Raw genomic sequence first — 56,238 nt, forward strand, 5'->3', positions numbered from 1 at the left:
GTGATGATGTTCAGCCCGCGACCGCCGTGCGCGGTGACCGAAGGGGTCGCCGGGGCGGGGCGGGTAGGACCGCCGCCGTCCGTGACCTCCACGACCAGCCGACCACCCGCGTCCACCTGCCACGCGGCCCGGACGTCACCGTCCCCGGCCAGCTCGTCGCCCAGCGGACGGCCGTGCTTGCACGCATTGCTCAAGAGTTCCGAAAGGACCAGTACAGCGTCGTCGATGACCGATTCCGACACGCCTCCGCTGCGCAGCTCATCGCGCATGCGGTGCCTTGCTTTCCCCACGCCCGCAGGGCCATGAGGCACGGCCATGCTCGACGACGTGGGCACCTCCTGTGCCACCACCAACGCCACCCCCGAGACCTCCTTCGCCCCACGCCACGGTGTGGATGCCCCTCTGGCCTGAACCGGAAACCGTCCGGTCCCAGCCCAGTGACGCATTCGACACGGGCGAACACGCATCGAACGCGCCGGAGCACTCCCTGTAATCGCGTGGCCGGATCTCGTCGGTGTGGCCGAGGCGGGAGAACGCGGCAGAGGCCCGCAGGCCGAGGGTTCCGGATGAATCAGCGGCCCAGGCGGTCCAGGTGATCGAGCACCGCGCGCGGCCGGTTGGTGATGATGCCGTCGACGCCCAGGCCGGCGCAGAGATCCACGTCCTCGGTCTCGTTCACGGTCCACACGTGCACCTGGTGACCGGCCCGTTTCAGGCGCTCGACGTAGGCGGGGTGGTTGCGCACGATCCGGATCGACGGTCCCGCGATCCGGACACCCGCGGGCAGTCGCCCGTCGCGCAGCCGGGGGGAGACGAACTGCATCAGATAAACCGTCGGCAGGGTCGGCGACGCGGCCCGTACCCGGTGCAGCGAGCGGGCCGAGAAACTCATCACACGGACCGGTGAGTCGGCGGCAGAGGCCGGGGCGTCGAGTCCGAACCGCTTCAGCAGCAGCAGCAGCCGCTCCTCCACCTGGCCCGCCCAGCGCGTGGGGTGCTTGGTCTCGATGGCCAGCTCCACCCGCCGCCCCGCGTCGGACACCAGCTGGAGCAGCCGCTCGAGGGTCAGGACGGAGGTCTCTTCCCGGTCCTCGGGCCGGTGCTCCCAGTCGGGCTGCTCGTCACGCGTCCGCCAGAACTCCCGGGTCCTGCGGGCGCCGAAGTCCAGCGCGGCCAGATCGGCGAGTTCCAGCGCCGACACCGCGCCGCGGCCGTTGGACGTACGGTTGACGCGCCAGTCGTGGACGCAGACGAGATGACCGTCGGCGGTCAGGCGCACATCGCACTCGAGGGCGTCGGCTCCGTCCTCGATCGCCTTCCGGTACGCGGCCAGCGTGTGCTCGGGCGCCTCCTCGGAGGCTCCCCGGTGGGCGACGACCTGGATCCGGTGCTGGCGTGCGTGGGTCACCGCGTCATGGTGCCACCGCGTGCGGGTAGACGTGCCATCGGAGTCCACGACGGCACGTCCGTTTAGTCTTGGATGACCCATGTAAAGGCTGATCGTGGACCCACAGCAACCGCTTATGGTGCTCTGACGGCTCGTGGGAAAAGCTGATGGCATACGAGAACACCGCACATCTGCGTCGCGCCGGACCGTGGAGCAGCGCGTGAGCGTGGCTGAGCGCGAGCAGTGTGACCGACAAACAGCCGTGGAACGAGGAGAGAAGCTGTGAGCACCGAGAACGAGGGCACCGCGGTACCCCCGGCCCCGTCCGCGCCCCCCGTGCCGGTGGATTCTCCCGCCACCTCCGCCCCGTCGGCCGCGCCGCCCGCGGATAGGCCGCCGTCGCACTCGCCCGAGGTACCGCAGCCGCACGAGGGTTTCGGACACCCCGGCGTTCCCACCCACGCCCCGCACCAACCCGCTCCGCAGGACCCGGCAGCCTCCTACGGCCCGACTGCTCCGCAGGACCCGGCAGCCTCCCACGCGCCGACTGCTTCGCACGGTTCGGCTGCTTCGCACGGTTCGGCCGCGCCACAGGGACCCAACGCCCCCGACCCCTCCTGGCCGCCGCCCCCGCCCCCGGGCACCCCGTCGTACGGCGGGGGAGGCGGCGACGGCTACGGCGGCGGCTGGGGCTCCTCGTACCAGCCGCCGGCGCCGAAGCCGGGCCGCGGCCGCGGCGGTGTGGTGGCCGCGCTCCTGGTCGCCGCGCTGGTCGCGGGCGGGCTGGGCGGCGGGCTCGGTTACACCCTGGCCAAGAACAACGACGGGACCGGCTCGACCACGGTCTCCGCCTCCGACACCGGCGGCTCCGTCAAGCGCGACGCGGGCACGGTCGCCGGAGTGGCTGCCAAGGCGCTGCCCAGCACGGTCACCATCCAGGCCGAGGGCAGCAACGGCGAGGGCGGCACCGGCACCGGGTTCGTCTTCGACAAGCAGGGCCACATCGTCACCAACAACCACGTGGTGGCGGAGGCGGTCGACGGAGGCAAGCTCAGCGCGACCTTCCCCAACGGCAAGAAGTACGAAGCCGAGGTGGTCGGCCACGCCCAGGGCTACGACGTGGCGGTCATCAAGCTGGAGAGCGCCCCCTCGGACCTGAAGCCGCTGGCCCTCGGCAACTCGGACAAAGTGGCCGTGGGTGACTCCACGATCGCCATCGGAGCCCCCTTCGGTCTTTCCAACACGGTGACCACGGGCATCATCAGCGCCAAGAACCGTCCCGTGGCCTCCAGCGACGGCAGCGCGGGCAGCAAGGCGTCCTACATGAGCGCCCTGCAGACCGACGCGTCGATCAACCCGGGCAACTCCGGCGGTCCGCTGCTGGACGCGCAGGGCAACGTCATCGGGATCAACTCCGCGATCCAGTCCACGAGCAACGGCGGTTTCGGCACCGGCCAGGCCGGCTCGATCGGCCTGGGCTTCGCCATCCCGATCAACCAGGCGGAGTTCGTCGCCAAGCAGCTGATCAAGACCGGCAAGCCGGTGTACGCGAAGATCGGCGCCTCCGTCTCCCTGGAGGAGACGGTGAACGGCGCCAAGCTCACCGAGCAGGGCGTGGGCGGCGCCGAGCCCGTCGAGCCGGGCGGCCCCGCCGCCGACGCGGGCCTCAAGCCCGGTGACGTCATCACCAAGCTCGACGACCGGGTCATCGACAGCGGCCCGACGCTGATCGGCGAGATCTGGACCCACAAGCCCGGCGACGAGGTCACGGTCACCTACGAGCGCGGCGGCAAGGAGCAGACGACCGAGCTCACCCTCGGCTCCAAGGTCGGCGACGACTGACCGGCATCGGTGCACCGGAGGGCCGGACACGGGTCCAACGGCCTCCGTACGGGCCACAGCCCCCGCCGACCGGTCGGGGCCGGTACGCTGTACCCGCTCCGTCCCTGGTGGGCGGGGCACAGGTGGGTTGCCCGAGTGGCCTAAGGGAACGGTCTTGAAAACCGTCGTGGCGCGAGTCACCGTGGGTTCAAATCCCACACCCACCGCAGTGATTGACGGCCCCTGACCAGGCGTTACGGTCGGGGGCCTTCATCATGAGGACATGCGCCGCCCGCTGGGAATCCGCTGCCGGAGGTCGGCCGGACCCGGTTACTCTGCCGGTGCCTCGGGTGCTGACAAGTTCGGGGATTCGACCGGTGGTCTCGTGTGTCCTCCCCCGCTTCCGGCGGGGCCGCCCCAGTGCGGGGGATCACCGGTTCTCACGTCACGTTCGGGGTGTGGCCGGCGCAGATCGGACTTCTCGTACCCGAAGGCCGGGCTGTGACAGGGCTGTGACCGGAAGTGTGGCTTCCGACACGGTCCAGGTGAGGCCGGGCTGGTGGGGTGGGGCGATGCGTATTCCCCAGCTCCGCACGCCGCTCGCGGTCTCCGGCGCTCTCGTTGCCAGTCTCCTGCTCGGCGCCTGCGGCACCGAGACCGCCGCGTCCGGAACGGGCGGGGAAGGCCAGTCGGAGGATCGGTGCGGGGCGGGGGCGTCCGGCGGCGGCTACAGCGCGAGCGCCGGTGCCACCGCTGGTACCGGCGGTGGCGCGGGGGCCGGGCAGGAGCAGGACGCGGTGCGGATCGTCGGGATGGTCGAGCGGTCCGGTGACGCCGGGGCCGGTGCCGGGGCGAGTGCCTCGCCCGGTGCCAGGGCGGGCGAGCGCCCTGGTGTGTCCGTCACGGCGGACAGTCTTCCCGGGCTGCCGGGGGCGGGTGAGTCCGCCGGCGCGGTCGGTGGGGCGTCGTGCGTGGTCGCGTACTCGGTGACCAACCAGGGTGCCGAGCCCTTCACTTACACCATCACCTTCTCCCTGATGGACGACCAGGGAAGGGCGATGTCGAGCGCCGAGGAGACGGTGGCAGCCGTGGGGCCGGGACGGACCGTGCGGCGCACTCTTGAGCACGTCGGTCACCCGGGCGACCAGCGCCTTGACGCGGAGCACGTGCGGCTCCTCGACGTGAAGCGGGTGCCCGCAGACGAGGCGCCCGCGCCCGCCGGTTCCTGCCCGCGGTCCGGGCTGCGTCTCACCGCCGACAAGGGGGACGCGGCCATGGGGTTGCGAGTCGTGGGGCTGCACCTGGAGAACTGCGGCAGTCGACCGTACTCCCTGGAGGGTTACCCGGTGCTGCAGTTGCTCGACGAGGACCTGGAGCCGGTCGACGGGATCGACATCCTGCACGGCACCAACGACATCCCCATGGCCGGGAATGACGACGAGCCGCCCCGGCCGGTGACGCTGCGGCCGGGTGAGTCCGCCGTGTCGGGTCTGGCGTGGCGCAACACCACGCAGTTCGGTGAGGCGGTGACCGTGCCGTACGTCAGGGTCCGGGCCGAGTCCGGTTCCGACCCCGTGGTGGTCACGCCGAACCTCGATCTCGGCACCACGGGCAAGCTGGGCGTCCGGGCGTGGCGGAAGGCCGAGACGGGCTGAGTCGCCTCGGCCGCCCCGTTCCGTGGGCGGCCGCGCGGTCCACCGGCTACTTGGGGTCGCGGTTGAAGACCGACTTGGACCAGAAGTAGCCGAGTGCGACGAGAGCCAGGCACCAGGCGAGTGCGAGCCAGCCGTTGTGGCCGATCTCGGTGCCGAGGAGGAGTCCGCGCAGGGTTTCGATGGCGGGTGTGAAGGGCTGGTACTCGGCGATGGGCTGGAACCAGCCCGGCATCGAGTCGATGGGGACGAAGGCGCTGGAGATGAGCGGGAGGAAGATCAGCGGCATGGCGTTGTTGCTGGCAGCCTCGACGTTCGGGCTGACCAGGCCCATGCCGACGGCGATCCAGGTGAGCGCCAGGGCGAAGAGGACCAGCAGTCCGAATGCCGCGGCCCACTCCAGGGCCGTGGCGTTCGTGGAGCGGAAACCGATGGCCACGGCGACGGCGCCCACCAGGACCACGCTGGCGACCGACTGCAGGACGCTGCCGATGACGTGTCCGACGAGTACGGACCCGCGGTGGATGGCCATGGTGCGGAAGCGGGCGATGATGCCCTCGGTCATGTCGTTGGAGACGGACACGGCGGTGCCGATGGTCGTGCTGCCGATGGTCATCAGCAGCAGGCCCGGCACGAGGTAGGCGATGTACGCGGAGCGGTCCGCGCCGCCACCACCGATGCCCGCGCTCATCGCGTCGCCGAAGACGTAGACGAAGAGCAGCAGCAGCATGATCGGCGTGAGCAGGAGGTTCAGGGTGAGGGACGGGTAGCGGCGGGCGTGCAGGAGGTTGCGACGCAGCATCGTGGTCGAGTCGCGTACGGCGAGGGCGAGGGTGCTCATCGGACGGTCTCCTTGGGCTGGTCGGGCTGGTCCGGCTGGTTGGGCTGGTTGGGCTGGTTGGGCTGGTCGGGCTGGGCGGGGACGCGGGTGTTGCCGGTGAGGGCGAAGAAGACGTCGTCGAGGTCGGGGGTGTGCACGGTGAGTTCGTCGGCCTCGATGTCTGCGGAGTCCAGCCGGTCGAGGATGGAGCGCAGGTCGCGTTGGCTGCCGTCGCTGGGGATCTGGAGGGTGAGTGTGTCGTCGTCGCGGGTGGCCTCGTGCAGTGCGGTGGTGGCGGAGCGGTAGGCGGTGGGGTCGGTGAAGCGGAGCCGGACGTGGCCGCCGGGGATGAGGCGCTTGAGTTCGTCGGCGGTTCCCTCGGCGGCGATCCGGCCGTCGTTGAGGACGGCGATGCGGTCGGCGAGTTCGTCGGCTTCTTCGAGGTACTGGGTGGTGAGGAAGACGGTGACGCCGTCGGAGACGAGTTCGCGGATGATCTGCCACATGTTGTGGCGGGAGCGTGGGTCGAGGCCGGTGGTGGGTTCGTCGAGGAAGATGATGCGGGGGCTGCCGACCAGGGTCATGGCGATGTCGAGGCGGCGCTTCATGCCGCCGGAGTAGGTCGAGGCGGGCTTCTTCGCGGCCTCCACCAGGTCGAAGCGCTCCAGCAGTTCGGCGGTGACCCGCTGTCCCTCCTGCTTGGGCAGGTGGTGGAGGTCGGCCATGAGGAGCATGTTCTCCTCGCCGGTGATCAGTCCGTCGACGGCGGAGAACTGCCCGGTGACCCCGATCGCGGCGCGTACGGCCTGGGGGGCGGTGGTGAGGTCGTGGCCGGCGACCTGGGCCTGTCCGCCGTCGGCGGTGATGAGGGTGGACAGAATCTTGACGGCGGTGGTCTTGCCGGCACCGTTCGGGCCGAGCAGCGCGAACACGGACCCGGCCGGGATGCGCAGATCGATGCCGTCGAGGACCGTCCTGTCGCCGTACGACTTGCGCAGACCGAGGGCGGAGACGGCGGTCGGTGACGTGTCACCGCCGCTCTGCCTGGTTGTGGACATGTCAGATGAGGGCATGGTGTTCTCCGGTCGAAGGCAGAAGTGGGGCGGGGGAGGGAGAAGGGGAAGGCGATGGGGCAGGGGCAGGGGCAGGGGCTGGGTCGGGGGTGGTGTCCGGCCCGGCGGGAATGTGGTGCTCAGGGCTTGGCGCGGCGGATGTCGATGTTGCCGTGCCGGGTGCGGGCCCGCACCTGGACGGTGTCCTCGGTCTTCTGCGGGGTCTCGGACGCGGTGAGCGTGTTGCGCACCTGGCCGGAGCCCGCGTGGACGTCGAGCCAGGCGGCCGTACCCTCGCGTACGCCGACCTCGATGGCTCCGTAGGAGGTCTCCAGCTGGACGCTGCCGCGGACCACGTCGCTCACGCGCAGGGTCCCGTGGGCGGTGGCGGCGGTGACCGAGTCCTCGGCGTGCGCGATGTCGATGTCGCCGTTGGCGCCCCTCACTCGCAGTTCGCCGGTCACGGCGCCGACGGTCGTGGTGCCGTGCGAGTTCTTCAGGACGGCCGGGCCGTCCACCAGACCGACGCGCAGGCTCCCGGAACTGGTGGCGATCTCGGCCGAGCCCTCGACCCGGTCCACGGTGATCGATCCGTGCGACGCGGTCAGGTGCAGCGGGCCGGTCGTGTCGAGGCGGACGTCACCGGACGAGGTCTTCACCCGGACCTCGCCCAGCCGGCCCTCACCGAGCACCTGGGTCCATGCGCCGGTCAGGTCGACGCGTGAACCCGTGGGCAGTTCGACCGTCACGTCGACGGCGCCGGTGCGGCCGAGGAGACTGGCCTTGGGGGTCCTGACGGTCAGTACGCCGTTCGTGAACGTGACCTCGGTCTGGTCGGCCGTCCGCACGTCCAGGTCCTTCTTCTGGTCGCGGGGCCGGACCTCGACGACGGTGTCGAGGCGGTCGCCCGCGGTGAACTGGATGGATCCGGCCTCCACACGCGCCGTGGCCGAGATCGCTTCGGGAGTGTCGAAAGAAGGCATGGCTGTCCCGTCCTCTTGGGTCTTCAGGGCGTCCCCGCTGATGGGACGTAGTGTGGGTGAGGTGGTGGTGGTACGGCTGAGGTGGCGCGGCCGGCCCGGACGGGCGGTTAGCGGACCCAGCCGGTGAAGCTCTGCCCGATGGTCCGTGCCTTCTCCGTCGTACGCGGCCGGGTGGCGCCGTCGACCGCGGCCGACACGGTGCGCACCAGCCACGCGTTGACCGACAGGCCCTCGCGGGTCGCCGCGTCCTCGGCGCGGGCCTTGAGGTGAGCCGGCAGGCGCAGGTTGACGCGTGCGGTGCCGCCCTCGTCGCCGTCGGCCGGGGTCGGGGTGCTGAGTGGTTCGACGGGTGCGGCCGGTTCCACGGGGGTGCCGCCATCGGTGGGCGGCGGTGTCACCACGAAATCGGGGTCGAGCCCGCGCAGCCGTACGTCGACCGAGCCGGGGGCGAGGTCGCGGGTGATCTCGTCCATCGCGGCGGAGAGCACGTTGAGCATGGTCAGCCGGGTCGCCGACTCCAGTGGAGCGGTGAGCCTCTCGGCCAGCTCGCGGGCATCTTCCCCGCCGGCTTCGGCGGCCACCGCGAGTTCGCGGCGCAGTGTGTCGACATACGGGGTGAGGTCCATGGCGTCATCATGGCACCAGACTGGCGCCATGGGCAAGTGGTGAGGCGGTATTCCTGCGCCAGTCTCTGGGTACTTGCCTCTGACCTGCCGGAATGCTCTGGAGTGCGTCGGCTTGTTGGTGGCGTGGAGTGGCACCCCACAGTGCTTGACGGTGCCCAGTGACGCCTGGGGTGGTACGTGGCGCGGGGTGGTGCGAGGTGATGCGGGGTGGCGCCGAATGGCGCCGGATGGCGCCTGTGGGTGCCGAATGGTGCCACGTGGTGCCAGTTGGTAAGAATCGGCGGGGTCAGGGTCGGTGGCCCGTCAAGCGGGCTGCGGACGCGATCGTCGCGCGGGCCTCGTGTTCGGTCAGACCGGTGCTGCGAGCCGCCTCGACCAGCGGGTCCACGAGGGCGGGCCCGATGCCGTCCTCGTAGGCGCGGCAGGCGGCCCAGAACAGGCGGGTGTTGCGCTGGCCCTCGTGGGCGGCGAGGACGAACTGGAGGAGCCCCCGGCTGTGCGCCTCGGTCGTGACGAGGGCCCGCTGGTGCGCACGGGGAGGCGGGAGCAGGAGTCGCAGGAGCGTGGGCGGGCAGGTGGCGGGGGCCAGGTGGGCTGTGCCGGGCGCGGCGGCGTACGCCCCGTGCCGGGTGCGGGAGCCGGGGCCGACCAGGTAACCGCCGGCGCCACGGATGTCGATGCCGGGGGCGAGACGGCTCGCCGAGTTGGGGACGACGGCGTCGGGCGGGCCGCTCAGCCAGAGGTGGCGGCCCCCGCTGGGGGTGAGCACGACGACCGTGGGCGGGATGGTGAACAGGTGGCGCAGCGCGAGTTCGCGCAGAGCGGCCGAGGAGTCCGTCTCCGCCTTCGTGTCCAGGTCGATGCCGATGAGGTGGTGCGGAGGCAGGCCGCAGGCGATGCCGTAGCCGGTCGCCCAGGGTGCGGCGGCGAACAGTTCGCGGATGCGGGCCGGGTCGGTGGAGGCGTCGTAGATCCCGTGGCCGAATCGGCCGCACTCGCCGTGGCAGGAGGTGGGTGCCGGGTCGTGGCGGTGGGGGGAGCGCAGGGCCGGGAGCTTCGTCCGGGACAGGGGGATGACGGCCAGTCCGCGTTCGGCGGCTGACAGGGCGTGCGCGAGGGCCAGCGTCGTGGCCTGCCGGTCGGGGGTGGCCATGACTCTATGTTCGTACGTGCGTTCGAAAAAGGGAAGGGCGTTGCGTGCGACGCGCCGGGGAGGAGGGGGTGGAGGGACAGGTGACGGAACGCTTCACCTCTTGCGGCGCTTGGGGCGGAGCTGTCCGTACTGCCCTGGGCTGTGACAGAAGTGATGCGAAGGGGTTTATCGACTTGTCATCACGCTTGAGAGCGAATCAGGGCTTCCGGGGTGGTTCGCCGGGGATTCGGTGGGCAACTCTGATCACGCGACGTCGTGCACAGCGTCGAGGTGGTCGGCCAACTGCCTTGGCAACAGCTCTACTTCAGCTACTCAGTCGTACTCAGCTCTACAGCTCCACTCAGCTCTGCTCAGCTCTGCTTCTCGTACTTCTCGCGTTGTCGGCTGGAAGCCGGTGCGCCCTTGTTCTGGAGGAACAACATGGCAAGCATCCGTACCGCCCGCGTCGTCGCCGCTGTCGCCGCCCTGCCGCTCGCCGCCGCCCTCTTCAGCGGCGTGGCGACGGCGGACAACGGCGCCTTCGCGGACGACGGATCGAACGCGACCGCCTCCGAGGCCTACGCGGGCATCCTCGGCAGTGGCGTCGGCGAGGACAACCTCGGCAACTCGGCCACCACGCAGCAGCAGGCGGTCGGCTCGGGGGCCTCGAACCAGAGCAACACCGCACAGGTCGACGGCTCCGCGTTCACGGCGATCAACCAGGGCAACGAGAACGTGGCCGTCAGCTTCTCCCCGCTGTGGTGGTGAGCTGAGGGACCGGCGCGGGCGCGTTCCCGCGCCGGCCCCTGCGTCTTCTGTGTGGGTGTGCTTGATGGGGTCGCAAGGCGTCTGGGCGGCGGTACTTCGGTATCGCCGCCCAGGCGTTTTTCGCGTGCGTCCGGAGAGGAGAGGGCGCCTGCCTCCCCGGGAGGGTCTGCGCGGGCGGACTTCCCGGGGAACCCGGCGAGACCCCCGGAAGGATTCCGGCGAACCCTCGGGAGACTCCCGCAAGAACCCCGGCGAGCCCCCGGGAGGCTCCCGAGAGAAACCCGGCAAGACCTCCGGGAGGCCCCATGGGGAGAGCCCGCCGGGCGGGCCCGCCGGGGCGAACCCCCAGGGGTGAACCCGCAGGGACCCGCAGTACCTCTCCTCCCCTCGTCCACCTACAGGAGGTGCAGCCAGCACCACCCCTACAACCTGAGGCGGATCCGGCTTCGGGACCTGCGGCCGATCCGCCGCACACCCCCTCGCTCATAGCGTTGAGTCATGACCGCACCCGTCTGCACCAGTGCTTCGAACGCCGCCACAGCCAAGGCCCCGGCCCAGGCCATGGCCATGGCCACAGCCAAGGCCCCAGCCATGGCCACGGCGCGGACGCAGACCTTCCCGTACCCGTCGTTCTCGTCGTACGTGAGGGCCCGCCAGCCGGTGCTGCTGCGCACCGCCCGGTCGTTGACGGCCAACCCGAGCGACGCGGAGGACCTGCTGCAGACCGCGCTCGCCAAGACGTACGTGGCCTGGGAACGCATCGAGGACCATCGCGCGCTGGACGGATATGTGCGCCGGGCCCTGCTGAACACCCGCACATCGCAGTGGCGCAAGCGCAAGGTCGACGAGTTCGCCTGCGACGAGCTGCCGGAGCCGGAGCCCGTGCCCGCCGGCGACGACCCCGCGGAGCGGCAGGCACTGCGCGACGCGATGTGGCGGGCGATCATGAAGCTGCCCGCCCGGCAGCGGGCGATGGTCGTCCTCAGGTACTACGAGGACCTCAGCGAGGCCCGGACGGCCGAAGTGCTCGGAGTTTCCGTGGGCACGGTCAAGTCGGCGGTGTCACGGGCGCTCGGCAAGCTCCGCGAGGACGCTGAGCTGGGGTTTGTTCGATAGTGAGCCGGTCTGTGGACCGTCGGCGGGCGACCTCGCCGGACGCCCTGCCGGGCAACCCGCACTGATCGATCACCCGGGAGTAGTGACATACCGCGCGGTATGTGCGCAGAATCAGCGCAACCCTTACCGCCGCGTAGGCAATGTCGCCCCGGGAGGACACCGTGCTGAGCACGATGCAGGACGTACCGCTGCTGATATCGAGGATCCTGACCCACGGGTCGACGATCCACGGCAGCTCCCAGGTGACCACCTGGACCGGTGAGGGCGAGCCGCACCGCCGCTCCTTCGCCGAGATCGGCGCCCGCGCCGCACAACTGGCGCACGCCCTGCGCGAGGATCTGCGGGTACAGGGCGACGAACGGGTCGCGACCCTCGCCTGGAACAACGCCGAGCACGTCGAGGCCTACTTCGCGATCCCCTCCATGGGCGCGATCCTCCACACCCTCAATCTCCGTCTCCCGCCGGAGCAACTGGCCTGGATCGTGAACCACGCGGCCGACCGCGTCGTGATCGCCAACGGCTCGCTGCTCCCCCTGCTGGCCCCGCTGCTGCCGCACCTGAAGACGGTCGAGCACGTCGTCGTCACCGGCCCCGGCGACCGCTCCCCGCTGGACGGGGCGTCGGTCCAGGTGCACGAGTACGAGGACCTGATCGCCGGGAAGCCGACCACCTACGACTGGCCCGAGCTGGACGAGCGGGCCGCCGCCGCCATGTGCTACACCTCCGGCACCACCGGCGACCCCAAGGGCGTGGTCTACAGCCACCGCTCCATCTACCTGCACTCCATGCAGGTCAACATGGCCCAGTCGATGGGGCTGACCGACGAGGACACCTCGCTGGTCGTGGTGCCGCAGTTCCACGTCAACGCCTGGGGACTGCCGCACGCCACCTTCATGACCGGCGTGAACATGCTGATGCCGGACCGCTTCCTCCAGCCGGTGCCGCTCGCCGAGATGATCGAGAGCGAGAGGCCGACGCACGCCGCCGCCGTCCCCACCATCTGGCAGGGCCTGCTCGCCGAGCTGACGACGAGGCCCCGGGACGTCTCCTCCCTCACCCAGGTCACCATCGGCGGCTCCGCCTGTCCGCCCTCCCTGATGGAGGCGTTCGACGCGCTCGGCATGCGGGTCTGCCACGCCTGGGGCATGACGGAGACCTCCCCGCTCGGCACCATCGCCCGCCCGCCGGCCCACGCGGTCGGCACGCCGGAGGAGTTCGCGTACCGCCTCACCCAGGGCCGTTTCCCCGCCGGTGTCGAGGCCCGCCTCACCGGTCCCGGCGGCGAGCGCCTCCCCCGGGACGGCGAGTCCGCCGGCGAGCTGGAGGTACGCGGCAACTGGATCGCCGGCGCCTACTACAACGGCCCCGGCGCCGAGCCGCTGCGCCCCGCCGACAAGTTCAGCGAGGACGGCTGGCTGAAGACCGGCGACGTCGGCACCATCTCCCCCGACGGCTTCCTCACCCTCACCGACCGCGCCAAGGACGTCATCAAGTCCGGCGGCGAGTGGATCTCCTCCGTCGAGCTGGAGAACGCCCTGATGTCCCACCCGGACGTCGCCGAGGCCGCCGTGGTCGCCGTCCCCGACGACAAGTGGGGCGAGCGCCCGCTGGCCACCGTCGTCCTCAAGGAGGGCGCGAGCGTCGGCTTCGAGGCTCTGCGTACCTTCCTCGCCGAGGACGGGAAGATCGCCAAGTGGCAGCTCCCGGAGCGCTGGACGATCATCGAGGCGGTGCCGAAGACGAGCGTCGGCAAGTTCGACAAGAAGGTGCTGCGCAGGCAGTACGCCGACGGTGGCCTGGACGTCACCCAGATCTGACCGACGACGGCCCGAGCGCGCGTACGCCGGGTGGGAGAAGCCGCGTCCCGGCTCCCCCCACCCGGCGTACGCGCACCTACGGCAGGCCGGGCGGCCGACGAGCGTCCGCCGGCCGACGAGCGTCCATCGGCCGACCGGCCCACCGACGGGCCGCCCGGCCGGCCGGGCGCTCGCGGAGCGTCAGTTGGTCCCGATCCGCGAGAGCAGCTCGACGATCCGGGACTGCACCTCACCACTGGTGGAACGCTCCGCCAGGAACAGCACCGTCTCGCCCGAGGCCAGCCGCGGCAGGTCGGCCTGGTCGACGGCGGCGGTGTAGACGACGAGCGGGGTGCGGTTGAGCTGCCCGTTCGCACGCAGCCAGTCGACGATCCCGGCGTACCCGGCCTGTCCCCGCTGCACCCGCATCAGGTCCATCACGACCAGGTTCGGCCGGAACTGCCCCGCCAGCGTCACCGCGTCGGCGTCGCTCGCCGCCCGCGCCACCTGCATCCCGCGCCGCTCCAGCGTCGCGGTCAGCGCCAGCGCGATCTCCGCGTGCTCCTCGATCAGCAGCACGCGCGGCGGGTGCTGCTCGCTGTCCCGGGGCGCGAGCGCCTTCAGCAGTACGGCAGGGTCGGCGCCGTAAGCGGCGTCGCGCGAGGCCTGTCCGAGCCCGGCCGTGACCAGCACCGGCACCTCGGCCGCCACCGCCGCCTGCCGCAGCGACTGGAGCGCCGTACGGGTGATCGGCCCGGTCAGCGGGTCCACGAACAGCGCGGCGGGGAACGCCGCGATCTGCGCGTCGACCTCCTCGCGGGAGTGCACGATCACCGGCCGGTAGCCGCGGTCGCTGAGTGCCTGCTGCGTGGAGACGTCCGGCGCGGGCCACACCAGCAGCCGGCGCGGGTTGTCCAGCGGCTCCGGCGGCAGCTCGTCGTCCATCGGCTGCGGACGCGGCGTGTCCGCCACCTCCACGGCCCCGCCGGGTCCGTCCAGCGGCTCGGGCCCCTCGGCGGCGTTCTTGTCCGGCGCGCCTATGGCGTACGACCGTCCGGCGCCCTCGGTGACCGGCGCGCGCCGGGGCTGGTTACCGGCCGGGGACGGCCGCTCCTGCCCGTGCGCCTGTTCCTGCGGCTGTCCGTGCCCCTGGGTGTGAGGCTGCGGCTGCTTCTTCATCTGCGGGGCGGTGGGTGACCGGTCGGTCGGCGGGTGCGGACGGGCCGGCTGCTCGGAGCCCGTGGCGGCCGGGTCGGGCGGCGTACCCAGCTTGCGGCGCCGGCCCGAGCCGCCCGGCTGGTGCGGGGCGGGTGTGGCCGACGGCTGGTGGGAGGCGGGGAGGGCCGACGGCCGCTGCACCTGGACCGCCTGCCGGTTGAACGGCACGCCCTGGCCCAGCGTCCGCACGCTGATCGCCTGCCCCTGGGCCGAGTTCGGGTCGGCGGGCGTGGACGCCTCGGCGGGCAGGGGCTGCGCCGCGCGGGGTGCCGGAGCGTTCTCCGGCGGCAGCGGGGTGCCTCGGCTCGGCGTGTTGGCGGGGAGGCCCTGCGCGGGCGCCGGGGCCTCGAGCGCGGCGGGTGCGGGTCCGGCGGTGCCGGGTGCGGCCGTCGGCGTGGGGCCGGTGACGCCGCCCGGCGGTACGGGAGCGCCGGCGTCCGGAGCGTCCGATGCCGCGGCGGGCCACGGCTGCGGGGCGGGCTGACCGGCTCCGGCGTGCTGCGCGCCGTCGGCGGCCGCCTCGGCGGGCCGGGACGACCCGGTAGGAGCGGCCGCCGCGGGCCCGGGTGCCGGCTCGGAAGCCGGTGCGGCCTGGGCGGGTAGGCCCTGGCCTGCGGAGTTCCGCGCGGGCCCCTGGGCTCCCTGCCCGGGGACACCCTGCATGGGGGCCGCTTGTGCCGGACCGCCCTGCACCGGCAGCGGCACCGCACCCTCGGCCTGCTGGGCGGCTCCGGCGCGGCGGCGCCGTCCCGTGGGTGCCTCGGCCGGGTGCGGCTGCGGCGGGGTGTGGTCGTCGGCCTGGTCCTGCGGTACGGCGTCGTGTCGGCCCTCGTCGAGCAGGTCGTCACCCGAAACGGCCGGGCCGGGCACCTGGACCTGCCCGGTAGGCGTCGCCGCAGGCGCCACGCCCCCGGTCGTCACGTACGCGTCCGTCGCTCCTCGGGCATCCGTCGCCCCATGCGGCTCGCCGCCCGCCACCCCGTGCGGCCGGCCGTGCGGCTCCGTCGCCTCGTCGGACGGCCGGTGCGCGTCGGCGGGCGGCAGGGCGAACACCTGACGCGGCGCCGCCTCCTGCGCGGCCGCACGCTCGTTCGCGGAGGCCAGGGCACGGCGCCGGCGCCCGGTCGGCTGCGACGCGTCGGCCGGGTCCGCCTCGCCGGCCTGCGCGGGCAGCGCCGGAGGCAGTGCCTGCTGCTCGCCACCGTCCTGCAGCGCGCGTCGGCCGCCGGGCCCGGGCACGCCCTGCGGCGGTACGGTCCCGCCGAGACCGGTGTTGGAGGCCGCGGCCCCACCGCCGTGCTCGCCGGCCATGACGACGGCGCCCTCGGACACCCCAGCGGACGCTCCCTGGGGCAGGCCCTCGACGGCGGCACCAGTGCCCCCGGTGGCCTCCGCGGGCCGCCCGCGCCGGCGCCCCGTGCCGCCGGCCCCCTCGCCCGGCGCCGCCTGCGCGGGAACCGGAAGCGGGGCCGAGGCCTGTGCCTGTGCGGTCTGAGCCTGTGCGGTCTGAGCCTGTGCGGTCTGAGCCTGTGCGGTCTGAGCCTGTGCCGCCTGTGCCTGTGCGACCTGTCCCTGTGCCTGGGCGGTCTGGTCCTGGATCTGGGCCGCACGCCGCCTGCGTCGCCCGGTCGGTGCGGTGTCCCCGCCCGTCGCACCGGCGACGGCTCCGTCGGCACCCTCGCCGGCCGCGCCCGCGACCTCGCTCTCCAGGAACGCGTCGACGGACGCCCGCCGGGCGCGCCGCCGCCCGCCCCCGGGAGCCGGCTCCGGCACGGCCAGGGCGTTGCCCACGCCGGCGGCACCCGCCGCACCCTCGATCTCCGCGGCCTGTGCCTGTGCCTGTACCGGTACATCCGCCTGGGCCTGGGCCTGTACCGGGCTCGGCGCCTGGGCCGCGACGGCCCCCGCCCCGCCACCGATCGGCACCTCCAGCACGTACGCGCTGCCGCTCATACCCGGCACCTCGTGCGTCTGCAGCACGCCCCCGTGCGCCCGCACGATCCCGCGCACGATCGGCTCGTGCACCGGGTCTCCCCCGGCGTACGGCCCGCGCACCTCGATGCGTACGACCGCGCCGCGCTGCGCCGCCGCGACCACGACGGTGTTGTCCAGGTAGCCGCCGGTCGCCGACACGGGAGAGTTTCCGGTGGCGTCGACACCCGCCACGTCCGCGACGAGATGGGCGAGCGCGGTGGCCAGCAGCCGGGGATCGACCTCGGCCTCGATGGGCGGCGCGTGCACGGCGAACTGCACCCGTCCCGGCCCGATCAGTTCCACGGCCCCGTCGACTCCGGCGGTGACGACGGCGTCGAGCATCACCTTCGTACGGGTGACTGTCTCGTTGCCCACGTCGAGGCGCTGGTAGCCGAGGACGTTGTCGATGAGCGTGGTGATGCGCGAGTAGCCGGCCGACAGGTGGTGCAGCACCTGGTTGGCCTCGGGCCACAGCTGCCCGGCGTCGTCCGACGCCAGCGCGGCGAGCTCCTGGCGCAGCTCGTCCAGGGGCCCGCGCAGGGAGCCCTCCAGGAGGGTGAGCAGCTGCTCGTGCCGGGCGGCGATCGCCTCGTAACGGTCCTTCTCCCGCTCACCGAGCGCGGCGTAGCGGTCGGCGTCCGCGGCGGTCTCCTCCGCGTGCTTCTCCCGCAGCTCCTCGAGCTCACTCACGTGCTGCCGGCGCAGTGCGGTCAGCTCGGAGGCGTGCTCCTCGGCCAGCCGCTCCAACTCCTCGGCGTGCCGCTGCTCCGCGTCCTCGTGCTCCTTGACGAGTGCGTCGTAGGGGCGCCGGTCGGTGAAGGTCATCACGGCGCCGACGAGCTGGTCGCCGTCGCGGACGGGTGCGGTCGTCAGGTCGACCGGCAACTGGTCGCCGCTCTTGGCGAACACCACCTGTCCGCGCACCCGGTGCTTGCGGCCCGAGCGCAGGGTGTCGGCGAGCGGGGACTCGTCGTACGGGAAGGGGGAGCCGTCGGCCCGCGAGTGCAGGACGAGGGTGTGCAGCTCGCGTCCGCCGAGGTCGCTGGCCCGGTAACCCAGTATCTGGGCGGCGGCCGGATTGACGAGGACGATGCGCCCGTCCGTGTCGGTCCCCACGACGCCCTCGGAGGCGGCCCGCAGGATCATCTCGGTCTGCCGCTGGGAACGTGCCAGCTCGGCCTCGGTGTCGACGGTGCCGGAGAGGTCGCGGACGACGAGCATCAGCAGTTCGTCGCCGGTGGAGCCGTAGTTGTCGTAGGCCTGCTGGCCGGTCTCCAGGTTGGCGCTGGTGACCTCGACCGGGAACTCGCTCCCGTCGGTGCGCCGGGCGACCATCCGCGTCGGCTTGGTGCGCGCCCGCGGATCAATGTGGTCGGGCCGCCGCATGGACCCGGGGATGAGCCGCGAGTCGAACTGCGGCAGCAGATCGAGCAGCCCGCGCCCGACCAGCGCGGTACCGGGCGCCTCGAATGCCTCCAGCGCGATGGTGTTCGCGTTGACGACGGTGCCGTTGGCGTTGACCAGTACCAACGCGTCCGGCAGGGCGTCCAGTATGGCTGCGAGGCGAGCAGCGCCTCGGGATGGCCTGCTGCTCACGAGACGCTTCCCTCCTGTTACCGCACTTGCCGACCGCTTGGGCCATCTTGCCAATCGGCCTACAGCGTGTCACGCGAGGGAGTCTAAGGGTTGGGGCCCGGCGGGCGGCGTGGGATGCGACGGAGGTCGCACGAGAAAGTGACGTAGAACGTGTGACCGGGCGCCCACGACCGTCCCGGACACGGCTCGCGCCCCGGTCACCGACCGCGCTCCGGTCACGGCTCCCGCCCCGGTCACGGCTCTCGCCCCGGCTACGACGCTCCCGGCGTTCCGATCTCGGGCAGCAGCGGCACCATGCGGTCCCAGCGGGAGATCCCGCAGCCGTCGCGGCGGTCGTACGTCGTGTCGACGGGGCGTCCGGCCCACGTGCCCGTGACGTGCGCGGTGGCGGGACCGCCGTACTGCATGGTGCAGACGCTGCCCTCCGGGACGGGGGCGAAGGTGTCCGCCCCCCACCGCGTGTCGCGCTCGACGACGGCACAGGCGCCGTCCGGATCGGGGTGGCTGCCGCCGTGGGGGTGGCAGTACAGCTCGTACGTGCCGTCCGCGCCGGCTCCGGCGTCCCGGACGGTGATCGTCAGGTGATCGGTGCCCCGCGCCTCACCACCGGCGGCCGTGGCCGGGTGCGCGGTGGCCAGGGGGGCCAGAGAGGCCAGGGTGACGACGGACAGGGCGGCGGCACCGAGGAGACGGGCGGCGGCGGGGAATCGGGAGACCTGGAACATGACCGGACTAACGCGCCGGCCCGCCGGACGTTGCGCGACCGGGCCCTGAAGGCTTCGCGCGACCGGGCCCCAAGGGCTTTGCCCTCCGGCCTGCCCGCCTAGTACCGTGGGGGTCGATTGGTGACAGCGCGCTCAACTGTGTCATCATCGGCACGCGCCACTCGCGCTCGCATGCGAGAGGTGATGTTGTCTGGAGGCGTCGCCTAGTCCGGTCTATGGCGCCGCACTGCTAATGCGGTTTGGGTCTTAAAGCCCATCGAGGGTTCAAATCCCTCCGCCTCCGCACCGATCACCGAAGCCCCGGCCCACTCGGCCGGGGCTTCGGTGCGTCTCGGCCCGTGCGATGGCTTCGCGGATCGTTTCCGCAGGTCACAAGGGGTGCGGCTAACGGATTTCACATGACGGCGGCAGTCATGTAATGTTCTTCCTGTCGCCGCGAGCGGGCCGGAAGGGCCGGGAGCGGCGGTAAAACTGAAAAGACAAGCACTCGTAGCTTAACGGATAGAGCATCTGACTACGGATCAGAAGGTTGCAGGTTCGAATCCTGCCGAGTGCACAGCAAAGCGGAGGCCCTGTGGAGTGATCCACAGGGCCTCCGCTTTTGTCCGTCGCTTTTGTCCGTCCAATGGCGAGGACGCCGACCGCCCGACCGCCCGACCGCCCGGACCGGGTGCACGAGGTGCTGTCCCGTCCGGGCGGCCGGCTTCGCGTCAGGCGTTGTCCGCGGCCCTGCGGCGACGGCGGATGGCGAAGACCGTGCCGGCGCCGAGCGCGACGGCGGCGGCGCTCGCGAGGGCGATCGGCGCCATCGCGGAGGACGAGCCGGTCCTGGCGAGATTGCCGTCGGCCTCGGCCTCGGCCTCGGTCTCGCCCCCCGTCCCGGTGGCCTGGGCCTTCGCCGCCTGCTCGGACGCGCCGCCCTGGGCGGAGGAGTCCTTGCCGGTGGCGGGAGCCGCGGTGCCCGGCCGCTTGTCGTCGTCCGTGTCGGGCTCTCCGGGCTTGGCGTCGTCCACCTCGCCGGGCTCGCTGCCCGCGGGCAGGAGCGCGAAGTCGTAGCGCTTCATCGGACCCTGGACGCAGGGCCTGTACGCGCTGGAGGCGTCGGCGGCGAACAGTGCGATGACTTCGGTGGACCGGGCCACGGAGTCGGCCTTCATCCGCAGTTTCACGTCGCTGTGCCCGCCCGGCTTCATGGTGCCGACGGGACCGATGTGCTCAGGCTCGTTGCCGTTCAGGGCTTGCCAGCCAGAGCCGTTGGACCACTCCACCTTCAAGCGGCTCTTCTCGCCGGGGCCTTCGCCGTCCACGTGGACGAACACCAGGGGGTCCACGGACAGCGTGCGCTCGGTTCCGTTGGTCAGGCGCAGGGTGAAGTCGACGGTGGTACCCGCGACGACCTTGGACGGCAGGCCGACCGCGAGCGAGGTCAGTCCGTTCTCACGGACGCACTCCTTGGCGGTGGCGAGGGCCTCGTCGGCGGCTTCCTTGGCCTTGCGCGCCTTGTCGAGGGTGTTCTGGAGCACGCTGTACTCGCGGACGGCCGCGACCCTGGCGTCGTCCAGCGCGGTCTGGGCCTTCTCGGCCGCGGTGTCGGCCTCCTGCTTGGCCTTGACGGCCTCCGTCAGACCGGCCTCGGCGGCTTCGAGGGCTTTCTGCGCCTCGGCCCGGTCGGCGGCGTTCCCTGCCGCTTCGAGCTTGGCCTCGGCGTCCGTGACGGTCTGCTCGGCGGCGGTCCTGGCGTCGGCCGCGTCCTTGGCCGCCTTGTCCGCGGTGATCGTGGCCGCCCTGAGCGGGTGTGTGTCGGAATCCAGCGTGTCCAGGGTGGCTTCGAGTTCTTTCTCGCCTTTCTCCTCGGCGGCGACGGCGTCCTCGTAGGCCTTCTTGGCGTCGGCGGCGGTCTTTTCCAGCTCCGCGTACGTCGGCTGATCCGGCTTTTTCTGCTGATTCTGCGTCTGCGCCGCGGACGGGGTGGCGGCGAGTGCGGGAGCGGCGGTGAACAGCGCGACGGGCGTGGTCACCGCTATGGCGGCGGCCACGGCGAGGCAGCGGCGAAGTCTCACAGAGGACCTTCTCGATGGCAGGGGGAAAGGAGAAGGGCTGCCGGAAGGTGTGCACGGCAGCCTCAATAAGTGAAGAGTTTATGGCTCAAGTAAAGGGGTGTGCCGGGGTTTTGCCCGGCACCCGGATATCCTTGAGGGGGCTCACCCGGATAAACGGGACGGACGGGGAGGGTTGTTCATTAGGTCCGCATTTTTCTGTGCTGCATGTCACTTTCACGACCCACCCACCTGATGCTCACGACTCGCGCTGTGTCTAGGGTGTGCGCATGTCGCGACGACGCATCTCCATATCCATCCGGCCGAGCCTTGGTGGGGGCACCCGGTGAACAAGCCACTGAGGGCCGTGGCGATCTTCTGTGGGCTGCTGGTGCTCGGACTGCTGATCCGCGCGAACTGGCTGCAGTACGTCCGGGCCCCGGAACTCGCCTCGGACACGAAGAACCGGCGGGTGCAGATCGAGCAGTTCGCCACTCCGCGCGGAGACATAGTCGTCGGTGGCCGGGCCGTCACCGGGTCCGCCGAGACGGAGGGCACCGACCTCAAGTTCAAGCGCACCTACGCCGACGGGCCGATGTACGCGCCGGTGACGGGCTACGCGTCGCAGGCTCAGGGCATGACGCTGCTGGAGAAGACCTACGACGGCATCCTGACCGGAAAGGACGACCGGCTGGCCTTCCAGCGGTTCGCCGACGTCGTCAGCGGCGAGGGGCGGCGGGCCGGCTCGGTGGTGACCACCATCGACCCGAAGGCGCAGAAGGCCGCCTGGAAGGGGCTGACCGACCTGAAGGGCGCCCGCGGTGCCGTCGTCGCCCTGGACCCCGCGACGGGCAAGGTGCTGGCCATGGTCTCGGCGCCGTCCTACGACCCGTCGACGTTCGCGGGCGGCACGTTCAACGAGTCCGACCGCTTCGTGGCGCTCACGAAGGACAAGCGCAAGCCGTTGGCCAACCGCGCGCTGCGGGAGACCTACCCGCCGGGCTCCACCTTCAAGATCCTCACCGCGGCCGCCGCCCTGGAGCACGAGGTCGTCTCCGACATCGACGCCCGCACGGACGCCGTTTCCCCGTACCCCCTGCCGCAGTCCAGCAACAAGATCGGCAGCGAGGCCGGCGACGCGGTCTGCGACAAGGCCTCGATGAAGACCGCGATGCAGTACTCGTGCAACAACGTCTTCCTCGACGTCGCGGCCAAGCTGGGGCAGGACAAGATGCGGGAGACCGCGGAGAAGTTCGGCTTCAACGAGGACGTCTACTCCGACGAGTTCGGCGACCTGCTCGCCACCAAGAGCCTCTACCCGGAGGAGCTCGACCTGCCGGGCACCGCGCTCACCGGCATGGGACAGGGCAGCCTCACCAGTACGCCGATGCAGATGGCCATGGTCACCGCCGGGCTGGCCAACGACGGCAAGGTGATGCAGCCCTACGTCGTGGACGAGGTCAAGGGACCGGACCTCGGCACCCTGGAGAAGACCGAGCCCGCGGTGATGAGCGAGGCCGTCTCCGCCGAGACCGCGCAGAAGGTCCAGCAGATGATGGAGTTCACCGCCAAGGAGGGCAGTGCCAAGCGCGCCCTGATCGAGGGCATCACGGTCGGCGGCAAGACCGGTACCGCGCAGCGCGGCGTCGACGTGAACGACGAGGTGCCGTACGGCTGGTTCGTCTCCTACGGCAAGAAGTCGGACGGGTCCTCCGTCGCGGTGGCCGTCTTCATCGACCCGACCGACATGGACATCTCCCGCGAGGACATCTCCGGTGGCGGCCTCGGCGCGCCGATCGCCAAGCGCGTCATGGAGGCGGTCCTCAAGCAGTGAGGGCGTCCGGTACGCGGTAGTGGAGCGGGGGGTGGGGGCGGCGCGTCAGGCTTTCGCCGCGTCGTACGCCGCGCGGGCCTTCTCGACCGCCGCCGTCCGCCGCTCCGTCCACCGTGCGAGGCCCCGGACCTGCTCGGCGGCCTCGCGGCCGAGGTCCGTGAGGGAGTAGTCCACACGGGGCGGGATCACCGGCTTGGCGTCCCGCCGGACCAGGCCGTCGCGCTCCAGCGTCCGCAGGGTCTGGGCCAGCATCTTCTCGCTGACCGTACCGATCTCCCGGCGCAGTTCGCTGAAGCGGTACGAACGGTCCAGCAGCGCGATCAGGGCCAGGGTGCCCCAGCGGCTGGTGATGTGTTCCATGATCAGACGTTCCGGGCACATCGAATCGCTCACCATCATGCCCGTACGGTACGCCGGGGCGTGCACTGACCAGGAGTTGGTGCAGGCCCCGGCGTTGTCAGTGGTGCCCTCTACTCTCGAGAGCGATGGCACAGGTGTGGAAGTGCTCGGGGCTGCGGTGGGCGGCGGACGGCCCCGTGCTGACGTGGGTCGGGGGGCGGCGCAGCGCGCCGGCCCGGGGGAAGCGGGTGGCCTTCGCGGTCACCGAGGGGGGTGTGCGGACATGCGTGGGAGCGCGGGGGAATGCCTGTCCGGTGCGGGCCGGCGTGCCGGGGCGGAGCACGGGGGCGCGGTGCGAGGAGTGCGCGCGGCTGGACCGGGCGCACTCCGTGGCCGCGGACACCCTCGCGGACGACCCGAGGCCGTACCGCGTCTATCTGGCGTGGTTCGGGCCGGGGCTCACCAAGGTGGGGATCACCGGATATGACCGGGGAGCCGCCCGGCTGCTGGAGCAAGGGGCGGTCTGTTTCAGCTGGCTGGGCTACGGGCCACTGATGGCCGCGCGCCGGACCGAGGAGCTGCTCCGGGCCGCGCTGGGCGTGCCCGACCGGATTCCGTACGCCCGCAAGCGCGCGGTGCGGGCCGGGTTGCCGGGGTCGGAGGCGGAGCGGGCGGCGGAGATCGCGGAGTTGCACGCACGGGCGGTCGCGCTCGGCGGCTGGCCGGAGTCGCTGACGCCGGAACCGTTCCGGGGCGTGGACCACGCGGGTGTCTTCGGAATCGAGGGGGCGGGCCGTGGGCCGGCCGCCGTGGGGGAGGTGGCCGAGCTGGTGGCGGGCGGGGCGATCGGCGGTGACCTGGTGGCGGCCGCCGGGCCGGATCTGCATCTGGCGACGGAGCGCGGGGTCGTCGTGCTCGACACACGGCTGATGACGGGGTGGGAGCTGGTGTCCGTCGAGGGTGCGCCGTGCGCCGTGCCCGTGCGGGAGCTCAGGCGGGCGGCCGGAGTACAGGACGGGCTGTTCTGACCCCGGACCGGCCTGTCTACCTCGCTCCTCGCTCCTCGCTCCTCGCTTTTCGCTCCTCGCTTTTCGCTCCTCGCACTCTCCGGCGTCCTCCCCCGTCCCTCTTGTCCGTGGGCGGGGAGGGCGCGATCGTGGCCGTATGAGTGATCACGAGGCCGGGCAGGTGCGCCGGTTCTGGGAGGGGCTCGGGCTGCCCGGGCTGGTCGACGTGCACACGCACTTCATGCCCGAGCGGGTGCTGCGCAAGGTCTGGGGCTACTTCGATGCCCTCGGGGCGCTGACCGGCGGCATCGAGTGGCCGATCACCTACCGGCAGGAGGAGGGCGAACGCACGGCACTGCTACGGGAGTTCGGCGTACGGGCCTTCACGGCCATGCTGTACCCGCACAAGGCCGGCATGGCCCAGTGGCTGAACGGCTGGGCGGTGGACTTCGCCCGCCGGACGCCCGACTGCCTGCACACCTGCACCCTCTTCCCGGAACCGGGCGTCGAGGCGTACGTCCGTGAGGCCGTCGAGGCGGGGGCGCGGGTCTTCAAGGCGCATGTGCAGGTGGGGGCGTACGACCCGGCCGACGAACTGCTGGACGGCGCGTGGGGACTGCTCGCCGAGGCGGGGGTCCCGGTCGTCATCCACTGCGGGTCCGGGCCCGCGCCCGGCAAACACACCGGGCCCGAGCCGATCGCGCGGGTCCTGGCACGGCACCCCCGGTTGCGGCTGGTCGTGGCGCACCTGGGGATGCCCGAGTACGAGGACTTCATGGACCTCGCCGAGCGGTACGGCGAGGTGCGGCTGGACACGACGATGGCTTTCACCGACTTCAGCGAGCGCTTGGCCCCGTTCCCGCGGCGTGCGCTGCCCCGGCTGGCGGCCCTCGGCGACCGCGTCCTGCTCGGGTCGGACTTCCCCAACATCCCGTACCTCTACCTGCATCAGCTGCGCGCGCTGGAACGGCTGGAGCTGGGCGACGACTGGCTGCGGGGCGTGTGCCACGACAACGCGGCCCGCCTATTCGGGCTGCCGGTGCGCTGAGCCGGCTGCCGGGCGCCGCTCGCGCTGCCGGGGGCCGCTCGCGCTGCCGGGGGCGCTGCGCCGGGAGGGCCCCGCTGACCGGGCGGGAACGCCCGTCCGGACCGTGAGAGGTCACGGTGGGTTTCTCAGACAAATCACAGCTCGGGGAAAGGGTGCTCTCAGAGCCCCCCGACATCGTGTCCGGTATGACCACGACCTCGCCCCAGGGGCGCACCGAACTGCTCAGGCCGGACGGGAGCTCCGTCCGGGTGCTTGTAGTGGACGACGAGCTGTCCATCACCGAGTTGCTGTCCATGGCCCTGCGCTACGAGGGCTGGCAGATCCGCAGTGCCGGGGACGGACACGGTGCCGTCCAGGCCGCGCGCGAGTTCCGGCCCGACGCCGTCGTGCTGGACATGATGCTGCCCGACATGGACGGGCTGAGCGTGCTCGGCCGGCTGCGCCGCGACCTGCCGGACGTGCCGGTGCTGTTCCTGACCGCCAAGGACGCGGTCGAGGACCGGATCGCCGGGCTGACCGCCGGCGGGGACGACTACGTCACCAAGCCGTTCAGCCTGGAGGAGGTCGTCGCCCGGCTGCGCGGGCTGATCCGGCGCTCGGGCGCCGCCGACCGGCGCTCCGACTCCGTCCTGGTCGTCGGCGACCTCACTCTCGACGAGGACAGTCACGAGGTCACCCGGGGCGGCGACGGTATCCACCTCACCGCCACCGAGTTCGAGCTGCTGCGTTTCCTGATGCGCAATCCGCGGCGCGTGCTGAGCAAGGCGCAGATCCTGGACCGCGTGTGGTCGTACGACTTCGGCGGGCAGGCCAACGTCGTGGAGCTGTACATCTCCTACCTGCGCCGGAAGATCGACGCCGGTCGCGAGCCGATGATCCACACCCGGCGCGGGGCCGGCTACCTGATCAAACCCTCGGCGTGAGCGGACGGCGACGGCCGCGGCCGCGGACCCTGCGGACGCGGCTCGTCGTCGCGTCGGTGGCGCTGATCGCGGTGGTGTGCGCGGTGATCGGCACGGTGACCACGGTGGCGTTGCGGTCGCATCTGTACGACCAGTTGGACGGGCAGTTGGACGAGGTCGTGGGCCGGGTGTCCGGCCTCGGACCGCCCGGGGGCCCCAAGGGCGGGGGCCAGGGCCCGCTGCGGATGGACCTGGACGCGTTCGTCACCCGTGGCCCGCAGCCCCGCCACACGATCGTCGCCGACGTGCGCGACGGCGTGGTCGTCGACGCCAAGTACGGCCGGGACTCCGACGAGAGCACCGACCTCAGCGGCATGACGGCGGTCCCCCTCAGCGCGGAGCAGCGGGCCGCGCTGGCGACCGTCCCCCAGGACGGCGGCGCGCACACCACCGAGATCCCGGGCCTCGGCGACTACCGCGTGGAGTACCGCGCCGGCGCGGACGGCAGCTACTACGCCGCCGTCCCGACCTCCGGGGTCACGGGCACCATCAACACCCTGGTCCTCGTGGAGGCCAGCGTCACCGCCGCCGGCCTCATCGCCGCCTCCCTCGCCGGGACCGTCATCGTGGGTGTCGCCACCCGCCCCCTGCGCAGGGTCGCCGCCACCGCCACCCGCGTGTCCGAACTCCCGCTGCACGCGGGTGAGGTGAACCTCAACGAGCGCGTCCCGGAGTCCGAGTGCGACCCGCACACCGAGGTCGGCCGGGTCGGTGCCGCGCTCAACCGGATGCTGAACCACGTGCACGGGGCGCTGCACGCACGGCAGGAGAGCGAGACGCGGGTACGGCGGTTCGTCGCGGACGCCAGCCATGAGCTGCGTACGCCACTCGCCTCCATCAGCGGGTACGCCGAACTCACCCGCAGGGGAGGGGAAGAGGTCGGCCCCGACACCCGGCACGCGCTGGGCCGCATCGAGTCCGAGGCCGGGCGCATGACCCTGCTGGTCGAGGACCTGCTGCTGCTCGCCCGCCTGGACGCCGGACGCCCGCTGGAGTTCGGGCAGACCGACCTCGTACCGCTCGTGGTGGACACCGTCAGCGACGCCCGCGCGGCGGGCCTCGGCCACAACTGGCGGCTCGACCTGCCCGAGGAACCGGCGTCGGTGTCGGCGGACGCCGCCCGGCTCCAGCAGGTGCTGGTCAACCTGCTGGGCAACGCCCGCAACCACACACCGCCCGGTACGACCGTCACCGCGCGCGTGCGGGCCGACGGGGCGTGGCTGTGCGTGGACGTCGAGGACAACGGGCCGGGCGTCCCGGCCGAGTTGCTGCCGCACGTCTTCGAGCGGTTCGCGCGCGGCGACTCCGCGCGGTCCCGGGCGACCGGATCCACGGGCCTCGGGCTCGCCATCGTGCAGGCCGTGGCGACCGCGCACGGCGGTGGCGTGACGGTCGACAGCGTGCCGGGCCGGACGGTCTTCACCCTGCACCTGCCCGCGCTCCGGCAGCGGCAGCGACAGAGCGCGCCACCGCGCTCACAGGCACACCAGAGCCTCACCACACAGGTACACCACAGCCTCACCACACGGGTGCGACAGGAGAGTTGAGAAGAGTCGGTCCCATGCGAACCGACTCTTCTCCCGGCTCCCTGCCGGCGCGGGAGCACCTCCCGGCCGCAGGACCCGGTACGCCCGTCCTGGACGTCGTGATCCCCGTCTACAACGAGGAGAAGGACCTCGGGCCGTGCGTCCGGAGACTGCACGAGCACCTCACCCGGACGTTCCCGTACGCCTTCCGCGTCACGGTCGCGGACAACGCCTCCACCGACGCCACCCCGCACGTCGCGGCGCGGCTGGCGGCGGAGCTCGCCGAGGTCACGTCCTTCCGGCTGGAGCAGAAGGGCCGTGGCCGGGCCCTCAGGACCGTCTGGTCGGCCTCGGACGCCCCGGTCCTCGCCTACATGGACGTCGACCTGTCCACCGACCTGAACGCGCTGCTGCCGCTGGTGGCCCCGCTGATATCCGGGCACTCGGACCTCGCGATCGGCTCCCGGCTGGCCCGCAGCTCACGGGTGGTGCGCGGCGCCAAGCGGGAGTTCGTCTCCCGCTCCTACAACCTCATCCTGCGCGGCTCCCTCCAGGCACGCTTCTCCGACGCCCAGTGCGGCTTCAAGGCGGTTCGCGGGGACGTGGCCCGGGTGCTGCTGCCGCTGGTGGAGGACACCGGCTGGTTCTTCGACACCGAGATGCTGGTGCTCGCCGAGCGCGCGGGGCTGCGGATCCACGAGGTGCCGGTCGACTGGGTCGACGACCCGGACTCCACCGTGCACATCGTGCGGACGGCGACCGACGACCTCAAGGGCGTGTGGCGGGTCGGCAAGGCCCTGGCCACCGGTTCGCTGCCGCTGGACCGGCTGGCGCGGCCCTTCGGTGACGACCCGCGCGACCGCGACCTGAAGAACGTACCGCCCGGACTGGCCCGGCAGCTCGTCGGCTTCTGCGTCGTCGGCGTCCTGTCCACCCTGTTCTACCTGCTGCTCTACAGCGGCTTCCGCCACGTGGGCGGCTCCCAGCTCGCCAACGCGTTCGCCCTGCTGGTCTCGGCGGTCGCCAACACGGCCGCCAACCGGCGGCTGACCTTCGGGGTGCGGGGCCGCGGCGGTGCCGTGCGGCACCAGGCGCAGGGGCTGCTCGTCTTCGGTATCGGTCTCGTCCTGACCGCCGGTTCGCTCGCCGCCCTGAACGCGGCGAGCGCGGACCCGGACCACTCGACCGAACTGGCGGTGCTGATCGCCGCCAACCTCGCGGCCACCGTGCTGCGCTTCCTGCTCTTCCGCGCCTGGGTGTTCCCGGACGCGCCGCCCGCCGAGGACATGCCGGCTGCCGTGGTCGCGTCGCCCGTCGTGGACGTGCCCGAACCTCAGCTCCAGCACCCCTACCGCACCCGCGGCGCCGCCACGGTGGGCCTGCGGCCGGCGTCCCCCGCCGACACCGACCCGAGGGACGGACGATGACAACCCACTACGGCAGGACGACGCACTACGGCAGGACGACGCACGCGGAAGACACGCGTCCCCCGGGCGGCGAGGACGGGGGACCGCCGTCGGAGGCGCCACCCACGCCCGGCCGGCCCCGGCAGCCGCGCCTCCGGCAAGTGTGGCGGGGCCGCCCCGAGGACCCCCGCTGGGTCCGCCCGGCGCTGCTCGGCCTGCTGCTGGCCACGGCCCTGCTCTACCTCTCCAACCTCAGCGCCTCCGGCTACGCCAACTCCTTCTACTCGGCGGCCGTGCAGGCGGGCAGCCAGTCGTGGAAGGCGTTCTTCTTCGGTTCGCTCGACGCCGCGAACGCCATCACCGTCGACAAGCCCCCGGCCGCGCTGTGGCCGATGGCGCTGGCGGTGCGGGTCTTCGGGCTGAGCTCGTGGTCGGTCCTCGCACCCGAGGTGCTGATGGGCGTCGCGACGGTCGCCGTCGTGTACGCGGCCGTGCGCCGCCGGTTCAGTCCCGCGGCCGGGCTGATCGCCGGGGCCGTGCTGGCGCTCACGCCCGTCGCGGCGCTGATGTTCCGGTTCAACAACCCGGACGCGCTGCTGGCGCTGCTGATGTCCGTCGCCTGCTACCTCGTCGTGCGCGCGCTCGAGGACGGCCGGACCAAGTGGCTGGTGTGGGCCGGTGTCGCGATCGGTTTCGCGTTCCTGACGAAGACCCTCCAGGCCTTCCTGGTCCTGCCCGCCCTCGCCCTCGTCTACGGCGTCTGCGCGCCGGTGCGGCCGAGAAGGCGGCTGGGACAGCTCGCGCTGGCGACCGTCGCGATCGTCGTATCCGGCGGCTGGTGGGTCGCGGCCGTGGAACTGTGGCCGGCCTCCTCGCGCCCGTACACCGGCGGCTCGCAGAACAACAGCTTCCTGGAGCTGACCTTCGGCTACAACGGCCTCGGCCGCCTCAACGGTGAGGAGACCGGCAGTGTCGGTGGCGGGGGCGGCGGCATGGGCGGTGGTGGCGGCGGGCAGTGGGGCGAGACCGGCTGGGACCGGATGTTCAACGCCGAGATCGGCGGCCAGATCTCCTGGCTGCTCCCGGCCGCCCTGATCCTGCTCGCCGCGGGCCTGGTCGCGACGCGGCGCGGCGGCCGTACCGACACGGCTCGCGCGTCCTTCCTGGTCTGGGGCGGCTCGCTGCTGATGACCACGGCCGTCTTCAGCTACATGGCCGGCATCTTCCACCAGTACTACACCGTGGCCCTCGCGCCCTACCTGGCGGCCGTGGTCGGCATGGGCGCGGCGACGCTGTGGGAGCGACGCGAGCGGGTCTGGGCGTCGCTCGCCCTCGCCGCCGCCGTCACGGCGAGCGCGGCCTGGGGATACGTCCTCCTCAACCGCACGCCCGACTACGTTCCCTGGCTGAAGTGGCTGGTCCTGGTCGGCGGTCTGGCCGCCGCGCTGGGGCTCGTCTTCGCGGGGCGGCTGGGGCGGCGGGTCGCCCTCGCGGCGGCGGGGCTGGGTGTCGTGGCGTCCCTGGCGGCGCCCACCGCGTACACGGTGAGCACCGTGCGGGAGGGACACAGCGGTTCCATCGTCACGGCCGGTCCGGCCGGCGCGAGCATGATGGGCGGCCCGGGCGGTGGTGGCGGCGGTGGCCGGGGCGGCTTCTCCGGCGGCGGCGGTTTCCCCGGCGGCGGAAACGCACCCGGGCAGGGACAGGGACAAGGCCAGGGACAAGGCCAGGGACAGGGACAAGGCCAGGGCCAGGGCGGTCCCGGCACCGGCGGCTTCCCCGGAGGCGCACCGGGCCAGAACGGCCAGACGGCCCCGGGCGGCCAGACGGCCCCGGGCGGCCAGACCGGCGAGGGCGGCCGCATGGGCGGAGGGGGCGGCGGCATGAGCGGCCTGCTCAACGGCGCCCAGGTCGACTCCGAGGCCAAGAAGCTGTTGGAGGCCGACGCCGACCGGTACACCTGGGTCGCGGCCGCTGTCGGCTCGCAGAACGCCGCGAGCTACCAGCTCGGCACCGGCGACCCGGTGATGGCGATCGGTGGCTTCAACGGCACGGACCCGTCGCCGACCCTGGCCCAGTTCAAGAAGTACGTGGCGGACGGAGAGATCCACTACTTCGTCGGCGGCGGCGGCATGGGCGGCATCGGCGGTATGGGCACCGACTCCGGCACCTCGTCGCAGATCACGTCCTGGGTCGAGGCCAACTTCAAGGAGGTCACGGCCGGTTCGGCCACCTTCTACGACCTCACACAGCCGACGGGCTGACCGGACGGAAGGACGCGCTGTACAGCGTATAAGAGCCCCTATACGCTGTACAGCATGACGACGTCCTCCCCGGAACAGAAGGCCGCGCCCGCGGTCCAGGGCCACCCGCAGCGGTGGCTGATCCTCGGTGTCATCAGCCTCGCCCAGCTGACCGTGGTGCTGGACAACACCGTGCTGAACGTGGCCATCCCCTCGCTCACCGACGAACTGGGCGCGGCGACCTCGGACATCCAGTGGATGATCAACGCCTACTCACTGGTGCAGTCCGGACTGCTGCTCACCGCGGGCAGCGCGGCCGACCGTTACGGCCGCAAGAAGATGCTCACCGCGGGTCTCGCCCTGTTCGGGCTGGGCTCGCTGGCGGCGGGCCTCGCGGAGACCACCGGGCAGTTGATCGCGGCGCGGGCCGGGATGGGCGTCGGCGGCGCGCTGCTGCTGACCACCACGCTCGCGGTGGTCATGCAGATCTTCGCGCCGGAGGAGCACGCGAAGGCGATCGGCATCTGGAGTGCGGTCAGCGCGCTCGGCTTCGCCTGCGGCCCGTTGATAGGCGGCCTCGTGCTGGACCACTTCTGGTGGGGCGCGATCTTCCTGATCAATCTGCCCGTCGTGGCGCTCGGGCTGGTCGCGGTCGTGACCCTGGTCCCCGAGTCGAAGAACCGGCAGGGCGACCGCCCCGACCTGCTCGGCGCCGTGCTCTCCACGATCGGCATGGCCGCGCTGGTCTACGCGATCATCTCGGGCCCCGAGTACGGCTGGACGTCGGGCCGGGTGACGGCCACGGCGGCCGTCGCGGTCGGGGTCCTCGCCCTCTTCGCGTACTGGGAGAGCCGTATCCCGTACCCCATGCTCGACCTGGCCTTCTTCCGCAACCAGCGGTTCACGGGCGCGGTGGCCGGGCTGGTGCTGATCACCTTCGGCATGGGCGGCGCGTTGTTCCTGCTCACCCAGCACCTGCAGTTCGTGCTCGGGTACGGCCCGCTGGAGGCGGGACTGCGGACCGCGCCGCTGGCCCTGACGGTGGTGCTGCTGAACTTCTCCGGGGTGGCGGCGAAGTGGCTGGCCAAGCTGGGCACGCCGGTGGCGGTGCTGCTCAGCATGGTGCTGATGTCGGCGGGCCTGGTGGCCATCGCCACGCTCACCGGCGAGGGCTACGCCGGCACGCTGCTGGGTCTGCTGCTGATCGGCGTGGGCTGCGCGCTCGGCAACCCGGCCATGGCACACGCGATCATGAGCGCGATTCCGCCGGCCAAGGCGGGGGTCGGCGCGGGCATCAACGGTACGTTGGCGGAGTTCGGCAACGGGCTGGGCGTGGCCGTGCTGGGCGCGGTGCTGAACTCCCGGTTCGCGGCGCTGGTGCCGGTCGCGGCGACGTCGTTGCCGGCCGCCCTGGCCTCGGCGGAGGGGGAGAGGGAGCGGCGGCAGGTGATCGACGCGTTCTCCTCCGGGCTGGAGAGCAGTCAGTTGGTGGGGGCGGTGGCGGTGCTGCTCGGCGGGATGGTGGCGGCGGTGCTGTTGCGCAGGGCGGAGCGGGCGGACTCGGAGGTTGTGAGCGCCTAGGAGCGCGGGCGGCCTGTCCCGCGGCGCGGCTACCGGTCGTTCGTGGTTGATCGCGCCCGCGCGGCCGGGCCGCGTGTCGATGCGGCCTCGCGCCCCTCGCGGGGTGCTCTTGGCTGACCGGCGTCCGACGAGTCGAGGAGAATGTGCGCATGGCGAAGGAAGGGCGGCAGGGACCGCGGGCCAGTGTCTGGCTGCCGGACGAGGGCCGTCGGGGCGGGCGGCGCGGCGGGCATCCGTCCGGGCATCCGTCCGGGCTGGACCGCGAGCGGATCACCGAGGCCACCGTCCGGCTGCTGGACGCCGAGGGCCTGGCCAAGTTCTCGATGCGCCGCCTGGCCGCCGAGCTGGATGTCACCGCGATGTCCGTCTACTGGTACGTCGACACCAAGGACGAGCTGCTCGAACTCGCCGTGGACGCCGTCTTCGGCGAGCTGCGCCACCCCGACCCGGAGGCCGGCGGCGACTGGCGCGGGCAGCTGCGCACACTGGCCCGGGAGAACCGCACCCTGCTGGTGCGCCACCCCTGGCTGTCCCAGCTGACCGGCACCTACCTCAACATCGGGCCCCATTCGCTGGCCTTCTCCCGGGCGGTGCAGCGCGTCATGCGCCGCAGCGGTCTACCCACGCACCGCCTGACCGGTGCCATCTCCACCGTCTTCCAGTTTGTCTACGGCTACGGCACCATCGAGGGCCACCTCCTCGCCCGGGCGGCGGCCACCGGCAAGAGCCCGGACGACTACTTCCAGGAGTCCATGAGCGCGGTGGCCGAGTCACCGGACACCGCGGCGGACGTCATCGAGGAATCGCGGGCCCTCATGGCGGCCCGCGGCGGCGACACGGTCGCGGAGATGCTGGACCGGGACTTCGAGTTCGCGCTGGACCTGCTCGTGGCGGGCATCGAGGCGATGGTCGAACGAGGCTGACCACTACGCCCGGCGGCCAGTCGTCCGTCGCCACGCCCGGCGGTCAGTCGTCCGTCGCCACGCCCGGCGGCCAGTCGTCCGTCGCCACGCCCGGCGGTCAGTCGTCCGTCGCCTCGCCCGGCGGTCAGTCGTCCGTCGCCAGGCGTGCCGGGAAGCCCCCCGTCGCCACCGGACCCCACTTCTCCGGCGTCACCCGAATGATCGACTTTCCCTGCTCCACCATGGCCCGCCGGTACTCGTCCCAGTCGGGATGCTCACCGGCGATGTTGCGGTAGTACTCCACCAGCGGCTCCACGGAGTCGGGCGTGTCGATGACCTCCGCCGTGCCGTCGATCTGGACCCAGGGGCCGTTCCACTCGTCGCTGAGCACGATCAGGCTGACCCGCGGGTCGCGGTGCGCGTTGCGCGTCTTGGCCCGCTCCGGATAGGTGGAGACCACGATCCGGCCCGAGTCGTCGACCCCGCAGGTCAGCGGCGATCCCTGCGGGCCGCCGTCGGTCCGCCGGGTCAGCAGGATCGCCCGGTGCCGGGGGCGTACGAAGTCCAGCAGTTCGTCCAGACCGACGCGGGTGTTCGTCGCGATGTTCGGTGCCATGCCGCCAGCCTAGGCCGCGCTCCCGCTGCCCGCCCCGCTGCCGGGTCCGCCGGCCGTATCGCTGTGCGGGCGCAGCGCCTCCGCGAGGCTGTCGTACACCGGCACGTCCCGGCGCAGGCCGGACAGTTCCAGCACGCGGCTCGGTACGCCGTGCGGGGCGGCCACCACCCGCAGCCGGGTGTGGGCGGGCAGGCGGCGGCGCACCCGGTCTAGGAGGCGGACGCCCTGGGAGTCCATGAAGCGGGTCGCGGTCAGGTCCAGCACGAGCACGCGCAGCCCGTCGGAACGGCTGTCGGAGTGGTGGTCCACCGCCGTCATGATCAGGGGCAGCAGCCCCATGGCGTTGCAGAAGTCGATCTCGGGGGGCAGTGCGAGCACGGCGCAGCCGGGTGGGTCGCACGGCTCGCACGGTGGGGGGAGGAAGGTCACGTCACTCACCTGACAGACGTCCGCCGGCTTCCGGTCGAGGCCGCTTCCTGACCCTGCTCCCATTCCATCACGCCGGCGGCGAGGTGGGGAAGGCGCCCGCCCGGTCCTTCGGCCGGACGTCACCGGCAGGCAACCAAGCAGCTAAAGTGCTGTTCGTCCTGTGCTCGCAGTCGGGAATGTGCTGCGGAGCTCTCCTGCGCACGGCCGTTTGGCCGCGCATGCCGAAGAGGTTCGTGGTGGCTGCGTCCGAATTTACTGATTTGCCGCGTTTTCCGGCGGGTTTCGAGCTGGCCGAGGCCCTGACGGCCGCGGCTCGGCAACTGCATGAGACGGGCACCCCGGACGACACCCTGACCACCGCCGCCGCGCTGGCGGTACGCCTGCTGCCCGGTGCGGAGCACGCGGGCATCTCGGAGATCCAGCGCGGCCGCCGGCTCCGTACCCTCGCCTGGACCGACGAGGTCGTACGGTTCGCGACCGAGCACCGCGCCGGGGCACGTGAGCCGCACCCGGACTGGGACCACCTGTGGACCACCCCCGTGGTGCGGATAGACGACAGCGAGGCCGACGGCGGCGGAAACGCCCTCGCCGACCTCGGCCTCCGCTCCGCGCTGTCGCTGCGGCTGCGCGCCGACCGGCGCCGCCTGACCGTGCTGACGGCGTACGCCCGCAAGCCCCAGGCCTTCGACGACGACGCCACCCGCGTCGGCCGGCTGTTCACCGCGCACGTCTCTCTCGCCCTGGACTCGGCGACCGTGCGCGAGCAGCTCACCGAGGCCATGCGCACCCGGGACCTGATCGGGCAGGCCACCGGCATCCTCATGGAGCGGCTGAACATCGACGCGTCCGGTGCCTTCGACTCCTTGGTGAAGGCCTCGCAGCGGGAGAACGTGAAGCTGCGCGACCTCGCCCGCCGCATCGTCGACGCGAACACCGGCGCCGGGGGACGAGGCGTGAGCGAGCGGTGACGGGTTATCCGTACGGGCATGACCTCGGAGATCCCTGACACGCTCGACCGTGCGATAGCGCGCAGCCAGGGCCTCGACACCCTCCTGCGCGATCTGACCGACCGCGCGGTCGCGCAGGTGCCGGGCGCCGCCGCCTGCTCGGTCACGGTGCGCCGCGCCGACCGGCTGATGACCCTGGCGGGCAGCACCGGCCTGCCCAGCGGCCTGGACCTGCGGCAGTACGAGAACGGCTCGGGTCCCTGCGTGGACGCCGCCGAGACGCAGAGTGCGCGGTACGCACCCGACCTGGCGACGGAGACCCGCTGGCCCGCGTACACGGAGTACGCGCTGGCCGCCGGCGTGCGCTGTGTACTGGCGCTGCCGCTGGCCGTCGAGGGCGAGACGGGCGCCGCCCTCAACCTGTACGGCGTCGAGCCCGACGCGCTGGCCGGCGGGCTCGACGCGGCCCGCGCCTACGCGGAGCGGGCCGCGCACGCCGTGAACGAGGCCCTGCGCCTGGAGCGGCAGCAGGCCTCGGCGGCCGACGTCCGCACCGCCCTGCTCTCCCGCAGCGTCATCGACCAGGCGGTCGGCATGCTCATGGCCCGGGAGCGGATCGACGCCCACCGGGCCCTGGAGCGGCTGCGCAGGGCCTCGCAGGACCGGAACGTCAAGCTCCGGGACCTGTGCGGCGACCTGGTGGCCCGGGCGTCCGGCGGCGCCTCACGCGGCCTGCGGTGACGCAGGCGGCGCCGGGACTCAGGCGGCGCCGGTGACGCAGGCGCCGCCAGTGACTCTGGCGGCGCCAATGACCGGCTCACGCGGCCGGCAGTGACTCCCCCTGCACCGCCTGGATGTCCAGCTCGACCCTGAGCGTCGTACCGATGGCGGCGATGCCTGCCTGGAGGACCTGGTTGTAGTTCATGGCGAAGTCCTCGCGGCGCAGTTCCGTCGTCGCGCGGAACGCCGCCCGGGTGCCGCCCCACGGGTCGGCGCCGGTGCCGAGGTAGGCCAGGTCCAGGTCGACCTGGCGGACCACGCCGTGCAGGCCCAGCTCGCCGTGGACCGTCCAGCGGTCCTGTCCGGCCTGCGTCACGCCGGTGGAGCGGTAGGTGATCTCCGGGTACCGCTCGACGTCCAGGAAGTCGGCGGAGCGCAGGTGGGTGTCGCGCATGCCGTTGCCGGTGTCGACGGAGGCCGCCCGGATCACCGCCTCCACCCGGGACTTGGTGACGTCGTCCGGCGCGATCTCGACCGTGCCGGTGAAGTCCGTGAACCGGCCGTGCACGCTGGAGATGCCCAGGTGCTGGGCGACGGCGGCCACGCTGGAGTGCGCCGGGTCGACGGTCCACGGCCCGGGCGGCGGCAGCTCGGTGCCGCCCTGGCGGGCCAGCGTCACGGTGCCGACCTCGGCCCGGCCGCTCGCGGTGACGATCGCGCTGGAGGCGGCGGGCGCGTACCCGACGGCCGTGACGATGACGGTGTACGCCCCCGGCGTCAGCACGGTGGTGTCCCGCACGGCGCCCTCGGTGTCCGCCTCGGCGCGCAGCACCTGCGTGCCGGTCATGTCGGTCACCGTGACGACCGCGTGCGACACGGCCCATCCGTCCCGCGTTCGGATCCTCGCGGTCAGTCCCATCCCGTTTTCTCCCTGCAAAGGCTCAGAAAGTGGTCGTGAAGAAACCGGCCCGTGGTGGGCGGGCGCACCTCCGCTCAGAGCGCGCACGCCACCACGGGCCGGGGTTCTGCTACTCGCCGGGGTGGGCGAGCTCGATGTCGTGGCCGTCGGCACCGGGGCCGGTGACCGTCAGGGCCGTCGCCACCGGCGGGTAGCCGGTCGCGATGACGGTGTACTCACCGGCGTCCAGGTCGGTGAAGGCGTACGCCCCGTCCGCCCCGGTGGTGGCCGTGCCGACCACGTTGCCCGCCGCGTCGACCAGCGTGACGCGGGCGTCGGCCAGCGGGCCGTGCGGTGCCCGCACGACGCCCTGGAGCTGCGCCCCGGCCTGCAGGTCGACCTCGACCCGGGTGACCCCGGTGCCGCCCACCTCGAGGGGCAGGGCGCGCGGCCGGTAGCCGGCGGCGTTCACCGCGACGGTCACCGTGCCCGGCACCAGTTCGGTGAAGGCGAACTCGCCCGCCTCACCGGTGGCGGCGGTGGCCAGCAGGTCCCCGCGCACATCGGTCACGATCACCATCGCGTCCTTGACCGGCAGCCCGTTCGCCACGGCCCGGACCAGGCCGGTCAGCCCGCTGGTGCCGCTGAGCAGGACGTCGTACGCGAGCGGCTCGTCGTTCACGACGATCGTCGAGGCCTGCGGCTGGAAGCCGTCGGCGGAGGCGATCAGGACGTACGATCCCGCGCCCGGCACGTCGACCGCGTACGAGCCGTCGGCCTGGGCGACCGACCGGCCCAGCTGCCGGCCCGCCAGCGAGATCAGTGTGACGGCGGCCTGCGGGACCGGCGCGGACTCGGCGCCGCGGACGAAGCCGCGGACCGCGATGCCACCGGAGACGGGTGCCGCCGGCTCACCGGAGCCGGTCGCCGTGGCGACGGCGGCGAGCCGCTGGGTGGCGTCGGGCCGCAGACCCGAGTCGGCGACCGAGGTGGCCGAGGTGGTCGAAGGCGTCGCCGAAGCGCCCGCCATCGCACCGGCCGGAACCGGCTCCGGGGCGACCCGGGTGGCCTCGGCCGGGGCCGGGGCGACCGGGGAGGCGGTCTCGGCGGTGGCCTCCGCGGCCTGGGCCAGAGCGCCCGAGGTGCGCAGCGGCACCTCCTTGATGAACAGCGTCACCAGGAAGCCGAGCAGTGCGATCGGCGCGACGTACAGGAAGATGTCGGCGATGCCGTGCCCGTACGCGCTCTCCAGCCAGGTGCGGATGGGCGCGGGCAGCAGGCTCATGTCGGGGATCGCCCCGGAGCCCATGGCCTGGCCGGCCGCCGCCTGGTCCTCGGGCTTGAGCTGCCCGATGGAGTCGGTGGCGTAGTGGCTGATCCGGCTGGACATCACGGAGCCGAGCACCGAGACACCCACGGCGCCGCCGAGGGACCGGAAGAAGGTCACGACGGAGGAGGCCGCGCCCAGGTCGCTCGGGGCCACCTGGTTCTGCGTGCACAGGACCAGGTTCTGCATCATCATGCCGACGCCGAGGCCCATCAGCGCCATGAAGATCGCGATGTGCCAGTACGCGGTGTCGTAGCGCATGGTGCTGAGCAGGCCCAGGCCCGCCGTGAGCAGCACGCCGCCGGCCAGCAGCCAGCCCTTCCACTTGCCGGTCTTGGTGATGATCTGACCGGAGACCGTGGACGAGACGAACAGGCCGCCGATCATCGGGATGGTCATGACGCCCGACATGGTCGGGGACTCACCGCGGGCCAGCTGGAAGTACTGGCTGAAGTAGACGGTGCCCGCGAACATCGCGATACCGACGAACAGCGAGGCCAGCGAGGCCAGCGTGATGGTGCGGTTCTTGAACAGACGCAGCGGGATGATCGGCTCGCTGGCCTTCGACTCGACGAAGAGGAAGATCAGCGTCAGCACGATCGCGCCGCCGACCATGGCGCCGGTCTGCCAGGACATCCAGGAGTACTTGTCGTCCGCGAAGGTGACCCAGACGAGCAGCAGGCTCACGGCCGCGGTGACGAAGAAGGCGCCGGCCCAGTCGACCTTGACCTTCCGCTTGACCACGGGCAGGTTCAGCGTCTTCTGCAGCACGATCAGCGCGAGGATCGCGAAGGGCACGCCGACGTAGAGGCACCAGCGCCAGCCGAGCCAGCTGGTGTCGGTGATGACACCGCCGAGCAGCGGACCGCCGACGGTCGCGACGGCGAAGGTCGCGCCCAGGTAACCGGAGTAGCGCCCGCGCTCACGCGGGGAGATCATCGCGGCCATGATGATCTGCGCCAGCGCGGCCAGACCGCCGGCGCCCAGGCCCTGGATGCCTCGCGCGGTGATCAGCATCCCGGGGTTCTGCGACAGACCGGCGATGACCGAGCCGACGACGAAGACGATCAGGGCTATCTGGACCAGGGCCTTCTTGCTGACCAGGTCCGCGAGCTTGCCCCACAGGGGGGTGGAGGCGGTCATCGTCAGCAGCGAGGCCGTGACGACCCAGGTGTAGGCGCTCTGGCCGCCACCGAGGTCACCGATGATCTCGGGCAGGGCGTTGGTGACGATGGTCGAGGACAGAATGGCGCAGAACATGCCGAGCAGCAGCCCGGACAGCGCTTCCATGATCTGCCGGTGCGTCATCGGAGCGTCTCCGTTGGAGCCTCCCCCGTGCTTGGCATGAGCCCGCACACCGGCTGGTGTGGTCGTTGCCATGGACTTCCTTTACTTACGTGGTGGTCGCGGGTGTACGGGTGGACTGTTCGTCCCCGGACGGTGTGGGTGGCCGGGGAGCGGGTCCCCGGCAGTCGTCGAAGCTGGCCCTGAGGCGGGCCATGAGCCGGGACAGCTGGCCGACCTCGTCGTCGGACCAGTCGCTCAGCCGGTGGGCGAGCATCTGGCTGGTCCGCTCGGCGATGTCGTCGAGCCGGCCCTGACCGTCGGGCGTCAGGCGCAGGATGCGCGAGCGCTTGTCCGCGGGGTCGGGGGACCGCTCGATCCAGCCCCGCTCGACGGCGTGGGCGACGTGGCGGCTGGTCACCGACATGTCCACGGCAAGCAGCTCCGCGAGCTTGCTCATGCGCATGTCCCCGTGGCGGCCGAGCAGCGTCAGTACGGCGACGGATCCGCTCGGGCAGTCGGACGGCAGTAGCCGCCCCATCTCCCGCTTCACGGCGCCGAAGGCGCTGAACTGGCGGATCAGCTCCTCGTACTGAGCCTTCTCGGCCATGCGCACCTCCCGTTATTTGTTGCTTAGGGCAACCATAGGATCGGTTGGTTGCTACAGGCAAATAAAAACGGTCATCGCGGCATAAAAAGTTGGCAAAGGCAAGTATTGCGATAGTAAACGTGCAGGTGACGGGCGGGTGCCGGGTCGTGGGCCGCTGGCGGGTGGGTGGCGGGCGTCCGGTGGCCGCCCGGGAGACGGGGGCCAAGGGATCTCGGTGGCCCCGCACTTGGGCCGCCACCGCGGATTCGCTAGTGTCTCGGCCCATGGCTAACAACCAGGGCCCCCAGGGCAATAACGACCCCGCAGGCAGCACTCAGATGTTCCGCGCGTTCGTCGACGACGCCCCCCAGTCCCGGCAGGCGGCCCCCGCCGCCTCCTCCGGGCCCCGCATCGGCCTGATCGTCGGCATCGTGGCCGCCGTGGTGATCGTCGCGGCCGTGGCCTGGCTGGCGCTGAAGTAGACCGGCGCCGGAACGGACCGGCACCGCGCAGACGCCTGAACACGCAGACGCATAAACACGCAGACGCGCAGACGCGCGGGGCATACGTACGTATACGACGGCGGCCGCCGCGCCACCCCCGAGGTGCCGCGGCGGCCGTCGCCGTCGTACGCGTCTGCGCGGTGCCCGGGCTCAGTCGGAGATGAGGCCCTCGCGCAGCTGTGCCAGGGTGCGGGTCAGCAGCCGGGAGACGTGCATCTGCGAGATGCCGACCTCCTCGCCGATCTGCGACTGGGTCATGTTGGCGAAGAAGCGCAGCATGATGATCCGCCGCTCCCGGGGCGGCAGCTTGGCCAGCAGCGGCTTGAGGGACTCGCGGTACTCCACGCCCTCCAGTGCCGTGTCCTCGTAGCCCAGGCGGTCCGCCAGCGAGCCCTCGCCGCCGTCGTCCTCCGGGGCCGGGGAGTCCAGCGAGGAGGCGGTGTAGGCGTTGCCGACCGCGAGGCCGTCGACGACGTCCTCCTCGGACACGCCCAGCACCACGGCCAGTTCGGCGACCGTCGGGGAGCGGTCCAGCTTCTGGGAGAGCTCGTCGGTGGCCTTCGTCAGGGCCAGGCGCAGCTCCTGGAGCCGGCGCGGGACGCGCACCGACCACGAGGTGTCGCGGAAGAACCGCTTGATCTCACCGACGACGGTCGGCATCGCGAACGTCGGGAACTCCACGCCCCGTTCGCAGTCGAAGCGGTCGATCGCCTTGATCAGGCCGATGGTGCCGACCTGGACGATGTCCTCCATCGGCTCGTTGCGGGAGCGGAAGCGCGCGGCGGCGTAACGCACCAGCGGGAGGTTGAGCTCGATCAGGGTGTCCCGGACGTAGGTGCGCTCCGGGCTGTTCTTGTCGAGGGCGGCGAGCCGCAGGAACAGGGAGCGGGACAGGGTGCGGGTGTCGATGGCCCCCGTGGCCGGAACGGCCTGGGCCGGCACGGCGTCGAGGGCCGGCGCGGCGTCGAGGGCCGGCGCGGCGTCGAGAGCGGGTACGGCTTCGATGGCCTGCGCGTCATCGACGGGGCCGAGCGCCTCGAGCGTGTCGGGCGCGGTCTCGCTCTCGGCGAGCGCGAGCACCTTCGAGCTGCCCTGGTCTGCGGACATGCCACCCCCTTTGGGTCGCGGGACGGTCACGGCGACGCTCCCACGCCGGGAACGCAGCCTCCACCTGAATACCGGAGCCGGAGCTCCGGCAAACGCGTCTCCGGCAGAATGTCACATGTCGGCAACGCGCTGTAGTGACATGTCGACATCCGAGATGCGAATACCCCCTGGAAACAGGGGGTCTGACGGTCTTTCGGCCCGATCCTCCCGCAACGGCCCTGGTGAGCGATTCGCTCGCCCAGGTGACCTCTCGCTCGCACCTTCGATTACCTCTCGAGGCGGTCTCCAGGCTACGCGTCGATCCGGTTCGCGGACCTCAATCGCTGGAAACTACGCGCCAGTAGCCGCGAGACGTGCATCTGGGACACGCCGAGTTCCGCGCTGATCTGCGACTGGGTGAGGTTGCTGTAGTAGCGCAGCAGCAGAATGCGCTGTTCCCGTTCCGGCAGCTGGACGAGCAGGTGGCGGACCAGGTCGCGGTGCTCGACCCCGTCGAGGGCGGGGTCCTCGTAGCCGAGCCGGTCGAGCAGCCCCGGCAGCCCGTCGCCCTCCTGCGCGGCCTCCAGCGAGGTGGCGTGGTACGACCGCCCCGCCTCGATGCAGGACAGCACCTCCTCCTCGGTGATGCGCAGCCGCTCGGCGATCTCGGCGGTCGTCGGGGAGCGGCCGAAGGCGGTCGTCAGGTCCTCGGTCGCGCTGTTGACCTGCACCCACAGCTCGTGCAGCCGGCGCGGCACGTGCACCGTGCGGACGTTGTCGCGGAAGTACCGCTTGATCTCGCCGACGACGGTCGGCATGGCGAACGTCGGGAACTGCACGCCCCGCTCCGGATCGAAGCGGTCGATGGCGTTGATGAGCCCGATGGTGCCGACCTGGACGACGTCCTCCATCGGCTCGTTGCGGGAGCGGAAGCGGGCGGCGGCGTAGCGCACCAGCGGAAGGTTGGCCTCGATGAGCGCCGCGCGTACCCGGTGGTGCTCCGGTGTGCCCGGCGCGAGGCCCTTCAGCTCGCCGAAGAGCACCTGGGTCAGGGCCCGGGTGTCGGCGCCACGGCTGCGCTGCGGTGCGGCTTCCGGCGCGGGCGGTGCCTGGACCGCCTGGACCGCCTGGACCGGTGCGGCCTGTGCGCTTTGCGTGGTGTGCGGGTGCTGCGGGGCTTGTGTTGCCTGAGAGGCCTGAGAGGCCTGAGAGGCCTGTGCGGGCGGTGCTTGAGGCGCAGTACTGGCCGGCACGGTCAACTCCACCTCGTGATCGGTCAACTCTTCCGTAACTCATCCGTCAAAAGCGGTCATAGCATCACAAGACATGTGCACTGTGTGCAAGCACCGCATAACGCCGTGTTGAGTGAACGCGAGGCGGACCCGTGGGAGAACGCGAGCGGCCCCGCACCGTGCGGGTGCGGGGCCGGGAGGCGGGGCCGTGCTAGAACTCGTAGTCGGCGATCACCCAGGTGGCGAACTCCCGCCACAGTGCGACGCCCGCCTGGTGCGCCGGGTGGTCCACGTAGCGCCGGAGGGCGTCGGTGTCGTCCACGGCCGAGTTGATGGCGAAGTCGTAGGCGATGGGCCGGTCGCTGATGTTCCAGGCACACTCCCAGAAGCGCAGCTCCTCGATGTGGCCGCCGAGCGCCCGGAAGGCCTCCACGCCTTTCACGACCCGAGGATCGTCGCGCTCCACGCCCTCGTTCAGCTTGAAGAGCACCAGGTGGCGGATCATCATTCTCCTCCGTTGGCGGCCCAGGTCATGAAGTCGCCGACGGCCGCGGCCGCGTCGGAGATGCCCTGGAAACCTATCTGGACGTAGTCGGCGGCCTTGGCCGGATCCGTGATGATCACGTACAGAATGAAGACCACGAGCACGTAGACGGCGATCTTCTTCGCGTTCACCGCCACCGCGGCCTCCCCTGGGACTGTCCCTCGGACTTCTGTGCTACCGGCGGTGAGTGTAACTGTCCGGTCCCGTGAGCGATCAATGCCGGAAGCGATCAATGCCGGGCCCGGCGAGGCCGCGCGGGGCCCGGACCCGGCCCGGAACAGCACGAAGGGCCCAGTCCGCCGGACTGGGCCCTTCATCGGCGGTAGCGGTGGGATTTGAACCCACGGTGACTTGCGCCACACTCGCTTTCGAGGCGAGCTCCTTCGGCCGCTCGGACACGCTACCGAGACAGACCTTACAACAGAGTGCGGCATGGTTTGAAATCGGTTCCGGGTGCCTTGGCGGGTGACCGTCAGCGGTCGCGGAAGAAGTCCGTGAGCAGCCGGGCGCAGTCCTCCGCGAGTACGCCCTCGATCACCTCGGGACGGTGGTTGAGGCGCCGGTCGCGTACGACGTCCCACAAGGAGCCGGCCGCGCCCGCCTTGTCGTCGCGGGCGCCGTAGACGACGCGGTCCACCCGGGACTGCACGAGCGCGCCCGCGCACATCGTGCACGGCTCCAGGGTGACGACGAGCGTGCAGCCGGCCAGCCGCCACTCGCCGAGCTCGGCGGCGGCCCGCCGGACCGCGAGGACCTCGGCGTGGGCCGTGGGGTCGCCGGTGGCCTCACGTTCGTTGTGCCCGGCCGCCAGCACGGTCCGGCCGTCCGGGGCCAGCACGACGGCGCCGACGGGGACGTCTCCGCCCCGTGCGGCCCGCCCGGCCTCGATCAGGGCGAGCCGCATCGCGGCCCGCCACGGATCGCGTACTGGGTCGCGTACCGGGTCGGGCGGTACGGAGCGGTCCGGTGCTTCTTCCTCCCGGCCCCCTCCGGTCGGCTCGGTCGACGCGGTCAGCGGACGGTCTCCAGGACATCGGAGACGCCCAGGGCCTCGGCGATCTCGCCGACCGCGTCCCCGGACATCGCGCGCAACTCCTTCTCGCTCACGCCGAGGTCGTCGAGGACCTCGGCGTCACCGACCGGCCCGTGCGGCACGGCCTCACCCGTACCGGCGGCCGCGGCATCGCCGTCCCCGGCGTCCCTGCCGTCCTCGCCGTCCTCGTCGTCGGACTCTCCGTCCTCCGTACCGTCGAGGTCGAGGGCGTCGAGGTCGTCGCCGCCGTCACCGGGGTCCCGGCCGAGCAGCTCGTCGGTGAGCAGGATCTCGCCGTAGCTGCTGCGGGCGGCCGCGGCGGCGTCCGAGACGTAGATACGGGGGTCCTCCTCGCCGTCCACCCGGACGACTCCGAACCACGCGTCCTCCTGCTCGATCAGCACGAGCACCGTGTCCTCGTCGGGAGAGGCCTCCCGGGCGAGGTCGGCCAGATCCGACAGGGTCTCCACATCGTCGAGCTCTGTATCGCTCGCTTCCCACCCGTCTTCGGTGCGCGCGAGCAGTGCGGCGAAGTACACCGTGACTCTCCCACTGGTCATAGGCGTGCCGGTTGGGGTTCCCCCCGGCGGAGGCTGCGGGCGGGGGAGCGGTGCTCCGAGCCCACCCACTCGGAATCGTGGCAGAAACAAGGCCCTCAGGGGACGTCTTCGACGCCCTGTGTCCGGCAGTTTTGACCGGAACCCGGGACTCGTCGCCGCCACGTGCGGATCGTACGCGGATTTCGCGGAATCTCGCGGTGCCGCGTACGTCCGTCCGTCGTAACGTCGGCGCGGCGCGTGATCTTCCCCGGCGGGTCAGGGACATACCGAGGCGACTACCAGCGGAAGGTGCGCATACGCATCGCGTGGCGAAGCCGGGCGACCTTGGCGCGGCGCGGCTGGACGCGGTCCCGCAGCGCGCGGGCCTCCGCGAGGTCGCGCAGGAACTGGGCCCGGCGCCTGCGGCGCTCGGCGTCCCTCTCCTGTTCCGTACCCCGCTCGGTACTCAGGTTCGTGTTCCGGTCCGTGCTGCTTCGCTCGGTACTCCGGTCCGTGCTGCTTCGCTCCGTGTCGCGCCCTGTCCCCGGCTCCTTGCCTGGAGACGGCGTGTCGTGGAAGTCCCGGTCAGGCACAGTCTCACCACCCAGCGTCCGTCCCTCCCACCTTCCCCCGGTCGGGCGGTTTGACGCGGGCGAACGAGTGGAGCCGCGATCAGGGGCTTGCCCGCGGCGGGGACGCCGGCCCCGCGAGGCCCGGTTACTGTGGGGGACATGCGTCTCCACGTCGTCGACCACCCCCTGGTCGCCCACAAGCTCACCACGCTGCGCGACCAGCGCACCGACTCCGCGACCTTCCGACGTCTCGCCGACGAGCTGGTCACCCTGCTCGCCTACGAGGCCACGCGCGACGTGCGCACCGAACAGGTCGACATCCACACGCCGGTCTGCCAGACCACCGGCGTCAAGCTGTCCCACCCGCGCCCGCTGGTGGTGCCGATCCTGCGGGCCGGTCTCGGCATGCTCGACGGCATGGTCCGGCTGCTGCCGACCGCCGAGGTGGGCTTCCTCGGCATGATCCGCAACGAGGAGACGCTGCAGGCCTCCACGTACACCACCCGTATGCCGGAGGACCTCTCCGGACGTCAGGTGTACGTCCTGGACCCGATGCTGGCCACCGGCGGGACCCTGGTCGCGGCGATCCAGGAGCTGATCAAGCGCGGCGCCGACGACGTGACGGCCGTGGTGCTGCTGGCCGCCCCCGAGGGCGTGGAAATCATGGAGCGCGAACTGGCCGGCACCCCGGTGACGGTCGTGACGGCCTCGGTCGACGAGCGACTCAACGAGCAGGGCTACATCGTGCCGGGCCTCGGCGACGCGGGCGACCGGATGTACGGAGCGGCCGAGTAGCACGGCCCGGGCCCCGGCCCGAGCCCGATCCGGGCCCTGATCCCCGATCCGGGCCCTGATCCCCGGTCCGGGCCCTGATCCCCGGTCCGGGCCCTGATCCGAGCCCGATCCGGGCCCCGGCCCGGGTCTTCCGGCCCGGCCGGGTCGTTACTCCATGCGAATACGGCTGCTCAGCAGCTCTTCTTCTCCGCGGCGGACGTCGACCGCGGCGCGGCCAGCTTGGTCAGCGCCGCGTCGGCGTCCGCCTGCGTCGCCAGGCCCTTGAAGCCCTTGCCGATGATCAGGTCGACGGCGGCGCCCTTGCGGGCGGCGTCGGTACGGCGTTCGGCGGCGGGGAGCTGGGTGCCGAGCACGGGCAGCGAGGTCTTCAGGGACGCGGCGGGGCCGAGCAGGACGCCCGTGCCGTCGACCTTCTTGTCGTACTCCTTGGGCGCGTTGCTCACGTCGCCGACGCGGAAGCCGCGCTTCTTCAGCTCGTCGGCGGTCTTCTGGGCGAGACCACCGACGGTCGTCGCGTTGAGCACGTTGACGGTGACCTGGGCCGGCTTCGGCACGGCCACCGCGGCGGGCGAGGCGCTCGCCTTCGCGGGGGTGACCGGGCAGTCCGCGGCCCCGGCCGCCGAGGCCGTCTCGCCGCCGGTGAAGACGTCGATGAGCTGCAGTGTGCCCCAGCCGAGCATCCCGAGCACGGTGACGCAGGAGACGGCGGCGAACGCGAGTCGGCCGCGGCGTCGGGCCGGTCGCATCCGCGGGTACTTGTCCCCCGTGATCTTGTACTGGCCGCCCATGCCAGGGGGAGTGAGCATGCTCATGGTCGCAGCGTAGTGCGCTGGGACGGTGATGCCTATTAGATGATCAGTCGACGTTCCGAGGTTCGGTGCAATGCAACCCGAAAGGGTCAAGCCGGAGCGTCCGAGGGGCGTCGCGGGGCCGCTGCGGGGCGCCGCCGGGGGTGCCGTGTGGGCCGCCGCGGGAGGTGGGACCGTTTCGGTCAGTCGAGTTCGAGGACCCGCGCGTGCAGCACCTGACGCTGCTGGAGCGCCGCCCGCACCGCGCGGTGCAGGCCGTCCTCCAGGTACAGGTCGCCCTGCCACTTCACGACGTGCGCGAAGAGGTCGCCATAGAAGGTGGAGTCCTCGGCGAGGAGCGTCTCCAGGTCGAGCTGGCCCTTGGTCGTCACCAGCTGATCGAGGCGGACCGGGCGCGGCGCGACGTCCGCCCACTGCCGGGTGCTCTCCCGGCCGTGGTCGGGGTACGGCCGGCCGTTTCCGATGCGCTTGAAGATCACACGGAAAGCCTACCGGCCCGGAGGTTGCGGGCGCAGCCATGGCGCCGGAGTGAGGTACTGGAAAAGGCGCCGTAAACGGGGGCAAACAGGGCCGGGGGAGCAGGCGGGCCCGCCGTAAGGCGTAGCGGATGGGCGGCGGCCGCCCTGGGCCCGTCGCTCCGGCGCGACCCGGGCCCCGTCTTTCGCGCCGGCCACGTGCCCGCTACGCGCTGACGAAGTCGTCGCCTACGCGCCCGTCACGCGCTGACGAAGCCGTCGGCCACGTGCCCGCTACGCGCTGACGAAGTCGTCGCCTACGCGCCCGCTACGCGCTGACGAAGGCCGTCGGCCACGTGCCCGCTACGCGCCGGCGGCCTTCGCGGCCTTCGCCGCCGCCTTCATCTCCTGTTTGTGGGCGCGGACCTTGGTCAGGGACTCCGGCCCGGTGATGTCGGCGACGGAGCGGAAGGACTTCGGTTCGCCGTAGGCGCCGGCGGCCTCGCGCCAGCCCTCCGGGCGGACGTCGAGCTGTTTGCCGAGCAGGGCGAGGAAGATCTGGGCCTTCTGCTTGCCGAAGCCCGGCAGTTCCTGGAGCCGCTTCAGCAGCTCCTTGCCGGTGCCGACGCCCCGCCAGACGGCCTCGGCGTCACCGTCGTAGGTCTCGACGAGGTACCGGCACAGCTGCTGGACGCGACCGGCCATCGAGCCGGGGTAGCGGTGCACGGCCGGCTTGTCGGAGAGCAGGGCGGCGAACGCCTCGGGGTCGTAGGCGGCGATGTCGTGCGCGTCCAGGTCCTCCGCGCCCATGCGCCGGGCGATGGTCGACGGGCCCTTGAACGCCCACTCCATGGGGACTTGCTGGTCCAGCAGCATGCCGACCAGCGCGGCGAGCGGGCTGCGGCCGAGGAGCTCGTCGGCCTCGGGGTCCTGGGCGAGGTGAAGTGTGACGTCCATGCCCCGATGATCGCGCGTGCGGGCTCAGGTCGCGCGCCAGTACCCCAGCGCGCTCACCCGCTGCTTGTGCAGACCCAGCTCCTTGCGGGCGTACGAGCCCAGCGCCCGGGTCGTCGTCGTGTCGCAGGCGATCCAGACGTACGGTTCCGGGGTGGACCGCAGCAGCTCCGGCAGGTCCTGCTTCACTCGCGCGACCAGGTGGGCGCCCGCGTCCTGGCGCGGGACCGTGCGGACCTCGTGGCGGGCGGGGTCGGTGCGGAAGGGCAGGCCGTCGGTGCCGGTGCCGCCGTCCTCGAACCAGATCGTGGCGGGGACCGGGCCCAGCGCGTCGAGGAGGGAGTTGAGAGCGGGGAGGGAGGCCGGGTCGGCGACCGCGAAGACGCGGGAGGGAGTGGGCTCGGGGACCTCGAAACCGGTCCCCTGGACCGTCGCCTCGACGGTGTCGCCCGGCTTCGCCGCCCGCGCCCAGTCGCTCGCGCACCCCTCGTGCAGGGCGAACTCCAGGCCGAAGGTGCCGGTCGCCGGGTCCGGGTCGACCAGCGTGTACGCCCGCTGGTGCGGCTTGCCCGCGTTGTCGAACCACAGCCGCACCCACATCGTGGGGTGGACGCCGGTAGCGGCCAGCATGCCGCCGTCGCTCAGGCGCAGCCGCCGGAAGTCCGGGGTCACGTCCTCGGCATCCGTCACGGTGAACTCGAAGTCCTTGCCCCGCATCAGCTTGAGGACCGCGCCCTCCCAACCCCGCCCCTGCCCCATCGTTTCTTCACCCTTCACGTACTATTCGGCCACGACGATTGACTTAGGTGAGCCTAACCTAAAGGAAAGTGGGGGCACAGGGGTGAGCGCCGAGACATACCGCGACGCCTGGGGGATCCCGCACCTGCGCGCGGACAACGCGGTCGAACTCGCCCGCGCCCAGGGGCGGGTGACCGCCCGTGACCGGGCCTGGCAGCTGGAGGTCGAGCGGCACCGCGCGCAGGGCACCTCCGCGTCCTTCCTCGGGTCCGAGGCCCTGTCCTGGGACCGGCTCGCCCGGCGGGCACGGCTCGCGGACACCGCCCGCCGCTGCTTCGCCGCCCTGGAGGAGAGGGAACCGGAGACGGCCACCTGGGTGCGGGCGTACGTCGACGGCGTCAACGAGGGGCTGACCGAAACCGGTCCGTCCGCCCCCGAGTTCTCGCGCACCGGCCTCGTTCCCGGCCGCTGGGAGCCCTGGTCCCCGCTCGCCGTCTGGCTCGCCACGCACATCCTCTTCGCGGGCTTCCCCGCCAAGCTCTGGCGCGAGCACATCACCGCGCACCTCGGCCCGGACGCCGTCGCCCTCTTCGCCGCCGACGGACCCGGCACCGCCGGCAGCAACGGCTGGCTGGTGAGCGGCGAACGGACCGTGACCGGGCACGCCGTCATCGCCGGCGATCCGCACCGCTTCATCGAGGACCCCGGCGTCTACCAGCAGATCCACCTGTCCTGCCCGGAGTTCGACGTCGTCGGCCTCGCCGTGCCCGGCGTCCCCGGCATCGCCCACTTCGGTCACACCGGCACCGTCGCCTGGGCCATCACCAATGCCATGGCCGACTACCAGGACCTGTACCGCGAGCGACTGCGCCGCACCGGCGCCGGCGTCGAGGCGCTCGGCCCCGACGGCACCTGGCACCGCGCCGCCCGGCACACGGAGACGATCCGGGTCGCGGGGGAGGACGACATGGAGGTCGAGGTCATCGAGACCGACCGGGGCCCGGTCATCGCCGGCGGACCCGAGGGCCTCGACGACGGCACCCCCACCGCCCTCAGCCTGCGCTACCCGCCCCGTGTCACCGCCGACCTCGGCTTCGGCGCCCTGCTGCCGCTGCTGCGGGCCCGCCGGGTCGCCGACGTGGACCGCGCCCTGGACGCGTGGGCCGAGCCGGTCAACGTCGTCCAGGCCGCCGACACCGAGGGCGGGCTGCTGCACCGGGTCGCGGGGCGGGTGCCGTCGCGGTCCGCCGCCAACGGCCTGCGCCCGGTGCCGGCCTGGGAACCCGGCCACGAGTGGGAGGGCTGGCACACCCCGCCCCGCGCCGGGCTCACCGACGGTGTCGCCGTGATGGCCAACCAGCGCGGCCCGGCCACCCCGCTGGGCGTCGAGTTCGCCCCACCGCACCGCGCCGACCGCATCGCCGCCCTGCTCGCCGGGAAGGAACGCTGGTCGGCCGCCGACATGCCCGCGATCCACACCGACACCCACCTCGCCTCGGCAGCCGCCCTGCTCGACCACCTGACAGCCCTGGACGACCTGACCCCCGAGGCCGCCGCCCTGCGCGACCGCCTCCTGGCCTGGGACCGGCGCATGGACGCCGACAGCACCGACGCGGCGGTGTACGCGGCCGTGCGCGGAGCGGTCGTACGGCGGCTGGCCGCGCACCCGGTCCTCGCCGCGGCGTCCGTCCCACCCGCGTACCCCGAGGTGCTGCTGCCGTGGCTCGCGCTCGTGCCACGCGTCGGCTACGCCCTCGAACACCTGCTGCGCGCACCGGACCTGTACGGCATCGACCGCGCCGGGGCCGTCCGCGCGGCGCTGGAGGAGGTGGCCGTGAGTCCGCCCGCCGGCACCTGGGGCGACACCCACCGCCTCGCCCCCTGGCGGGCGCTGCCGGACACCACCCCCGGGGAGGAACCCGGTCTGTCCGGCGACCACGACTGCGTGCTGTGCACCTCCGCCGTACCCGGCCTCACCGACCGCGCCGCGCGCGGCCCGGCCGCACGGTACGTCTGGGACCTGGCCGACCGGCGGGACAGCCGCTGGGTGGTACCCCTCGGCGCGTCCGGCGTCCCCGGCGCCCCCCACCACCGCGACCAGCGACAGCTGTGGCTCGACGGAGAACTGGCCCCGGTGGTCACCGACTTCGCCCGCCTCACGAAGGAAACCGATGTCTGACCCGTCCCTGCCCCCGTCCCCGTACGCCTCCCGCGTCGCCGTCCACGAGCAGGAGCTCGCCGGCTTCGGCACCGTCCGCGTCCTCCCCCTCGACGCCGCCGTGGACGCCGCCGTGGTCCACCGCTGGGTGAGCGAGGAGCGGGCCGCCTTCTGGGGCATGAACGACCTCACCCCGGAACAGGTCGCCGAGACCTACGCCTTCATGGACACGCTCGACACCCACCACGCCTACCTGGTGGTGAAGGACGGCGCGCCCGTCGCCGTGTTCCAGACCTACGAGCCCGGGGCCGACCGGGTCAGCGAGTGCTACGACGTCGAACCCGGCGACATCGGCGTACACCTGCTGCTCGCCCCCGCCGGGCCCGAGGGCGCGCGGCCCGGCTGGACCGCCGCGCTGGCGGGGGCCCTGATGGCGTACGTCCTGCTGGGACTGGGCCGGAAGCGGATCGTGGTCGACCCGGACGTCGGCAACGAGAAGGCGATCGCGCGCTTCCTCAAGCAGGGCTTCACCGCCGGACCGGCGGTCGTGCTGCCCGAGGTCGACCTGCCGGACGTGTACCTGCCGGAGAAGAAGGCGCAACTCGCCTTCCTCCGCCGGGAGGTAGCCTTCCCGGCGTGACACCGCCCCCGCCGACCGCCGAGGACCTGATCGCGCACTACGGACTGGAGCCGATCCCCCGTGAGGGCGGCCTGTTCCGGCGTACCTGGGCCGGCCCCGAGCGCCCGGACGGACGCCCGGCGGGCTCGGCCATCGTGGCGCTGCTGACCGCCCGTCCGGGTGACTTCTCCGCCCTGCACCGCCTGCCTTTCGACGAGGTCTGGCACTTCTACCTCGGCGACCCGCTGGAACTGCTGCTCCTCGCCCCGGACGGCGGCGCGCGTACGGCGGTGCTGGGACCGGACGTGCTCGGCGGACAGCACGTGCAGTTCACCGTCCCCGCCGGCACCTGGATGGGCGGCCGGGTGGCCGAGGGCGGCACATGGTCGTTCTTCGGGTGCACGATGGCGCCCGGATTCACCTACGGGGACTACGAGCACGGCGACGCGGCCGGCCTCACGGCGCGCTATCCGGCGGCGGCCGAGCGGATCGTGGAACTCTGCCGCCCATGACTCTCCTCGACGGTCAGGTCGCTCTGGTCACCGGCGCGGGCGGCGGCATCGGCCGGGGCGTCGCGCTGCGGTTCGCCGAGGAGGGCGCGGCGGTCGCGGTGCACTGCCGTACGGCGGTGGAGGCGGCGCGGGACGTGGCCGCGCGGATCCGGGAGCGCGGCGGACGGGCCACGGTCCTGCGGGCCGACCTCACCGACGAGGACGCCTGCCGGCGCCTGGTCGAGGAGGCCGCCGACTGGGGCGGGGGCCGTGGGGGACGCGAGGGGCGTGGGGGACAGGGAGGACAGGGAGGACAGGGAGGACAGGGAGGTCGAGGGGGGCGGTTGACGGCGCTGGTCAACAACGCGGGCGTGCAGCCGTTGAGGGAGCTGCCCGGTATGACGGCCACCGAGTGGCGGACGGTGGTGGACACCAACCTCACCAGTGTCTTCGCGTGCACACAGGCCGCCGCCCGGATCATGCGGGCCCAGGGCGGCGGCACGGTCACCCACATCGCGTCCATCGAGGCGGGCGCCCCCGCACCCGCCCACGCGCACTACAGCGCCTCCAAGGCGGCGGTCGTGATGCACGCCCGTTCGGCCGCGCTGGAGTACGGCCCGTGGGGAGTGAGGGTCAACACCGTCTCGCCCGGCCTCATCGACCGGGAAGGGCTGGCCGGCGCCTGGCCGGACGGCGTCCGCAGGTGGCGGGAGGCGGCACCCACGGGACGGCTGGGGCGGCCGGAGGACGTGGGCGACGCGTGCGTGTTCCTGGCGTCGCGGCTGGCGTCCTGGGTCACCGGACACGACCTCGTGGTGGACGGCGGGATGACGGCCCGCCCGTCGTGGTGAGGACCCGGCCCGGCATCCGGTGAGTCGACGAGTGAGCCCTCGGTAGGCCTTCGACGAGTTCACGGGTGATTCCCCGGTGGTCTTCGACGCGTCTTCGGTGAGCGGGACGGAGCCCGCGTCCGTACGTATCCCCGAGGCGGTGGGTCCCGACGACGGAGATGCGACGTGAGATGTGGTGGCGGTGCGCGCACCGGAACCCGGGAGCGAGGGGACCGTCGAAGCGGACGGACCCAACGGACCCGAGGGACCCGACGACCCCGAGGGACCCGACGGACCCGACGGGGAGTTCAGGGACTGGTGCTGCTGGGCGCCGTGCTGGTCCTGTTCGTCCTCGGTGGCGCGGGACCGGCGTCCGCCCACGCCGCTCTGCGCTCCACCGACCCCGAGGACGGCAGCGTCCTCCAGCGGGCCCCCCGCCACGTCACCCTGACGTTCACCGAGTCCGTCGGCCTGCGCGACGACTCCTTCCGCGTCCTCGACCCCGGCGGCCACCGGGTGCGCACGGGGGATGCCGGGCGGGCGGACGGTCGTTCCGACACGGCCCGCGTCGCGCTGTCGGGCGAACTCGGCGAGGGCACGTACACCGTGGCCTGGCGGGTGGTGTCGGCCGACAGCCACCCCGTCTCCGGCGCCTTCACCTTCTCGGTCGGCAAGGCCTCCGCGACGACCGCGTCCGTGGACACCGGCCCCACCGAGAACCCGCTGACCGCCACCCTCCACAAGATCGCCCGCTACCTCTCCTACCTCGCCGCCGCCCTGCTCATCGGCACCGCCGCCTTCGTCGCCCTGTGCCGGCCGCCGGATCCCGCCCCGCTGCGCCGCCCGCTGGTGGCGGGCTGGTGGACCCTGCTGGGGGCCACCGTCGCCCTGCTGGTGCTACGTGCCCCGTACGAGGCGGGTACGGGGCCGTCGACCGCCCTCGACGCCGACGTGCTCGGCGGCACCCTCACGACCCGGCCCGGCGTGTTGCTGGTGGTCAGGCTGGCGCTGCTCGTGCCGTTCGCGCTGTTCCTGCTCCGCACGGCCCGCGGGGACCGTCACCGGGAGCGCACTGCCCTCGCCGCGGCCGGCGCGGCGCCGACGATCGGCCTCGCCGCCGCCGGGGGTGCCGTGTCGGCGGTCGGCCTCGCCCTGACCTGGGCCGCCGCCGAGCACGCCTCCGCCGGGATCCAGGTGCCGGTCGCGATGACGTCGTCCGTGCTGCATCTGCTGGCCACCGCGGTCTGGCTCGGCGGTCTCGTGGCCCTGCTCCTCACCCTGCGCGGCCGTCCGGACGCCGGCACGGTCGCGCGCTTCTCCCGGATCGCCTTCGTCTCCGTGACCGTCCTGGTCGTCACCGGCGTCTACCAGTCCTGGCGCGGCCTCGGCTCCTGGCCGGCGCTCACGGAGACGACGTACGGCAGGCTGCTGCTGGCGAAGCTGGCCGGGGTGGCCGTGCTGCTGGCCGCGGCGGCGGTCTCGCGACGGTGGACGGCCGCGTGGGTGGCGGCGGCAGGCGTGGCGGGGGCGGGGGCGGGGACGAGCGCGGAGACGAGCGTGGAGACGGCCGTACGTGAGCGCGTACCTGAGCGGGTGCCGGAGCCGATGGGCGGGCCACCGGCGCGGGCGATGCCGGAGCCGCCCGAACCCGGAGCGTCCGAACCGGGAGCGCCTGAACCGGGACTGTCCCAACCGGGAGAGTCCGAACCGGGACTCTCCCGACCGGAACCGCCCGTCGACGGGGACGCACACCGCCGGGGGCTGCGCCGGTCCGTCCTGGTCGAGGCCGTCGTCGCGGCCGTGGTCCTGGTGGTCACGACCGTGCTCACCGGCACCCTGCCGGGCAGGGCCGCGGACGAGGCGGCGGCACGGGCCGTACCGGCGGGCGGAGTGCTGCCCGCGTCCGTCACCACGATCCCCTTCGACGTCGGCAGCTCCGGCCGGGGCACGGTCCAGATCACCCTGGACCCCGGCCGCACCGGCGACAACGCCGTGCAGGCCGTGGTCTTCGGCCCCGACGGCAGCCTGGCCGCCGTACCCGAACTGCGCCTCTCCTTCACCCTGCCCGACCGCGAGGTCGGCCCGATCGACGCGGAACTCGTCGACCGGGGCGGCTACTGGAGCGCCAACTCCCTCACCCTCCCCCTCCCCGGCACCTGGACGATGAAGACGACGGTCCGGGTGTCGGAGATCGACCAGGTGAGCGAGACGAGGAGGATCCGGATCGAGCGGTAGCGAACCCGGCGAGACTGCAACTCCCCCGTGAGTGCGGGGGGACAGGACACCGCTGAGGACCGGTGCGGCCAGCGCGTACGCCGCCCCCGCGGCCACCGCTGTCAGCAACGGCTCGCGCACCCGGCCGAGCCCGACGGCGAGGATCCGGGTCAGGCTGATGACCACGGTGAGCAGCAGAGGCGTGAGCGGCCTGCCGAGGGCGTCGGTCAGTCCGGTGACCGAGAACGAGTCCCCGCCGGGCCGCTGGAAGCGAGAAGGCGTCAGCGTGCCGCTCGGCGCTCCGCG

The 56,238-nt window shown here is 72.4% G+C and carries 51 protein-coding genes and 4 tRNA genes (2 of these 55 cut by a window edge); 26 read left to right on the forward strand and 29 right to left on the reverse strand.

Annotation, left to right across the window (positions count from 1 at the left end; genetic code table 11):
- Positions 1-359 carry the 5' portion of an ATP-binding protein gene (locus QC283_RS31835; protein WP_279565211.1) on the reverse strand. It extends 193 nt beyond the left edge of the window, so 359 of the gene's 552 nt are visible here — the first part of the coding sequence; its start codon is at positions 357-359; the stop codon falls past the left edge of the window.
- 212 nt (positions 360-571) lie between these two features.
- Entirely contained in the window at positions 572-1,408 is an 837-nt protein-coding gene (locus tag QC283_RS31840) for a glycerophosphodiester phosphodiesterase (protein WP_279565212.1), read from the reverse strand.
- A 261-nt stretch (positions 1,409-1,669) separates the two neighbouring features.
- Here QC283_RS31840 and QC283_RS31845 point away from each other — a divergent pair, with 261 nt between their 5' ends.
- From QC283_RS31845 to QC283_RS31855, 3 genes are all read left to right on the forward strand, one after another.
- Positions 1,670-3,229 carry a S1C family serine protease gene (locus QC283_RS31845; RefSeq protein ID WP_279565213.1) on the forward strand — a complete coding sequence of 520 codons (1,560 nt, stop codon included), beginning with the start codon at positions 1,670-1,672 and terminating at the stop codon, positions 3,227-3,229.
- Between the two features lie 121 nt (positions 3,230-3,350).
- Positions 3,351-3,435 (forward strand) — tRNA-Ser (locus QC283_RS31850).
- Between the two features lie 345 nt (positions 3,436-3,780).
- The gene (locus tag QC283_RS31855; RefSeq protein ID WP_279565214.1) at positions 3,781-4,863 is read left to right on the forward strand and encodes a DUF4232 domain-containing protein; all 1,083 of its coding nucleotides are present in this window, start codon (positions 3,781-3,783) and stop codon (positions 4,861-4,863) included.
- A gap of 46 nt (positions 4,864-4,909) precedes the next feature.
- Here QC283_RS31855 and QC283_RS31860 read toward each other — a convergent pair whose 3' ends face one another.
- The 5 genes from QC283_RS31860 to QC283_RS31880 all read right to left on the reverse strand — a co-directional run bounded on the left by QC283_RS31860 (position 4,910) and on the right by QC283_RS31880 (position 9,494).
- Positions 4,910-5,701 (reverse strand): ABC transporter permease, encoded by a 792-nt coding sequence (locus QC283_RS31860; protein ID WP_279565215.1) that lies wholly within the window; start codon positions 5,699-5,701, stop codon positions 4,910-4,912.
- Positions 5,698-6,738, reverse strand: coding sequence for an ATP-binding cassette domain-containing protein (locus QC283_RS31865; protein WP_279565216.1), 1,041 nt, complete (start codon positions 6,736-6,738; stop codon positions 5,698-5,700). The genes QC283_RS31860 and QC283_RS31865 overlap by 4 nt, the downstream gene beginning before the upstream one ends.
- A 134-nt stretch (positions 6,739-6,872) precedes the next feature.
- A complete protein-coding gene (locus tag QC283_RS31870; RefSeq protein ID WP_279565217.1) occupies positions 6,873-7,715 on the reverse strand; it encodes a DUF4097 family beta strand repeat-containing protein in 843 nt (280 codons plus the stop codon).
- Between the two features lie 107 nt (positions 7,716-7,822).
- Entirely contained in the window at positions 7,823-8,341 is a 519-nt protein-coding gene (locus QC283_RS31875; protein ID WP_279565218.1) for a hypothetical protein, read from the reverse strand.
- A gap of 286 nt (positions 8,342-8,627) precedes the next feature.
- Entirely contained in the window at positions 8,628-9,494 is an 867-nt protein-coding gene (locus tag QC283_RS31880; protein WP_279565219.1) for a bifunctional DNA primase/polymerase, read from the reverse strand.
- 420 nt (positions 9,495-9,914) lie between these two features.
- On the opposite strand from QC283_RS31880, the gene QC283_RS31885 reads away from it, so the two are divergent.
- The 3 genes from QC283_RS31885 (at position 9,915) to QC283_RS31895 (ending at position 13,174) form a co-directional block, all read left to right on the forward strand.
- Positions 9,915-10,241 carry a hypothetical protein gene (locus QC283_RS31885; RefSeq protein ID WP_279565220.1) on the forward strand — a complete coding sequence of 109 codons (327 nt, stop codon included), beginning with the start codon at positions 9,915-9,917 and terminating at the stop codon, positions 10,239-10,241.
- A 498-nt stretch (positions 10,242-10,739) separates the two neighbouring features.
- Positions 10,740-11,357, forward strand: coding sequence for a SigE family RNA polymerase sigma factor (locus tag QC283_RS31890; protein ID WP_279565221.1), 618 nt, complete (start codon positions 10,740-10,742; stop codon positions 11,355-11,357).
- Between the two features lie 140 nt (positions 11,358-11,497).
- Positions 11,498-13,174, forward strand: coding sequence for a long-chain fatty acid--CoA ligase (locus tag QC283_RS31895; protein ID WP_279565222.1), 1,677 nt, complete (start codon positions 11,498-11,500; stop codon positions 13,172-13,174).
- A gap of 180 nt (positions 13,175-13,354) precedes the next feature.
- Here QC283_RS31895 and QC283_RS31900 read toward each other — a convergent pair whose 3' ends face one another.
- Together QC283_RS31900 and QC283_RS31905 are read right to left on the reverse strand one after the other, a co-directional pair.
- A complete protein-coding gene (locus QC283_RS31900; RefSeq protein WP_279565223.1) occupies positions 13,355-17,941 on the reverse strand; it encodes a hybrid sensor histidine kinase/response regulator in 4,587 nt (1,528 codons plus the stop codon).
- Positions 17,942-18,192: 251 nt separating this feature from the next.
- Positions 18,193-18,666: an SSI family serine proteinase inhibitor gene (locus tag QC283_RS31905; protein WP_279565224.1), complete on the reverse strand. Its 474-nt coding sequence runs from the start codon at positions 18,664-18,666 to the stop codon at positions 18,193-18,195.
- A gap of 192 nt (positions 18,667-18,858) precedes the next feature.
- Between QC283_RS31905 and QC283_RS31910 the strand changes: the two genes are divergently transcribed.
- Together QC283_RS31910 and QC283_RS31915 are read left to right on the forward strand one after the other, a co-directional pair.
- Positions 18,859-18,949 (forward strand) — tRNA-Ser (locus tag QC283_RS31910).
- Positions 18,950-19,149: 200 nt separating this feature from the next.
- Positions 19,150-19,222, forward strand: a tRNA-Arg gene (locus QC283_RS31915).
- 154 nt (positions 19,223-19,376) lie between these two features.
- Here the strand turns inward: QC283_RS31915 and QC283_RS31920 are convergent.
- On the reverse strand, positions 19,377-20,726 hold the full coding sequence (locus tag QC283_RS31920) for a hypothetical protein (protein WP_279565225.1): 1,350 nt from the start codon (positions 20,724-20,726) through the stop codon (positions 19,377-19,379).
- Between the two features lie 322 nt (positions 20,727-21,048).
- On the opposite strand from QC283_RS31920, the gene QC283_RS31925 reads away from it, so the two are divergent.
- Positions 21,049-22,536 (forward strand): peptidoglycan D,D-transpeptidase FtsI family protein, encoded by a 1,488-nt coding sequence (locus tag QC283_RS31925; protein WP_279565226.1) that lies wholly within the window; start codon positions 21,049-21,051, stop codon positions 22,534-22,536.
- A 45-nt stretch (positions 22,537-22,581) separates the two neighbouring features.
- Here the strand turns inward: QC283_RS31925 and QC283_RS31930 are convergent, their stop codons facing one another.
- A complete protein-coding gene (locus QC283_RS31930) occupies positions 22,582-22,935 on the reverse strand; it encodes a winged helix-turn-helix transcriptional regulator (RefSeq protein ID WP_279565227.1) in 354 nt (117 codons plus the stop codon).
- 86 nt (positions 22,936-23,021) lie between these two features.
- Here QC283_RS31930 and QC283_RS31935 point away from each other — a divergent pair, with 86 nt between their 5' ends.
- The 8 genes from QC283_RS31935 to QC283_RS31970 all read left to right on the forward strand — a co-directional run bounded on the left by QC283_RS31935 (position 23,022) and on the right by QC283_RS31970 (position 33,571).
- Positions 23,022-23,903, forward strand: a complete 882-nt coding sequence (locus QC283_RS31935) for a DUF2797 domain-containing protein (protein ID WP_279565228.1) — start codon at positions 23,022-23,024, stop codon at positions 23,901-23,903.
- A gap of 136 nt (positions 23,904-24,039) precedes the next feature.
- Positions 24,040-24,930 (forward strand): amidohydrolase family protein, encoded by an 891-nt coding sequence (locus tag QC283_RS31940; RefSeq protein ID WP_279565229.1) that lies wholly within the window; start codon positions 24,040-24,042, stop codon positions 24,928-24,930.
- 185 nt (positions 24,931-25,115) lie between these two features.
- A complete protein-coding gene (locus QC283_RS31945) occupies positions 25,116-25,853 on the forward strand; it encodes a response regulator transcription factor (protein ID WP_279565230.1) in 738 nt (245 codons plus the stop codon).
- A complete protein-coding gene (locus QC283_RS31950) occupies positions 25,850-27,439 on the forward strand; it encodes a sensor histidine kinase (RefSeq protein ID WP_279565231.1) in 1,590 nt (529 codons plus the stop codon). Before QC283_RS31945 ends, QC283_RS31950 begins: the two co-directional genes overlap by 4 nt.
- 14 nt (positions 27,440-27,453) lie before the next feature.
- Positions 27,454-28,845 (forward strand): bifunctional glycosyltransferase family 2/GtrA family protein, encoded by a 1,392-nt coding sequence (locus QC283_RS31955; RefSeq protein ID WP_279565232.1) that lies wholly within the window; start codon positions 27,454-27,456, stop codon positions 28,843-28,845.
- On the forward strand, positions 28,842-31,088 hold the full coding sequence (locus QC283_RS31960) for an ArnT family glycosyltransferase (RefSeq protein ID WP_279565233.1): 2,247 nt from the start codon (positions 28,842-28,844) through the stop codon (positions 31,086-31,088). The genes QC283_RS31955 and QC283_RS31960 overlap by 4 nt, the downstream gene beginning before the upstream one ends.
- 54 nt (positions 31,089-31,142) lie before the next feature.
- The gene (locus QC283_RS31965) at positions 31,143-32,648 is read left to right on the forward strand and encodes an MFS transporter (protein WP_279565234.1); all 1,506 of its coding nucleotides are present in this window, start codon (positions 31,143-31,145) and stop codon (positions 32,646-32,648) included.
- A 149-nt stretch (positions 32,649-32,797) separates the two neighbouring features.
- Entirely contained in the window at positions 32,798-33,571 is a 774-nt protein-coding gene (locus QC283_RS31970) for a TetR/AcrR family transcriptional regulator (RefSeq protein WP_279565235.1), read from the forward strand.
- Between the two features lie 124 nt (positions 33,572-33,695).
- Here QC283_RS31970 and QC283_RS31975 read toward each other — a convergent pair whose 3' ends face one another.
- Both QC283_RS31975 and QC283_RS31980 read right to left on the reverse strand, forming a co-directional pair.
- Complete coding sequence (locus QC283_RS31975) at positions 33,696-34,166, reverse strand: PPOX class F420-dependent oxidoreductase (protein WP_279565236.1); 471 nt, start codon at positions 34,164-34,166, stop codon at positions 33,696-33,698.
- A gap of 9 nt (positions 34,167-34,175) precedes the next feature.
- Positions 34,176-34,595: an STAS domain-containing protein gene (locus QC283_RS31980; protein ID WP_279565237.1), complete on the reverse strand. Its 420-nt coding sequence runs from the start codon at positions 34,593-34,595 to the stop codon at positions 34,176-34,178.
- 218 nt (positions 34,596-34,813) lie between these two features.
- Between QC283_RS31980 and QC283_RS31985 the strand changes: the two genes are divergently transcribed.
- Together QC283_RS31985 and QC283_RS31990 are read left to right on the forward strand one after the other, a co-directional pair.
- Positions 34,814-35,563, forward strand: coding sequence for an ANTAR domain-containing protein (locus QC283_RS31985; RefSeq protein WP_279565263.1), 750 nt, complete (start codon positions 34,814-34,816; stop codon positions 35,561-35,563).
- A gap of 18 nt (positions 35,564-35,581) precedes the next feature.
- Complete coding sequence (locus QC283_RS31990; RefSeq protein WP_279565238.1) at positions 35,582-36,283, forward strand: GAF and ANTAR domain-containing protein; 702 nt, start codon at positions 35,582-35,584, stop codon at positions 36,281-36,283.
- A gap of 76 nt (positions 36,284-36,359) precedes the next feature.
- Here the strand turns inward: QC283_RS31990 and QC283_RS31995 are convergent, their stop codons facing one another.
- The 3 genes from QC283_RS31995 to QC283_RS32005 all read right to left on the reverse strand — a co-directional run bounded on the left by QC283_RS31995 (position 36,360) and on the right by QC283_RS32005 (position 40,381).
- Positions 36,360-37,181: a YceI family protein gene (locus QC283_RS31995; RefSeq protein WP_279565239.1), complete on the reverse strand. Its 822-nt coding sequence runs from the start codon at positions 37,179-37,181 to the stop codon at positions 36,360-36,362.
- Positions 37,182-37,290: 109 nt separating this feature from the next.
- Positions 37,291-39,867 carry an MFS transporter gene (locus QC283_RS32000; RefSeq protein WP_279565240.1) on the reverse strand — a complete coding sequence of 859 codons (2,577 nt, stop codon included), beginning with the start codon at positions 39,865-39,867 and terminating at the stop codon, positions 37,291-37,293.
- A 13-nt stretch (positions 39,868-39,880) separates the two neighbouring features.
- Entirely contained in the window at positions 39,881-40,381 is a 501-nt protein-coding gene (locus QC283_RS32005; RefSeq protein WP_279565241.1) for a MarR family winged helix-turn-helix transcriptional regulator, read from the reverse strand.
- Between the two features lie 263 nt (positions 40,382-40,644).
- Between QC283_RS32005 and QC283_RS32010 the strand changes: the two genes are divergently transcribed.
- A complete protein-coding gene (locus QC283_RS32010) occupies positions 40,645-40,842 on the forward strand; it encodes a hypothetical protein (protein WP_279565242.1) in 198 nt (65 codons plus the stop codon).
- 171 nt (positions 40,843-41,013) lie between these two features.
- Here the strand turns inward: QC283_RS32010 and QC283_RS32015 are convergent, their stop codons facing one another.
- From QC283_RS32015 to QC283_RS32050, 8 genes are all read right to left on the reverse strand, one after another.
- Entirely contained in the window at positions 41,014-41,970 is a 957-nt protein-coding gene (locus QC283_RS32015; RefSeq protein WP_279565243.1) for an RNA polymerase sigma factor SigF, read from the reverse strand.
- 290 nt (positions 41,971-42,260) lie between these two features.
- On the reverse strand, positions 42,261-43,202 hold the full coding sequence (locus tag QC283_RS32020) for an RNA polymerase sigma factor SigF (RefSeq protein ID WP_279565244.1): 942 nt from the start codon (positions 43,200-43,202) through the stop codon (positions 42,261-42,263).
- 190 nt (positions 43,203-43,392) lie between these two features.
- Positions 43,393-43,686 (reverse strand): Dabb family protein, encoded by a 294-nt coding sequence (locus tag QC283_RS32025; protein ID WP_279565264.1) that lies wholly within the window; start codon positions 43,684-43,686, stop codon positions 43,393-43,395.
- Entirely contained in the window at positions 43,686-43,862 is a 177-nt protein-coding gene (locus QC283_RS32030) for a hypothetical protein (protein ID WP_279565245.1), read from the reverse strand. The genes QC283_RS32025 and QC283_RS32030 overlap by 1 nt, the downstream gene beginning before the upstream one ends.
- Positions 43,863-44,045: 183 nt before the next feature.
- Positions 44,046-44,130 (reverse strand) — tRNA-Ser (locus QC283_RS32035).
- A 67-nt stretch (positions 44,131-44,197) separates the two neighbouring features.
- Positions 44,198-44,629, reverse strand: a complete 432-nt coding sequence (gene tadA / locus QC283_RS32040; protein WP_279565246.1) for a tRNA adenosine(34) deaminase TadA — start codon at positions 44,627-44,629, stop codon at positions 44,198-44,200.
- A gap of 107 nt (positions 44,630-44,736) precedes the next feature.
- Positions 44,737-45,297 carry a tRNA adenosine deaminase-associated protein gene (locus QC283_RS32045; protein WP_279565265.1) on the reverse strand — a complete coding sequence of 187 codons (561 nt, stop codon included), beginning with the start codon at positions 45,295-45,297 and terminating at the stop codon, positions 44,737-44,739.
- Between the two features lie 296 nt (positions 45,298-45,593).
- A complete protein-coding gene (locus tag QC283_RS32050) occupies positions 45,594-45,890 on the reverse strand; it encodes a hypothetical protein (RefSeq protein WP_279565247.1) in 297 nt (98 codons plus the stop codon).
- Positions 45,891-46,028: 138 nt separating this feature from the next.
- On the opposite strand from QC283_RS32050, the gene upp reads away from it, so the two are divergent.
- The gene (gene upp / locus QC283_RS32055; protein WP_279565248.1) at positions 46,029-46,664 is read left to right on the forward strand and encodes a uracil phosphoribosyltransferase; all 636 of its coding nucleotides are present in this window, start codon (positions 46,029-46,031) and stop codon (positions 46,662-46,664) included.
- A 170-nt stretch (positions 46,665-46,834) separates the two neighbouring features.
- On the opposite strand, the gene QC283_RS32060 is transcribed toward upp, so the two are convergent.
- The 4 genes from QC283_RS32060 to QC283_RS32075 form a co-directional block, all read right to left on the reverse strand.
- Positions 46,835-47,452: a LytR C-terminal domain-containing protein gene (locus QC283_RS32060; protein WP_279565266.1), complete on the reverse strand. Its 618-nt coding sequence runs from the start codon at positions 47,450-47,452 to the stop codon at positions 46,835-46,837.
- Between the two features lie 203 nt (positions 47,453-47,655).
- The gene (locus QC283_RS32065) at positions 47,656-47,952 is read right to left on the reverse strand and encodes a type II toxin-antitoxin system VapB family antitoxin (protein ID WP_003999914.1); all 297 of its coding nucleotides are present in this window, start codon (positions 47,950-47,952) and stop codon (positions 47,656-47,658) included.
- A gap of 339 nt (positions 47,953-48,291) precedes the next feature.
- Positions 48,292-48,885, reverse strand: a complete 594-nt coding sequence (locus QC283_RS32070; protein ID WP_279565249.1) for an HhH-GPD-type base excision DNA repair protein — start codon at positions 48,883-48,885, stop codon at positions 48,292-48,294.
- A 24-nt stretch (positions 48,886-48,909) separates the two neighbouring features.
- A complete protein-coding gene (locus tag QC283_RS32075) occupies positions 48,910-49,641 on the reverse strand; it encodes a siderophore-interacting protein (RefSeq protein WP_279565250.1) in 732 nt (243 codons plus the stop codon).
- An 82-nt stretch (positions 49,642-49,723) separates the two neighbouring features.
- On the opposite strand from QC283_RS32075, the gene QC283_RS32080 reads away from it, so the two are divergent.
- From QC283_RS32080 to QC283_RS32100, 5 genes are all read left to right on the forward strand, one after another.
- Positions 49,724-51,799 carry a penicillin acylase family protein gene (locus tag QC283_RS32080; RefSeq protein ID WP_279565251.1) on the forward strand — a complete coding sequence of 692 codons (2,076 nt, stop codon included), beginning with the start codon at positions 49,724-49,726 and terminating at the stop codon, positions 51,797-51,799.
- A complete protein-coding gene (locus QC283_RS32085) occupies positions 51,792-52,418 on the forward strand; it encodes a GNAT family N-acetyltransferase (RefSeq protein WP_279565252.1) in 627 nt (208 codons plus the stop codon). The genes QC283_RS32080 and QC283_RS32085 overlap by 8 nt, the downstream gene beginning before the upstream one ends.
- Positions 52,415-52,909, forward strand: coding sequence for a cupin domain-containing protein (locus QC283_RS32090; RefSeq protein ID WP_279565253.1), 495 nt, complete (start codon positions 52,415-52,417; stop codon positions 52,907-52,909). The genes QC283_RS32085 and QC283_RS32090 overlap by 4 nt, the downstream gene beginning before the upstream one ends.
- A complete protein-coding gene (locus tag QC283_RS32095) occupies positions 52,906-53,739 on the forward strand; it encodes an SDR family NAD(P)-dependent oxidoreductase (RefSeq protein ID WP_279565254.1) in 834 nt (277 codons plus the stop codon). Before QC283_RS32090 ends, QC283_RS32095 begins: the two co-directional genes overlap by 4 nt.
- A 297-nt stretch (positions 53,740-54,036) precedes the next feature.
- Positions 54,037-55,953: a copper resistance protein CopC gene (locus QC283_RS32100; protein WP_279565255.1), complete on the forward strand. Its 1,917-nt coding sequence runs from the start codon at positions 54,037-54,039 to the stop codon at positions 55,951-55,953.
- A gap of 260 nt (positions 55,954-56,213) precedes the next feature.
- On the opposite strand, the gene QC283_RS32105 is transcribed toward QC283_RS32100, so the two are convergent.
- Positions 56,214-56,238: the 3' portion of a DUF2867 domain-containing protein gene (locus tag QC283_RS32105; protein WP_279565256.1), read on the reverse strand. 584 nt of this gene lie beyond the right edge of the window; 25 of the gene's 609 nt are visible here — the last part of the coding sequence; its start codon lies off the right edge, out of view; the stop codon is at positions 56,214-56,216.

Origin of the sequence: Streptomyces sp. DH41 (assembly GCF_029813785.1) — a bacterium.
In the GTDB taxonomy this organism is placed as follows: domain Bacteria; phylum Actinomycetota; class Actinomycetes; order Streptomycetales; family Streptomycetaceae; genus Streptomyces.

Excerpts from the sequence above, each read along its gene's own strand:
- QC283_RS31865 (WP_279565216.1), bottom strand. The coding sequence starts at position 6,738 with ATGTCCACAACCAGGCAGAGCGGCGGTGACACGTCACCGACCGCCGTC.
- upp (WP_279565248.1), top strand. The coding sequence starts at position 46,029 with ATGCGTCTCCACGTCGTCGACCACCCCCTGGTCGCCCACAAGCTCACC.
- tadA (WP_279565246.1), bottom strand. The coding sequence starts at position 44,629 with ATGCGGCTCGCCCTGATCGAGGCCGGGCGGGCCGCACGGGGCGGAGAC.
- QC283_RS31990 (WP_279565238.1), top strand. The coding sequence starts at position 35,582 with ATGACCTCGGAGATCCCTGACACGCTCGACCGTGCGATAGCGCGCAGC.
- QC283_RS32010 (WP_279565242.1), top strand. The coding sequence starts at position 40,645 with ATGGCTAACAACCAGGGCCCCCAGGGCAATAACGACCCCGCAGGCAGC.
- QC283_RS32095 (WP_279565254.1), top strand. The coding sequence starts at position 52,906 with ATGACTCTCCTCGACGGTCAGGTCGCTCTGGTCACCGGCGCGGGCGGC.
- QC283_RS32075 (WP_279565250.1), bottom strand. The coding sequence starts at position 49,641 with ATGGGGCAGGGGCGGGGTTGGGAGGGCGCGGTCCTCAAGCTGATGCGG.
- QC283_RS31930 (WP_279565227.1), bottom strand. The coding sequence starts at position 22,935 with ATGATGGTGAGCGATTCGATGTGCCCGGAACGTCTGATCATGGAACAC.
- QC283_RS31885 (WP_279565220.1), top strand. The coding sequence starts at position 9,915 with ATGGCAAGCATCCGTACCGCCCGCGTCGTCGCCGCTGTCGCCGCCCTG.
- QC283_RS31890 (WP_279565221.1), top strand. The coding sequence starts at position 10,740 with ATGACCGCACCCGTCTGCACCAGTGCTTCGAACGCCGCCACAGCCAAG.
- QC283_RS31905 (WP_279565224.1), bottom strand. The coding sequence starts at position 18,666 with ATGTTCCAGGTCTCCCGATTCCCCGCCGCCGCCCGTCTCCTCGGTGCC.
- QC283_RS31945 (WP_279565230.1), top strand. The coding sequence starts at position 25,116 with ATGACCACGACCTCGCCCCAGGGGCGCACCGAACTGCTCAGGCCGGAC.
- QC283_RS31955 (WP_279565232.1), top strand. The coding sequence starts at position 27,454 with ATGCGAACCGACTCTTCTCCCGGCTCCCTGCCGGCGCGGGAGCACCTC.
- QC283_RS31855 (WP_279565214.1), top strand. The coding sequence starts at position 3,781 with ATGCGTATTCCCCAGCTCCGCACGCCGCTCGCGGTCTCCGGCGCTCTC.
- QC283_RS32070 (WP_279565249.1), bottom strand. The coding sequence starts at position 48,885 with ATGGACGTCACACTTCACCTCGCCCAGGACCCCGAGGCCGACGAGCTC.
- QC283_RS32005 (WP_279565241.1), bottom strand. The coding sequence starts at position 40,381 with ATGGCCGAGAAGGCTCAGTACGAGGAGCTGATCCGCCAGTTCAGCGCC.
- QC283_RS32015 (WP_279565243.1), bottom strand. The coding sequence starts at position 41,970 with ATGTCCGCAGACCAGGGCAGCTCGAAGGTGCTCGCGCTCGCCGAGAGC.
- QC283_RS31940 (WP_279565229.1), top strand. The coding sequence starts at position 24,040 with ATGAGTGATCACGAGGCCGGGCAGGTGCGCCGGTTCTGGGAGGGGCTC.
- QC283_RS32085 (WP_279565252.1), top strand. The coding sequence starts at position 51,792 with ATGTCTGACCCGTCCCTGCCCCCGTCCCCGTACGCCTCCCGCGTCGCC.
- QC283_RS31895 (WP_279565222.1), top strand. The coding sequence starts at position 11,498 with ATGTCGCCCCGGGAGGACACCGTGCTGAGCACGATGCAGGACGTACCG.
- QC283_RS31935 (WP_279565228.1), top strand. The coding sequence starts at position 23,022 with ATGGCACAGGTGTGGAAGTGCTCGGGGCTGCGGTGGGCGGCGGACGGC.
- QC283_RS32000 (WP_279565240.1), bottom strand. The coding sequence starts at position 39,867 with ATGGCAACGACCACACCAGCCGGTGTGCGGGCTCATGCCAAGCACGGG.
- QC283_RS31975 (WP_279565236.1), bottom strand. The coding sequence starts at position 34,166 with ATGGCACCGAACATCGCGACGAACACCCGCGTCGGTCTGGACGAACTG.
- QC283_RS32060 (WP_279565266.1), bottom strand. The coding sequence starts at position 47,452 with ATGGGCGGCCAGTACAAGATCACGGGGGACAAGTACCCGCGGATGCGA.
- QC283_RS31880 (WP_279565219.1), bottom strand. The coding sequence starts at position 9,494 with ATGGCCACCCCCGACCGGCAGGCCACGACGCTGGCCCTCGCGCACGCC.
- QC283_RS31965 (WP_279565234.1), top strand. The coding sequence starts at position 31,143 with ATGACGACGTCCTCCCCGGAACAGAAGGCCGCGCCCGCGGTCCAGGGC.
- QC283_RS31970 (WP_279565235.1), top strand. The coding sequence starts at position 32,798 with ATGGCGAAGGAAGGGCGGCAGGGACCGCGGGCCAGTGTCTGGCTGCCG.
- QC283_RS31995 (WP_279565239.1), bottom strand. The coding sequence starts at position 37,181 with ATGGGACTGACCGCGAGGATCCGAACGCGGGACGGATGGGCCGTGTCG.
- QC283_RS31985 (WP_279565263.1), top strand. The coding sequence starts at position 34,814 with ATGCCGAAGAGGTTCGTGGTGGCTGCGTCCGAATTTACTGATTTGCCG.
- QC283_RS32025 (WP_279565264.1), bottom strand. The coding sequence starts at position 43,686 with ATGATCCGCCACCTGGTGCTCTTCAAGCTGAACGAGGGCGTGGAGCGC.
- QC283_RS31860 (WP_279565215.1), bottom strand. The coding sequence starts at position 5,701 with ATGAGCACCCTCGCCCTCGCCGTACGCGACTCGACCACGATGCTGCGT.
- QC283_RS31870 (WP_279565217.1), bottom strand. The coding sequence starts at position 7,715 with ATGCCTTCTTTCGACACTCCCGAAGCGATCTCGGCCACGGCGCGTGTG.
- QC283_RS31960 (WP_279565233.1), top strand. The coding sequence starts at position 28,842 with ATGACAACCCACTACGGCAGGACGACGCACTACGGCAGGACGACGCAC.
- QC283_RS31875 (WP_279565218.1), bottom strand. The coding sequence starts at position 8,341 with ATGGACCTCACCCCGTATGTCGACACACTGCGCCGCGAACTCGCGGTG.